The following is a 44016-nucleotide window of genomic DNA, read 5'->3' as shown; positions in this document are numbered from 1 at the left end:
TGCACAACCTCGCCCTCGTTGGATAGGCCGATGGAACGCACAGCGGCCAGCCCCACCCGAGGCGACTCGAAGATCATTTACGGGACAGCCCTTAGGCCGGTGCCTATGAGGCAGTCGGTGATGATGGTGGGCCGGTACTGGATCTGGCGTAGGCCCCGGCGGACTGCGGTGACCAGTTGCGTGTAGTCGGCGAAGGCGATGTTGGCCAGGCTGGTGCGTCGCAGGCTGGACCAGATCCCTTCCACGGGGTTGAGGTCTGGTGCATAGGCCAGCAACTGGAACACCGTGAGCCAGTTCCGGGCCGTGGTCCAGGTGCGCATCGCGCGACTGAGGTGCAGGCCGACGTTGTCCCAGACCAGCACGATCGGTCCGCCGAGCTTGGTGTGGGCGGTGGTGAGCAGGTCTCGTAAGTCCTTCCAGGAGAAGCCTTTGCGGCCGTTGACCCGCCGGTCACCGGTGTGCCGGAAGACCAACCGCGGCCGCTCGCCGGTCTTGCCGTTAAGCCCGGCGGGTGCCGGCGCCGCACCGGCCTTGCTCTCAGGCTGGCCACAAAATGTCGCCACCGTGGTAGTTGGGATGATCGGTTTCTCTGAGTGTGAGAACACAACTCAGGGGTGCGGTAGTGCCGTGACTCGCGCCAAGGCCACGCACAAGGACCGCGATCGCGAGGAATTGAGCTCGATCTCCCGTACCCGGGACGTCGTGGGGGACCGGTGGACGATGCTGATCCTCCGCGATGCGTCCCTGAGGGGCGTGACGCGTTTCGCGGACTTCCGCGACGGCCTCGGCATTGCCGCCGACGTGCTGACGCTGCGCCTCGGCGCGCTGGTCGAACAGAGTGTCATGGAGAAGCGGCCGTATCGCGAGCCTGGTGCGCGTACCCGCTTCAGCTACCACCTGACGCCGAGCGGTGAGCAGCTCCTCCTGGTTCTGGCCGCACTCCGGCATGGGGCGACGACAACCGTCCGCCCTCTGTTGGGCCGAGCCTTCTGCGGAAGAGGGCCGCGCGGTGCGTGTGACGTTCGCCGACGACGCCGGCGCCGTTGTGCCTGCGGAGGATGTGCGGTTCCCGGTGGTGCCCGTTCCGCAGGACTGAGTACGGGGCCCACGCCGCGCACCGGTGTGGTTGGGGCTCGGGCGAATTCCAGGTTCAGCCCCTCTGCTGGCCGGGCGTGTGAAGGTCATGGCTCGCAGCGCGGTGCACGGGGCCGTGGTCATGACGTGGTGCACCGTCGGGGGAGAACGGCGCGGCTGAGGAGCCGCTGGCCCTCGGCAACCGCTTTCCGGTGAGGCATCTCCGCCGCGGGATGACCGGGGCCAGCCGGGCGGGGACGCCGCAACCAGCACTGCTGGTAGGCGTCAGCGAGTAATGAGATCCCGAAACCTACTGCGACCAGCCGTGGACACGGCTGCTCAGCAGATTCAGGCGTCGGGCAGTTCGTGGGCGATCCGGGCGCGCACGACGCAATTGCGGCGGGTGATGACCGTGGCGGCGGCGACTGCGCTGGTCAGGAAGCCGAGAGCGAGTGTCCAGGGGCGGTCGAGGCAGTGCCCGGTGGCGTGGTCGAGGGAGTAGCGCCCGGGGCCGGCGACGCCGATGCAGGCGGCGGTGAAGCCCAGGAAGCACGGGTACTCGAAGCCTCCGGAGGCGGAGAAGAACCCGGCGGGCACGTGGACGGAGACGGCCCCGGCCATCGCCCCGGCCGCGGCTGCCCCGGCGGCCGGGGTGGCGAGGCCCAGGGCGAGCAGGGTGCCGCCGCCCGCCTCGCCGAGCCCGGAGGCGAGGGCGCTGGCCCTGCCCGGTTCGAAGCCCATCGACTCCATGAATCCCGTGGCGCCTTCGAGGCCTTGGCCGCCGAACCAGCCGAAGAGCTTCTGCGTGCCGTGGGCGACGAGCACTCCGCCGAGTCCCATGCGCAGCGCGAGCAGTGCGAGGTCCTTGCGGTGGTTCCACGGCATGGCCGGCTCCTGTTCGCCGCGGTGACACGCCCCGGCTGGCCGGGACGCGACTGCTTCCCAGTCTCAGCGCCCGTGGGGCCGCCTGCCGTGAGAGCTGGGCCGTTCGGACTGCCTGTATGGCTGTTCCGCCGTTCCGGGCGGGTCGCACACCGCGAAGCGAGCCGAATCCCAACCGGGCGGCGGGTCACAGTGCTGAATCGTGTCATTCGGTGTATTCACTGGGAGAACGGAACTCGGTGTGCACACCCAGCTGCCGTGTCGTGGGGCAGGGAGACACCTGGATGGACGTGGAGGCAGCCGCCGTACTGCCTGTGGCGCGACGCCGCCGGCGGTTCATGCCGTTTCTGCAGAACTCGCCGATGAGCCTGCCGACAGCACGGCCAGGCGTCCCGTTGCGCGTACTTGACGGAGCGCGGCAAGGACCGTTTACGGCTAGGGCCGGGCGCTGCATACGAAGGAGTGGACATGCGTATCGATCTGACCGGGCGTACGGCCCTGGTGACTGCGTCGACGCAGGGCATCGGGTTTGCCATCGCGGCGGGCCTGGCTGCGGCAGGTGCACGAGTGGGGGTCAGCGGCCGCGAGAAGGGAAAGCTAGATGAAGCCGTGCGGCGGCTGCAGGGAGAAGTACCGGATGGTGATTTCGTCGCTGTCCATGCGGATGTGGTGTCCGAGGAAGAGTCTGCACGGGCCGTCGAGGTCCTCCCGGAAGTCGATGTCCTCATCAACAACCTGGGCGTCTACGGGTTCCAGGACCCCCTCGACATTACCGATGAGGACTGGCGGCGGTACTTCGAGGTGAATGTGCTCGCCGCAGTGCGTCTTACCCGCGCATACCTGCCCCGGATGATCGAACAAGGATGGGGCCGCGTTCAGTACATCTCCAGCGAGTCTTCGGTAGCCATCCCAGCCGAGATGATCCACTACGGCATGACGAAGACCGCCCTTCTGGCCGTTGGCCGCGGTTTCGCGAAGAAGGCGGCGGGAACCGGCGTCACCGTCAACTCGGTCCTCGCCGGCCCCACCCACACCGCCGGCGTTGAGGACTTCGTCTACGGCCTTGTCGGCCGTGACAAGTCCTGGCAGGAAGCGGAGCGGATCTTCATGAGGGAACACCGCTCCCAGTCGCTGCTGCAACGATTGATCGCCCCCGAGGAGATCGCCAACATGGTGGTGTACCTGAGTTCTGACCAGGCATCCGCCACCACAGGCGGTGCCGTGCGGGTCGACGGAGGCGTGGTCGACGCCATCATCCCCTGACCGCCGGGCCGGGCAAAGGGCGCAGCGGCGACCAGCCGTACACCTGACAGCACCTCGTTGCGCGGGGATGGATCAAGTGGCGGGCGGGACGTTCTCGCGCAGACGGTCCAGCAGGCGATCGAGGCTGTCGAGGTCCTGCTCCCCGAATCCGGCGAAGACGTCCCGCAGGTTGCGTGCGTGCGTGACGGCGGCCTGGTTCACCACTTCACGACCGGACGGGGTGACTACCGCGTACACCACCCGGCGGTCGGCAGGCAGGAGGCGGCGCTCGACGTACCCGGCGGCCGTCATGCGATCGATGAGCCGGGTCACACCGCCAGTGGTCAACGCGATCTGCTCGGCGAGGGCGCCCATGGTCATCTGACCGTTCTCCGAGCGGGCGAGACGGAGCAGGACCTCGAACCACACGTGAGGCAGTCCGGCCTCCGCCTGCAGGGCGCCGCCCAGCCGGCGTTCGAGTCGGCTGTAAGCCTCCACCAGGCGACCGAACGTCGTGATCAGGCGATCGTTGATCGCGTCCGAGGAGGTCATCCGAAGAATATACAGCGGGGCCTCCCAGCAGCGGTGGCAACGTCCTTCGTATGGCTTTCCAACACCGGTACGCAACCCGTGTGAGGGGCAGGGGTGGCCCGGCCGGGCCACCCCTGTGGTGTTCAACGGCCCGATCTCCTAGCTGCGTTGAGGCCGGCCAGGGACACCGAGCTGTACCCGTGGAGCGGTCTCACACGGGGTTGCTGCCCTGGGGTGACAGGGCTGCCGCAGGTCACCGAGTCCACGGGGGCGAAGACGGGTGACGTGGGATGGCGCCGGTTTACTTCCCGACGCGGGGCGGGGTGGCGGTGCCGTAGACGCGCTTGGCGTGGGAGGCGTACAGGCGCGGGGCCATGATGGGCATGATCAGGCGGGCCACGAGCGGCGCGTGGGAGAGGACTTCCCTGACCACGTCGGGGTCGCCCTCGTACATTGCCATGCCGAGCCCGAGCGGCAGGTCCTTTTTCGGGGTCTTGGCCAGTCCGTGCTCCCCGAGCTGGGCCCATTCGGCGGCGGTGACGAGCTTCTCGGTCAGGGGAAGGATCTCCTTCTCCTCCAGCGCCATGTGTTCCAGCAGTCGGTTGAGCAGTACTTCGAAGGCCGCGGCGAGTTCCTCGCCTGCCTGGGCGGTGTTCTTCCAGGCAGGCAGAAGCTCGTTTACGTCGTGGAGGGCTGCCTCGATGCCATGGTGCTGCTCCTCCATCTCCGGCACGATCGCCGAGGTCTGCTCGCCGCCGCGCTCCAGGAGGAGCGGCCACAAGATGATGTCCTCGCCCTCGTGATGCAAATGCAGTACGAGGCAGATCAGCTCGGCGTGATGTGCGACGATCGCGGAGCGCTTGGTGTCGCCCGGGGGCACGTCCCGGATGAGTTGGGGGAGGAGGCGGAACTCCCGGCGCATCATCGTGTGCGCCATGTACATGTCGCGCACGTCGGCCATGGGTTCGCTGGTTGCCTGTATCACTGATTCCTCGTCAGGTGGGCGATCTTGTCGCGAGAATCTGGTTGCCCGACATGTGAGAAACCGGGCCGCGGAGTCATGTTATGCGGGGCCGTCAGGCCCCGTCCGCGCTCGAAGCGGGAAGCGACGTCATCCGGCCAAAGGCTGGTGCCGGGGATGTGCCTGTGCCGCGGCGCCGGAGTCGGGCGTGACCGTCTCCGGCGGTGTGACCGGGCGGCAGTTGGGGCTGGTGCCGTGGTGATCAGTTGAAGGTGTCGGGGTTCGGTCCGGTGCGGATGCCGTGGTCCAGCGCGGCGATGGTGTCCATGTCGGCGTTGGTGAGTTCGAAGCTGAAGACATCGAAGTTCTGGCGGATGCGCTCGGGTGTCGCCGATTTGGGGATGACGACATTGCCGAGCTGCAGGTGCCAGCGCAGGACGACCTGGGCCGGGGTCCTGCCGAGCCGGTCGGCGATGGCCGTGATGACCGGGTGCCCCAGAAGGCCGCCGCGGGCGAGCGGGCCCCATGCCTCGGTCACGATGCCGTGGCGGTCGTGGAGCGCCCGCAGCTCGGCCTGCTGCAGATAGGGATGCAGCTCGATCTGGTTGACCGCCGGGACGGTTCCGCTGTCGTCCAGTAGACGCTGCAGATCGGCAGTCCGGAAGTTGGAGACCCCGATGGCGCGCACCCGGCCGTCTGCGAGGATCTTCTCCAGTGCCCGCCAGGTGTCGAGGTAGGCGTTGCGTGCCGGGGCGGGCCAGTGGACGAGGTAAAGATCCACGTAGTCCAGTTGGAGCCGCGCGATCGAGGCGTCGAAAGCGGCGAGGGTGCTTTCGTAGCCCTGGTCGGTGTTCCACACCTTGGTCGTGACGAACACGTGGTCCCGGGCTATGCCGGACGAGCGCAGCGCCCGCCCGACGTCGGCCTCGTTGCCGTAGGCCGATGCCGTGTCGATGCTGCGGTAGCCGCTTTCCAGGGCCGTGGCGATCTCCCGTTCGCCCACCTGGAAGCCACCGAAGCCCAGCCGGGGCATGGCGACGCCATTGTTCAGCGTGATCTGCGGTACTGGACGGGTCATGGCACTGATCCTTTCGCGTCTCGGTCGGCCCGGTCGGAGCCGACCCGCGAGCACACTGTGAGTCGACGGACACAGATGGTGACTGGTGGGGGCGGGGTCTGTCCTGGGGAAGGGAAGGAGGGCTGACCGCCGGACTCTCGGCAGGTGGCGCCGGCGGTCAGCCGTGGGTGATGCGTCAGGCGAGGGTGCCGGCTCCGGCCGTGGCGAAGTCGTGATCCTGCTCAGGACTGCCACCCCCGACGCCGACAGCGCCGATGAGCCGGCCGTCGCGGAAGAGGGGGATGCCGCCGGCGATGAAGATGAGGGGGCGGTCGAGTGCGGTCTGGAGCGTGTGGAACGGGGCTCCGGGGGTGACCGCGCCGGCGAGGTCGGCCGTGGGGGTGCTGAGCTGGACGGAGGTATAGGCCTTGGCGCGGCTGGTCTCGCCCGAGATGAGCAGGGCCTGCTCGTTGCGGCGGAAGGCCAGGAGCTGGCCTCCGGCGTCCAGGACGGCGACGCTGACCGCGACACCGGCTGCTTCGGCGGCATGGTTGGCCGCGGCGACGATGGCGTCGGCTTCCTGAGTGGTCAGCGGGGTGACGGTGGTGGCCATGAGGGTTCTCCCTTGGTGATGAATTATCCGTTAAAGGCGATATTGGTCTTTGGTGCAGCGGTGGCTGCTGTGTCCGGCCGTGGTCAGTGTGGTTGCGCAGCTGTTGGGGTGGCGGCCGTGCTGGGCCGGATCAGTGACTGACGGTCGGCTGTTCGGCTGTCGGAGCGCTGATGACGGCGGTGTGTGAGCCGCCGCGACGTTCCAAGGCGGCGGAGAGGACGGCGACCAGCAGAGCGGCGCCGGCGAGGGCCGCGCCGACCCCGTTGGGGGCGGTGTAGCCGAGCCCGGCCGCGATGACGATGCCGCCGAGCCAGGCAGCCAGGGCGTTGCCGAGGTTGAAGGCGCCGATGTTGACGGCCGAGGCCAGCGTCGGGGCGCCGTGGGCATGGTCCAGGACACGCTTTTGCAGGGGTGGGACGGTGGCGAAGCCCAGGGCGCCGATCAGGGTGAGGGTGACCGCGGCGGTGATCTGGTTGTGCGCGGTGATCGTGAAGAGGCCGAGGACGAGAGCGAGGGCGCCCAGGGAGACGTAGAGCATCGGCATCAGGGCGCGGTCGGCGTACTTGCCGCCGATGAGGTTGCCGCCGACCATGCCGAGGCCGAAGAGCACCAGCAGCCAGGTCACCGATCCGTCGGAGAATCCGGCGACGTGCGTCATCATCGGGGCGATGTAGGTCACGGCCGCGAAGACTCCGCCGAAGCCGAGGACGGTCATCGCCATGGCGAGGAGGACCTGGGCGTTCTTGAAGGCGGCCAGTTCGTGACGCAGTTGGACGCCCTCCGGCTTGGGTACGTCGGGGACGAGGCGGGCGACGCCCGCCAGGCCCAGGACGCCGATGGCGGCGACGATGCCGAAGGTGACGCGCCACCCGGCGGACTGTCCGACCAGGGTGCCGAGCGGAACGCCGATGACGTTGGCGACGGTGAGGCCGGTGAACATCATGGCGATCGCGCCGGCCTTCTTGTCCGGGGCGACCAGGTCGGCGGCGACCACGGATCCGATACCGAAGAAGGCTCCGTGGGCGAGGGAGGCGATCACCCGCCCGATGAGCATGACGGCGAAGGACGGGGCGAGGGCGGAGAGCAGGTTGCCGGCGATGAACAGGCCCATCAGCAGCATGAGCATCCGCTTGCGGGGGACCTTGGTGCCGAGCACGGTCATCAGCGGCGCGCCGAACATGACGCCGAGCGCGTAGCCGGTGACGAGCAGGCCGCCGGTGGGGATGGAGACTCCGAAGTCGTGCGAGACCTGGGGCAGCAAGCCCATGATCACGAATTCGGTCGTTCCGATGCCGAAGGCCCCGATCGCGAGAGCCAAGAGCGCGAGAGGCATGAGGGGACGCCCTTCCCGAAGATTGCAGATGCGCTTATCTGAGTCGACAGTAATTGCACACGCCGAGTATTGCAAGTCGTGCTTGATGGCGTGCGACGCATATGGGCCGGGTCCTCCTACTGCCGTGCGTGGTCTATCGTGCAGGGACCGACTCGTGGACGGAGGAGCCCCATGACAGCGACGGACCCCGCGGCCATCGGCCTGGCGCAGGGATGGTGCGCCCTGTCCTTGCTGCACGGCAGGATCGAGATACACATCGAGCGCGCCTTGCAGGCACACGGGCTCAGCGTGCGCGAGTACTCCCTGCTCGGCGTGCTCAGCAAGCAGCACGACGGCGAGGGCGGCCACCTGCAGATGAAGCAGGTCGCAGATGCCGTCGTCCTCAGCCAGAGCGCCACCACACGCCTGGTCACCCGGCTTGAGGACCGACGCCTGCTCGAGCGGTACCTCTGCCCCACAGACCGCCGCGGCATCTACACCAACGTCACCCCGGCCGGCCTGGAACTACTGGAAAAGGCCCGGCCCGCCAACGACGCGGCCTTGCGCGAGGCACTTCGAGAGGCCGCGAAGAATCCGGAACTGGCGCCCCTGGTCCACGCCGTGGAATCGCTCCACGCCCCCACCCAGGGACAGAACGGATGAAGTAATCGGTCCGACCCGCACCCAACCCCGCAGAGCTCACCGGGGGACGTACCTGCCGAGCCTCACGAGTGGGGGGACTTGGGTATTTCGCGAAGGAACGTAGTCGCCACGAGCAGGGCAACCCGGTCGGCGGCGGATCCACGGGCTCAGGCCAGTGAGCCACGCTGCGCTTCGCATGTGGGGACCCGTTCGCGGTGCTCGACAGAGCCAGTATTGGATCGTGCAGGCAGAGCGGCCGCCGGCCTCGACGGACCGCCCCCTCACGCCTCCTGGTTGAGATCGCCGACGTCTGCGCCCGCGTGAGCGGAGGCCACACGTGCGGATGCACTCCCGCCCGGCGTCACCATGAGTCGCGACCGCTCCCTGGCAGCCCCGACCATGGGCGAAAATGCTTCTTCAGCCGCGTTGGATGAGCTTCGTCAGCTCCGTGACGAGCTCCAGCGATGCGTCGACATCGGGCAGGGACATCGACTCGACCATGAAGTGGTCGATGCCGGTGCGCTCGGCGACAGACTTGATCGTGCCGGCAACCTGGCCCAGCGGCGTTCCCTCGACGATGTTGACGCGCATGATGGTGTCGATGTCCGCCGGATCACGGCCCGCCTTGGCGGCGAACCCGTCGATGAGCGCGCGCTGTGCGACTACTGCGTCGATGTCCACGAAGACGGGGACGATACAGGCCGGCAGCCAGCCCTCGGCACGCTCGCCGATGCGCTTGAGCGCTGCCTCGGCCGATCCGCCGATGTAGAAGGGCGGGCGAGGCCGCTGTACCGGCTTCAGCGGAGCGTACTGCAGCGGCAGCTCGATGTGCGCACCGTGGTACTCCACCGGGTCCTCGGTCCACAGAAGTTCCAGCGCGTCCAGCAGCTCGTTCATGCGGGCGCCGCGCTTGGCGAAGTCCAGGTTCGCCCCTTCGTACTCCTCGGGGGACCAGCCGACGCCGAACCCCGGAATCAGACGTCCACCGCTGATCAGGTCGATCGTCGTCAGGCTCCTGGCCAGTTGGACGGGCGGGTAGACCGGGGCGATCAGCACGTGCGAACCGAGCAGGACCCGCTCCGTAGCCGCTCCTGCGACACCCAGGAGCACGAACGGATCCGCGGCCGTCCTGTACTCGACGGGAATCGTGTTGCCGACACCGCCGGCGCCGACCTTCGGATTGACGGCGGCGAAGTTGCGGTCCCCCACCCACAGGCTCGTAGCCCCGGCCTTCTCCGCCTCGCGCGCGAATTCGGCCGTCCGGGCCGCCTGGTGTGCGACGTTGTGTAAGTACGGAAGTGTAAATCCGATCCTCATGACTGCTCCTCATGTCAGGAATGCCAGAAGAAACGTCACGTCCGCCCATGGTCACCGGAGCTGGCACGTACCAAGCCAGGGGAGGTCAGACGCAACTTCGCCGATAGCTTAGCCACCCGACGATTGAACATGCCGCACTAGCAGTGGCGTTGGACAAGACGTCAGCATTCAGTCTCAAGGGCTACGCGCACACTCAGGGGCCCGGGCGGGTCGCTTCCAGCAGCACCTAGAACTCCATACATGCCGAGCAGCCAGCCCCCGGCGGCTATCGGCACGCTCACGGGCAAGCTGTAGGGCCCCTGGGCAAGTGCCGCGCCGGAACCGGCATCGCGTGTATTGCCTTCATTACCCTGCTGCCCAGCTCGCTCCCCGTGTGTGGTGAGCGTGAGGCCGCAGGCCTTGCGGTTGCACGCTTGCAAGGACAGCACTCCCAGGCCCTGCAGGCAGGAGCATCGAACCGCCTCTCGTGTCGGTCGCTCGGACACCTGACTCTGCGGCCCGAGGCGCGCGCGGGAGTCGCCTTGCGCAGCCCGACCGCCGTAGGTGCACTTCACCTTGCCGGACCGTCACAAGTTCAATGTCTCAATAACTCCCATAGCAGGCATTTTGCCTACGTTGCGCTGGCACGTGCGCCGCGGCAGGGGGTCGCGATGTTGACAGGCCTGTTGCCCGACGGAGGGTGCCCGAAGTTCGCGCCTCTACGGCTTCACGTCCTGAGGCATGGCGAGTTCGACGGGGTGCTGTTGACCGCCAGGGCGCATCCCTCTAGTGTCTGTGTAGTCAGTAATTGAGAATTCAATCAACTGATGCGGATAGCGGCACGCCCCGACGCCACCGGACCCGCGGCCGAGCCCATGGGCCGCAGCACTCCCGACATTCCGTGGGGGCCTGACGATCCACGCCGCCCCTCAGATCTAACACCCCGTCAAGGAGTCACCATGGAACGTCGCTCGATCCTGAAGGGCGGAGCCGCCGCCGCTTTCGGTGCCCTCGCCATCACCGCTGTCGCCGACGGAAGCACCATGGCTGAAGCCGCGACTCGGCACCCGGGCCTGTACCCGGATCCCGCCACGACCCCGGTGCCCAACCCGCCATTCCCCCGGGACCTGACCCGCGAGGAACGCCGGCACTTGGAGACCTTCGACACCCTGGACTTCGAGGTCTTCTCCCACGCAGACTGGTCCCGCTTGGGAGAAAGTCACGCTCAGAACATCCGCGTGCACTGGCCCGACGGCCACTACACCGACGGCATCGACCAGCACATCGCCGACCTGGCCGCACTGTTCGTATGGGCCCCCGACACGCGTATCCACTCCCACCCCCTGCGCGTGGCCAAGGGCGAACTGACCGCCGTCACCGGCGTCATGCAAGGCACCTTCACCCGCCCCATGCCCGACGGCAAGGGCGGCCTCATCCAGCCCACCGGCAAGAAATATGCCATCAACATGGCCACCGTCGGCCTCTGGAACCGCCGCGGCACCATGGACGAGGAATTCCTGTTCTGGGACAACCAGACCTTCTACCAGCAGATCGGCATCGCCTGACCACCCGCCAAGGCCACCAGGCCTGTCAGGTGGGCGGCTGGGTCGCGCCTAGTACTACTCCGGCAGCGTTTCGCCATCTGGCCTGGCGAGAGGCCTTGTTAGGAATGTAGAGCGGGGGTTGTTGGTCTGGGGCGGTCTTACCGGACTGCCCCTCCAACGAGTGGAGTCGGCACGTGGCCGGGCCGGGCACGGGGCAGCCTCCTGGCGTGATCGACGCGATCGAGGACTTCGACGGCGACACGCCCACACATCTTGTATACGGCACGAACCACAGAAAGGCCCCACGGTATGAACACCGGCGCAGCACCTCTGACGTACGCAGGTCTACACGCCGAGCGGCACGGCGAGGCAGACGGGCGGCCACCGCTGGTACTGCTGCACGGACTCAGTTACGACCATCGCCAATGGGGTCCGGTTCTGCACGAGCTGGAGATCTGCGACCCCGGGCGGAGCGTCCTGGTCCTCAATCTGCCCGGGCACGGGGAGTCGTCACTGCTGGACCGCCACGGACACGACGATGTTGCCGCGGTGGTGTACCAAGCGGTTTCCGAAGCCGGCTTGGCCACACCGGTCGTGGTTGGGTACTCGCTCGGCGGAGCCGTCGCCACGGCCTATGCCGCGACGTATCCGACACACAGTGTGGTCAACATCGACCAGCCGCTACGCATAGCCGGCTTCGCGGAGATGCTCCAACGCAACGAGCACGTGCTGCGGAGCCCCCAATACGCAACCATCTGGGGAAGCCTGCTCGGTCGCATGGGCATCGATACCCTGCCGCCCCAGGCCCGCGCCCTCGCCCGACCTGCCGCGGTTCCGCCGCAGGAGCTGCTGCTCAGCTACTGGGAGGAGTTGCTGACAACACCGCTGTCCGAATTGCAGGACCGGCACACTAGCCGCCTGGCACGCATTGCCTCCCAGGGCACGCCCTATCACTACCTCGCTGGCGGCGAGCCCGACCCGGAATACCGGACCTGGCTCCGCATCGCACTGCCCCAGGTTGAAATCAGCGTGCTGGACGGCAGCGGCCACTTCCCGCACCTAGCGCATCCCGGGGCGGTCGCCCGCATCCTGGCGTCCTACACCCGGCAGAACGGGGCGAAATGGCTTCAAGGCAATATGCCCCGAGTTGCATGGAGCCGGCTTGCTGGATCCTACGGTGACTGAGAGGGCTGCCCGCAGCTCGAACTCGATGGACGTGAGCATGCCGAGCAGGCGAGGACTTTGCCGGCACGCTCTATACCGCGCTCAACGGTTGCCGCGTCACCCAGGCACGCACGGCGCCGTCAGGAGTCGAACGGGACTCGTTGACGGAAAACTTCGGCGCGGGTGGAGCAGCCGTCACGATCGATGTCGATCCAGTGCCGGAACGCGGTGCGTTGGTAGCCCAGGCGGTTCTCGCCGATGACCAGCAGTGTTGTGATTGCCTCGCGCAGTGGGACACCGTCGGTGCCGGAGGCTGCGGGCCCGCGGGACGGCCAGGCCTCCTGCAAGGGCTGCTGCCGCGAGGACAGCCACCGTCCCCCTTCGCACCTCTGACGCCATGCCAATCCGCGCGTCACCCTCGAATTTCTGCTCCTGCGTGGCGTACGGGTCTATTGGTGGCGGGCCGGGCATGACGAGTAGCCACCCGAATGGCACATCGCGGGTGGCGGGGACTGCTGGTCGTAGTTGTAGGGGTGTTGTCTTGGCTGGTCTGCCAGTCTTCGCGGCGAGGGCCCTGGGCGAGTTCCGGGGATTTGGCCTCTGAGAGCCCGGGAGGCCGATGGATTCGTCACTGCGTTGAGGGGTGATCTTGCCGGTCGGAGTGAGCGCCTCGCTCGGGGGCGGCCCGGCGAGGGCGGTCGGGACGGCTGCCTTTCAATTGGTGGTCGGGTTGAAGATGGCCGCGGTGAGGGCGGTTCCGGTGCCGGTCCAGGACGCCGGGTGGCGAGGTGATCGCTGCGCGAGTGTCCTGCTGGACGCACAGCCGCGTGGGTGGTGGGTTGTGCGCCGGGTGGCGTTGTCAGGTGCGCGGGCGTCGTCGTCGCAGGAGGCGCCGGCGTGCGGGGGCGCGGAAGACTGCGTAGAGCCCGGTGGCGAAGGAGAAGGTGAACAGTCCGCCGGCTGTTGCGGCGATGATGTTTGCGGGGGCGCCGGCCGAGGCCAGGACCGAGCCGACCGCCGTCATGGCCAGGACCGCGATCACGCCGACGGCCAGCAGCGGGATGCTGCGGGCGGTGGGTGATTCGGCGGAGGTCACCAGCCGTACTTCGGCCTTGAGGTGCCGGGCGTCGATGACGACGGAGGCTGTCTCTTTGTCGAACAGGACGCCACGGCCCTCGTCGGGCTGTTCGTCGGTCAGATCAGTGGTGCGGGTGGCTGAGCTGTTGGTGTGGGTCATTGCGCTTGCCATCCATCGCGATGTCGATGCTGGAAGGGACTTGGCCGCCGTTCGTGCACGGTCTCGACGGAGCGACTGCAACCACCCTTAGTGATCTTGAGTCGACTCTAGGCAACAAACTAGCACCGCCGTAAGAGGATTGACCAGATGATGCATGCCGATAAGACGCCTAATGCATGCTGTTTGTATGTCCAATTGAGGCGTGGGATGGCTCCTGTTGCGCGTGATGCCGGTGTGGGGCGCGCTCGTGCCGCACAGGATGCAGCTCTCCCGCAGCGACCTCTGTCGCGGAGGTGTCAGCCTGTCAGTTCCGTGCTGTGCAACAGCATTACCGGACAGCCGGGGTTCGCGGTGCTGCCGGAAGCGGCACGGCCTGACCGGCTCACCGGTGAAGGGTCGCGGGGCGGGAGTGCCTGCCTTGGTGGCGGTCGGCTCCGCGAGGCGAGCACCTCCCGGGCGTCAGTCCCCGGCCGTGCACGCGACGACGTGTGCGGCGGACGCGGTCACGGAGAAGACGCGGCGACCATCCCTGTGCTCGCGCGTCGTTGAGGTGGAACGTCGCCGGCACGGATGGTGCGGGTCTCATATTGCACGCAAATTTGCAGTGCAACAACCGGCCGTCAGATGGTTTTTGGCTTGACGTTGCGGGGGATAAGGAGTGTACTGGTCCGGCATCACCACACTGGCATACGTGGGGAGCTACGGGGGTGCGGGCCCATGGGCGATCATTGACGCTTGCTCGTGGGTGCCGATTGCACGATCCGGGGGAGGGAAGGCAGCCGCGGTATTAGCCGGGGTGGGCCTTCTTCGGCGTGTCGATCGCCCGACGTGTGCACGCAGTGTGGTCCGTCACCGCCCGACGGGGGTCGGCGGTGCGACGATTGAGGAAGCGTAGAAGATGACTGCGAGCACAGCATCCAGCCGACGAGAGACCACCACCGCCGAACGCGTCACGGTCAACCTCAGTGCCCGGTCCTCAGCGGCCCTGGAGACCGCCGCCGGACTGTCGGGCGACACCAAGACGGACACGATCAACCGTGCCATCCAGGTCTACGCATACCTGGAGGAGATCGCCAGTCGCGGGGGAGAGATCTTCGTCCGGGAGCCCGACGAGCAGTCCCCGGTCCGGCTCCGGTTCTTCTGAGGCCTGCCGACCCGTTCGAGCCGTCCAGCGCGTTCAGCCGGCCTGTGTGAGGGAGGGACACGATGCCCCAGGACAACCAGCGGATCCTCTGCCCCTCGGCACAGGCCGCGCACCCGGTCCCGGTGGAGAATCTCGAACGCCGCGGAGCCGATCGGGTTGAGCTGCTCCGCCAGGAACTGAACCACCTGCCCATGCCAGTGATCACCGTCGGAGTCCTCGGATACAGCACGGTCGGCAAGACCACGCTGCTCGCGGCTCTGTTGAGTTCGCCGGCACCGCCCGCGCGCAGACGAATGCGCGTGGTGGACACGCCGGGGCTGTCAGCCGACGCCACTGCCGACCGGCTGATCGGTGATAGCTCACCAGGCGGCGCACAGTCGAGGTCTGGCACGCCGACATGCCCAGCACAGCAGTCACCGTCAGGGCCTGGCACCTGCAGGTGGTTGACGGCCGGCATCGAGCGAAGGCGGGTGCTGCACCAGCGGGGGCTCCCCGCTGTGAACTGGCGAGCCGGACCGTTGCCCAGGGATGTACCAGCGGGCCGCGGGTCGGCCGCCCAGCATCCGCGCTCACGCTTCAGCACGGCCTGCCCGGGTTCGGCATACCAGGGAGCGGGTGACGGCGCCCGGGTACCGGGACCGGCACAGCCTGGAGCGCTGAAGCGGCGCACCGGCCGCGGTGCTGTTTCGGCTGCGGGACTTCCTGTCCCCGCGACGGGGACAGGTTTCGGCGGGCGTTCGTGGTGCCGAGGCCTGAGTGAGAGCGGTCGCCGGCTGCCCTGTGTGCGGGTTGTCTCGTTCACCGTGAGACCGCGCAGCCCTCGAGCTCCGCGGCGAGTTCGGGATCCGGCTTGGGGATGGTGCCGAAGTCCTCGTCGCTGTATGCCTCGAGGCGCTGTACGGCCTTGGTGATCGAGTTCGACAGCGGCAGGGACGAGGCGGGCCGGCACGCACGATGAACGACATCCACCGTGACCACGGTGGGCACCATCGCTGTCCGGGACGACGGCGGCCCCCACAGCCAATGCCTCAGGGCCCGATTGGTTGTCGCCTGTGACCACGCCGCGTGTGCCAGGGGGTCCTGGCCCAGGTGCCGCAGCACAAGGGCCTGCCTGCGCCAGTGCTGGGCGTCGCGTAGTTCGCTGTGCTGCAGATGGTGCAGGAACAGGCAGTGGGCCGCGGTGGGGGAGTCGGCGCCGGCGGCGAACTGCCACCAGAACTGGGCGGCCTCGTGCCGGTCGGCCAGATACAGCAGGCACGCGAAGGCGAGTGCGCCTGTGGGTTCGATGGTGGCCCGGTCATCGACGAGCAGCGCCATGGCCGCGATGGCCTGCGGGTCTCGTACGACCTGTGAGGACAGCAGGCCCAGTTCGGTGGCGGCTTGCTCGTGCAGGGCGGCCGGTAGGCCGTCGCGCGCGTCGGCCGGGCGGGTGTACGCGCCGGATGCGGTGCGGATCCACCGGGCGCGGCTCTCCATCGACTCGGCCCGGTGCCACACCACCCGGCGCGCGATGCGCTCCAGTGCCGCCCGCTCGTCGAAGTCGGCGTACTCATCTGCCAGGACTTCCGCGTCGGCCAGCACCTGGTCGATGCGGTCAGCTCGATTGTTCCCCCGGTTCATCAATCCTCCTCGTTCATCTTTTCGGTGGCCCAGTCGATCTCCAGATCGCGGGCCAGCCGTCGGCGGGCACCGCGCACGTGACTGCGGACCGTTGCGTACGTGACGCCCATCAGCACGGCCACTTGCCGCATCGGGTAGCCGAGCACGAAGTGCAGCACGATCACGTCGTACTGCCGCTCCGGCAGCCGGGCGATCGCCGTGTACAGCCCGAGGCTGGACTCCAGCACGGCGAAGGTGCTGCGGGTCTTGCGCCGGATCTGCTCGAACGCGGCGGTCTCCACGAGGGCGGGGGCGCGGCCTTGTATTTCCAGGCGCCGGGCGACCTCCTCCTTCAGCGCCGCCCAGGCGTAGCCGTCCACGTTCGGCTGCTGCAGCACGTGCGGCCACATCGTGGCCAGCTGCACGAACACGTCCTCGACGACCTGTTCGGCCTCGGGTCGGCCGTCCAGCTGCAGGTGCGCGTACCGCAGGTAAGCCTTGTGGTGCAGGGAGTAGAACGCGGTGAAGGTCTCCGGCAGCACCGCGGTGAGATCGTCGCGCACGGCCTGGTCGGCCCACGGGTCCGGTTGCTGGCCGCTCATCAGTTGCGCTCCAGGGGCTGCGGGTCGGTGGCCTCGTGTGAGGCGGTCGCCTCCTCGCGCCGGTGGTGCGCGGCCAGTTGGGTGATGCCGACCCGCCTGCCGGCGCTGAGCGGGCGCGTTCCCAGGGCGCGGATGTCTCCCGCGAGGACCCGGAGCGCGACTGCTCCCGTCTCCACGTGAGCAGCCATATCGAGATCCACTGGCTGGAGTCCTTTCGTCGGCCGATGCAGCCCCCGCTCGGCACCGAGCGCTTTTGCCTTGACCACCAGCCAAGCGAACGAGACCCGCAAGTGTGCACGCCCAACCCCACCAATTTCACCGAGCGTGCGCACGCGATCACGCGCGCGCCCCCGACGCGCTCCCTTGCGCGCCTGGCGTACCTGCCAGGTACCCGGTGTCGTCACTTCGGCCTGCGGACATGCACCCTGAACTGGCCGCGTAGGAAGGTCGAGCCGACTGGCTCCGCGCTACTGGGCATTGGGCCGGTAGCGGCTTCGCCGGGGCCGCTATGCCGCATGGCAATGGTGAGGGCAATCTGCGGGAGCGCCTGCCCGTGTCCCGTCGGTGAGCATTCCGCCCAGTCATCGGCCGAACGGAGACCCGCATGCCCAGGAAGCACCGTCTCACCCTGGACGAACACCTCGAGATGGGCCGCGTTCTAGCCGGCATCCGCGATGAACTCGCGCACCGGGCCGTTCAACTCGACAAGGCATACCCGAGCAACGGACCCGAAGGCGTACCCCACAAGGTGGGAGCCGCCCTGCGAACACTGGACGAGACGCGCGGCGCCCTGGAGATCCTGCTGTCCCGCGAGCGGACGGTGTCACCGGTTGAGCTGAGGGGTGCCTGGGTGACCACGGCGGCGAAGACGCGGCAGGAGGCGCCCCGGGGGGACTGCGCTGCGAGGCGCGATCGCGGTTTTGTGAGGGCGTCAAACAATTTCCGGGATGCTGGCGCCGAGCGACAATGACGCACCGGTTTCTATTCCCCGGTGCTGGCTGTTATGGGCGATTAAAAGCGTGAACATGTCACTCTGCATTCGGATTTCCGTGCGCTTATAGCTGCTTTACTTTCGCTCAACTCCCCTTCGGTTGTGTGTAATTGGATGTGGAATCGTGCCCGCGGTGTCTGGCCTGTCTGGGGGGTTGTTGTATTCGCTTGACGTGGCGAACCATTAGTCGCACAGTTGAATCGGATATCGGTAGATGGCTTCCACGACACGGAAAAGTGAAGGACGGCGGAGTCGTGATCCAAGCAGAGCCGCACGTATGCCGAGGACGTCACCGCGTCGGTGCGGGGCCTTACCGGGTCTCGCCGTCTCCCCAGGACACAGGACACGCGCGGCCTTGCGGGTCCGAGAGCTGCAGCGAGTGGCAGTTGCACTCTTGGATTTCTGTCCGGTTCGTCTCCCAGTTCGGACGATCACCGGTTTGACCGCTGTCCGCTGAGCCGTAAGCGCCGCCCGGTCGGGAAACCGTTCGCTGGGCCCGCACTGTATCCGGCGGACGCATCTAGTTCCCCGCTCATCCTCGCTCGACAACGCGACGCCGCCCTTTCATGAAAGGCCGACCGTTCACGATTCGCTATGGACCTTTTCTCGCTCACCCCTGTCACGAAGTATGCGGCTGGTCATGGATCCCGCTTGCTCCCGGAGTCCGGTCTCGGCCACCGCGAGTGGCCGAGAGCGCGCAGCGCAAGCAGCGGACATGTGGGCACTCGCACCGGCGCAGTGCCTCCGCTCCTGCTGGTTGCGACGATCACCTTGGGTGCTTCGTTCGCTCCTTTGGCAGTTCACCTGTCTCCGCTGCTCGTTGCGGCGCCCACCTGTACGGGAACTTACGCGCGAACACGCTTCACGGCTGCTGTCGCGCTCGTCGCGGCTGCGGCAGTGGTCGTTGTCGACCGGCATGATGGCCTGCTCCATTCGCCCCTGCTGCCCATTCACATCGGATCAGTACTGGCGGTCTCGGCCTTCGTACTCATCTCCAGGGCCGTGCACGAACGCGACTTGAGAGAGCTGGCGCAGGTGCGTGCTGTCGCGGAGGCGGCCCAGCGGGTCCTGCTCCGGCCGATCCCGCAAGAGCTGGGTCCCCTCCAGGTCGCCTCGATGTACCGCGCGGCAACGGCACACGCACTGGTCGGCGGCGACTTGTACGCCGCTTCCCGGACCGGCGATGCCACCCGCATTCTCATCGGCGATGTCCGCGGCAAGGGGCTTCCCGCCATCGAGGACGCCTCCGCGGTCCTCAGCGCTTTCCGTGAAGCAGCCCACCAGCACCGCACACTCCCGGAGTTGGCGGCCTCGCTCGAACGCAGCGTCCGCCGTCACCTGAGTGAGCTGACCGCCATCGACAGCGAAGAGCGATTCATCACGGCCCTGCTGATCGAACTCGCCGATGAGGAAGAAAACGTCAGGACGGTCAGCTGTGGCCATCCGCCACCTCTGCTGAGCCACCACGGCCAGGTGACCCCGCTGCACATGGCCCGGCCGGCTCCGCCACTGGGGCTCGCTGGAGATACTCCCGATGCCTTCCACCTCGACGTTGCCGCGTTCGGTTGCGGTGACACGCTCCTGCTGTACACCGACGGCCTTGCCGAAGCCCGCAATGACGCCGGGGACTTCTTCCCCGTCCTCGACCGCGCCGCGACATGGGCGTGGGACTGTCCCAGCCGCCTTCTGCAGCACGTCGGCTGCGACGTGGAGAGCCATGCAGGCCGGGACCTCAAGGACGACCTGGCCCTCATTGCCGTCCATCGCCCACCGCACTCAACTCGCTCTGGAGATGCACCGTGACCATTTCAGAATCCGGCCACCAGCCTTGCTGGCCAAGGCCCCGACCCGTTGGTCGCACACGGCGCGCACGGTGTTGACGGCACTGCGCGCCACAACCTGAAAGGACGGTGACGAGGATGACCACCCCCACGCTCCTCCCGCTCTGGCGGCCTAGCGCACTGCTGGCCCTCTACCTGGGGGTGACCTGTGCGGTACAACTGGAGGCATCCGCTGTCGGACTGGTGCGCTGGTCGGACTACTCGGTGCTGGTACCTGTGATGGCGGCAGCCCTCCTGCCCGTCCGCCACACCCTCGTCATCGGGGCTTCGACACTGGCCACCAGCGTGGCCATCTATGGCTTCGCCATCTCAGGAGTGTCGGACGGGGGCCGGACGGTCGTGATCTGCGCAACGGCTCTTTCCCTCGGTGCGAGCCTTGCGATCTGCCGCATCCGATGGCGGCTGAAAGCCGGGACGACCGCTTCTGCCGCACCCGCCGGCAACACTGACGAGACGCCCCGTGCCCCCACTCCAGGAAGCCTGGACCCCACCGGCATGTGCGCTTCTCAGGCCCTGGCCAGTGGCCAGCTTCCGGGAGGTCTGCCAGGGCCCGCGGCCGTGGAACTCGCCTATTGCGACCGGAATGCCGACGGCAAGCCTCAGGCCCACTGGCTCGATGCGATCCCCCTTCCCGGGGCCCGGGTGGCGCTGGTCGCCGGCAGCGTGGCCGAAGGCGGGGCTCCCGCCCCCGCACTGGTTGCCGAACTACGCGCCGTGGTGAGGACGCTGGCCGACATCGACGTGCAACCGGAGGAGGTACTCACCCATCTACAGGACATCCTCTCCCGGTTGCGGCCCGGCAGCCGGGCCGGTACGTGCGCTCCCGGTGTGGCAGCGAGCTGTCTGTACGCGGTCTACGATCCCGTCAGCGCGGATTGCACCCTGGCCTGTGCCGGGCACCCCCTGCCTATGGTCGTTACCCCGGAGGGCGTGGTCAGGACCGTGGACCTGCCCGTCGGCCTGCCGCTTGGCAGGGTCCGGCCGCACGTCGAGACCGCCGAGATCCGTCTGGCACAAGGCAGCGTCCTCCTGCTGCATGCTCACCCCGTCTCGGCGACCGGCGACTTCGGGGCGCAGACCGAAGCCGGGCTGCCTGAGCAGTTCGTGGGGCATCGGTCCTCGCTGGCCGACACCTGTCGTTCGGCGGTGGAAGCCCTTTTGGCAGCGGGAGGGCAACGCCAGCTCGGCGTGATCGGCGCCCGCACCCGCACGTTCGACGCCAGCACCGTGGCGCACTGGGACCTCCCGGCCGACCCTGCTGCCGTCTCCGTCGCGCGGCACCATGTCACGGGCAAGCTGAGTGAGTGGGGCCTGGACGAGTCCGCCTCCACCATGGCGCTGATTGTCAGCGAACTTGTCACCAATGCCATCCGCCACGCCCAGCCACCGGTGTGCCTCCGGCTGATCCGCTGCGACGCGGGGCTGACGTGCGAGGTCACCGACGGCAGCACCACCGCCCCGCACCTTCGGCGGGCCCGCACTCTCGACGAGGGCGGACGAGGGCTGTTCATCGTTGCCCAGCTGACCCAGCGCTGGGGAACCCGCCACCACTCGCGGGGAAAGACCATCTGGGCCGAGCAGCCTCATACAGCCGGCGAATCCCCGCACGAGGGACAATCCCTACCGGCCGGAATGGCCTCGTGAAGGCCATCCTGCCGGCTGCGTCGGGGAGCGCAGGGAAGCCCCGAGGGGCGCCAGCCTGTTAGGTGACGGTGGAGTCAGCGAAGATCCTGCGCACGCCTGCGCAGACCACCGCGGACGGCGTCCCGGGCCTTGTGCGCTGAACGTCAGCTCCGTGAAGCCGTTCTCTGTGCACTGCCAACGTGGGCCGGGCCGGCGGTACGAACCTCGTTGGCCCTGTGGAGGCACCTGTCGCCGGTCATGCCGTATCCGCAGATTCCGTGGCCTGACCGAGTTTTGCCGTGGACACGGTTGCAAGCTGGACGTCAGGTCCGGTCAGTGGTGAGAGAGCCGAGAAAACGCGGTCGGCGGGCACCGCGGTGCCCGCCCCTTGGAGAGGGCAATACCCGCGGTGATGGTTCCGGGCGCGACCTCGGGGTGCCGACCCGCTGGCACCCCGAGGTCGCGCCCGGGTCCCACCGGGCTCGTCGTGAACGGCGGCGGAGGTGAGGTAGGCGTGGCTCACAGGCTCCGTCCGCCTCGGCTTCCACCCTCTATCTAACTGAACAGTTAGAATATTCGACGTTGGTCGACCTGCCTGGACTAACTGTTCGGTTAGTGATGGACTCTTGCTGAACTGGGGAAACAGGGGGAATCTGAAATGTTTCCGTACCGCATTGTGAGCGGTCTGGGTGCTATCCATCTGGTTAGTAGGTTATGCTGCCGAGATGATGCGAGACTCTCAAGCGACGCAGCGGCGGCTGCTGGACGCCGCGGCTGAGGAGTTCTCGGCGTATGGCATCGCCGGGGCACGCGTGGACCGGATCGCTGCGGCCGCCCGCAGCAACAAGGCGCAGATCTACCACTACTTCGGCAGTAAAGATCAGCTCTTCGACGCCGTCATGAACGAGATCGTGGCCAAGACCGCGAGCGAAATCCCGATCGACGTCGACGACCTCCCGGGATTCGCGGGGCGGCTCTTCGACCGCTACGAGGACAGTCCGCACATCGCTCGGTTGGCCACGTGGTACCGGCTCGAGCGGACGCTTGACGGTGCGCAGATCGAGGTGCTTGCGGACACGATCGAGGACGAGCTCGAAAGGATCCGCAAGGCGCAAGTGGCCGGGACCCTGCCGGCGCGGTATCGCCCGGCCGATCTGCTGAACCTGGTGCTCCACCTGTCGTTCCTGTGGGCTTTCGTCTTTCCGGAACTCCAGGGGCATGTACGGCGGTCATCCCGCCGGCACCGGCGCCAGGTCCTCACCGACGCAGTGGCAGCGCTCCTGGTCGACGACGACGCCGTATCCGGCGACTGACGGCGGCCGCACACAAGACCGGATGCGGCGGGGTGTGGCCGTCCCCGTCTCCGGCGCGGCGGATGAGCGCCATACGGCCTCGCCAGGAGCTTTCCGCTGAGGGATTGCCGTTCGCGGCTGCTTCAGGGTCTGCGGCCGCGGGCTCGCGAAGCCGCGTGCCGGATTTTCTGCAGGCGCGGTCCCGGTCCTCCCGGTAGGGCCTGGCTCCAGTCGGCACGAGCGTGCGACAGCTCGGAGCCGACAGCGGCGCCGCTTGTCCGGGGCCACCCGGGCTCCCAGGTCACCGTGGCGTTCTGGCCGGACGCCGCAAGGCGGCGGCCAGGCGGTGACTTCGCCGACGTGTCCCCTTCGAGGGTTGCCCGAAGGGGACGGGCGCCGGTCGGGGACCTGCTCCGATGCCGGCACGTCTGCCCCCTTCGCCCGGCACGCCCTGCGCCCGGACCGCATGGTCCGGGCTGCGTGCGGTCAAGAAGCCGGAGCCTGGGGTCCCGCGGCGGGCGGTAACGACGATTTGCCCACGCTGAGCAGCGCGGCGACGGACTCCGTGACGAGTCTGCGAGGCCGCACGTTGCCCTGCTGCGCCACGTAGTGGTACTCGGGCGGATGGGCCGTCCACGTTGCCGCGAGCGTGAGAACGAGGGTGAGCAGTTCCGCCGCGGTGAAGTGGGTGGGCAGCAACCCGTCGAGCTGGGCCTTTTCGATGGCTGCGACCTTGTCCAGGCTCGACCTGATGACTGACTCGATCGGCCGGTGCTGCTCGGCGCGCTCCAGGCGGTACCAGGCCGCCAACCGGGAGATCTCGGGGTGCTGCTCGTAGCCGTCGTACAGCCTTCCCGCATACCCCGGCAGGTCCCCGGGGTCCATGGGGATCGCCCTGGTCGTCTGGACGACCAGGGCGTCGAAGGCCGCGTCGAACAGCGCTTCCTTGCTGCCGAAGTAGTGGTAGATCTGCGCCTTGTTGGACTGGGCCTCGCGGGCGATGCGGTCCACTCGACCCCCCGCGATGCCGTGAGCCGCGAACTCCTGCGCGGCCGCCTTGATCAGTCTCTCCTGCGTCGCCTGCGCGTTTCCTCTCATGCCGCCCAGAGTACTCATCTAACTGGATAGTTGAGAAGTCGATCCGGGGCGAAGGAGCTGAAACCTTCATATCCGCAGTTCAGAGTGGCTAACTAACTGGGCAGTTGACAGCTCGGCGGAACGTCGATTCAATGCAACTACCCGGTTAGTCGACAGGGCGCCGGGCGATCTGAGGATGAGGTGTGTCATGACGCGGTTCATGGGAAAGGTGGCGCTGGTGACCGGCGCCGGAAGCGGGATCGGCGAGGCGACGGCCGAGCAACTGGCCCGGGAAGGCGCCGCTGTGGCGCTGGTGGGGCGCCGGGCCGGGCTGCTGGAGGAGGTCGCCGACCGCATTCGCTGGGCCGGCGGCACAGCTCTGCCGATACCGGCGGACGTGAGCGTCGCCGAGGAGGTCCAGGCTGCGGTGGCGGCCACGGTCGACGCCTTCGGCGCCTTGCACCTTGCGGTGAACAACGCCGGGGTCACCGGTGGAAACGCCGACCTGGTGGACGTGACGGTCGAGGATTGGCAGCACGCTGTCGCGGTCAACCTCTCGGCGGTCTTCTACGGCCTGAAGTACCAGATCCCGGCCATCGAGGCGGCCGGCGGCGGCGCGATCGTCAACGTCTCCAGCGTGTACGGCGACCGCGGCCTGTCGCGCTACGCCGCCTACTCCGCCTCGAAGCACGGGGTACGGGGGCTGACGCGGTCGGCGGCCGTGGACTACGCGGCTCGGGGCATCCGGATCAACGAACTGCAGCCCGGCGTGATCGCCACCCCGATGTCGGACACCGATCCCGAGTCCACCCGGCGTATCGCCGAGGGCATTCCCGCCCGCCGGCCCGGGCAGCCCGCGGAGACGGCCGAGGCGATCTGCTTCCTGCTCTCCGGCGCCGCTTCCTACATCACCGGCACGCACTTCTCGGTCGACGGCGGCATCCTCGCCTGATTCCGGCCCGCGCCGTGATCCCGCCCCTCCACGGCCACTGCAAACCGGCCGGGCACTGACCCCCGCTTACCGCTCTGCTCTCTCAAGGATGGTGTGACATGTCTTTCCGTAAGTGTTCTCCGGATTCCCCCGCTACCCCCGACAGCTCTCCCAGCTCTGCGCCGTCCTTCGCCGGCATGCGCGTCGACGGTCTGGACGAGGAACTGATCGCGGCGCAGCAGCAGGTCAACGCGATGCTGGCCCAGATGCCACAGCCCGACATCACCACCCCGGAGGGGCTGGAGATGCTGAGGGCGATGACGACGCCGCCGCAGGCGGCTCCCGTCCTGGTCCCGCAGGACATCACGATCCAGGCGCCGACCGGCAGCATGCGGCTGCATGTGTTCACCCCCGAGCAGCCTGCGCGTGCGGTGATCCTGCGCATCCACGGTGGTGGCTGGGCGGCGGGCACGCCCGAGGACGACGAGGCCTACAACGACCACCTCGCCCGCACGTGCCAGGTGGCCGTCGTCAGCCCCGAGTACCAGCTGGTGCCGGAGGCAACGATCATGGACCAGATCGAGGACTGCCTGGCCGCCGCTAGCTGGGTCGCCGCCGAGGCGGCCAGCCGATTCGGCACCGACAAGCTGCTGATCGGTGGCATCTCCGCCGGCGGGCATCTTGCCGCAGCCGTGGCCCTGCGCCTGCGTGACCAGGAAGACCCCGCCTTCGCGATGCTCAAGGGACTCCTGCTGGACTGCGGCGCCTACGACCTGTCCTTCACCCCCAGCGCCCGCCGCGCCGACGACAACACGCCCGTACTGCCGCGCTCTTCCCTCGACGGGCTGGCCGCCCTGGGGCTGCCGGGGCTCGACGACGCGGAACGCCGCCACCCGTCCCTGTCGCCCCTGTACGCCGACCTGCACGGAATGCCGCCGGCTCTGTTCACGGTCGGCGACCTCGACCCGCTGCGCGACGACTCCGTGTTCCTCGCCAGCCTGTGGCAACTGGCCGGCAACAACGCCGACCTCGACGTGTGGCCGCACGCCGCCCACGCCTTCACCAACATGGGCGCCCCGATCGCCGGGATCGCTCTGACCCGAACCACCGACTGGATCAACGCGGCTCTGTAACCGGCGTCCGGACCGAAGCCGCCACCTGCCGGCCCGCTCACGCCGCACCACGGCGCCGATCCTCCTCGACGGAACAGCACCCCTTGTCTCAACGGGAAGAGATCATGCAACAACCCCTGAAAACCTGGTACATCACCGGCGCGAGCCGCGGACTCGGACGCGCGATCACCGCGGCCGCACTGGAGGCGGGAGACCACGTCTTCGCCGCCGCCCGCCGCGCCGGCGCACTCGCCGACCTCGCCGCCCGCTACCCCCACCAGCTCCGCACCGCATCGGTGGACGTCACCGACATCGCAGCCGTCCAGCAGTCCATCGACAACCTGATGCACGCCTTCGGCCGCGTGGACGTCGTCGTCAACAACGCCGGCTACGCGAATCTGTCAGCCATCGAAGACACCGCCCCGGAGGACTTCCGCGCGCAGGTCGACACCAACCTCTTCGGCGCGGTCAACGTCACCCAGGCCGTCCTGCCCGTGCTGCGCGCCCAGGGCAGAGGCCGGATCATCAACGTCTCCTCGGTCGGTGGCCGCGTCGCCAACGCCGGACTGGGCGCCTACCAGGCCGCGAAGTGGGCTCTGAACGGCTTCACCGAAGTCCTCGCCACCGAGGTGGGACCGCTGGGCATCAAGGTCACCGCGATCGAGCCCGGCGGCATGCGCACCGACTGGGCGGGCGCCTCCATGGCAATCCCACCGATCAGCGAGCCGTACCGGACCAGCGTCGGCGTCCTGGCCGACCTGTTCGAGACCGGCTCCGTCCAAGCGGCCGGCGACCCGGCCCGAGTCGCGCAGGCCATCGTGCGCCTGAGCGAACTGGCCGACCCGCCGGTGCGGCTCCTGCTCGGCAGCGACGCGCTCGCCGGCGCCCGCGCCGCTGCGAAGGCCCTGGCCGACAGCGACAGCATCTGGCAGGAGTTCTCCCGCACGACGGATCACCTCGACGCCACCACCGACCAGCTCGACCCGCTCGGCGCCGGCCGACACGACCCCGCCGCCGTCGTCCACCGGTTCATCGACGAAGTCGTCAACGGCGGCAACATCGACGCCATCGACGAGCTGTGGCACCCCGACCTGAGGTGGCACGCCGGCAGCCTCGGCGACATCGAGGGCATCGAGGCCTACAAGGTATCCATGCGGGCCGCAGTCGGCGGCGCCTTCACCGGCATGCACCTCACCGCCCACGACACGCTGGTCGACGGCGACACCGTCGTGGCGCGCTTCACCAACAGCGGCACCCACACCGGCCCCTTCATGGGCACCCCCGCCACCGGCCGCTACGCCCAATGGCTCGGCATCGGTATCTACACCGTCCGCGACGGCAAGATCGCCGAGGCCTGGTTCGGCGAGGACATCCTCGGCATGCTCCAGCAGCTCGGAGCCATCACTCTGCCGGCCTGACACGCCGGAAGCAGCACCCGGCACCGGCGCTGCCCGCGGCCAGCCCGCCCCCACGCAGGGTCCCGCCCTCCCGTACCGCGGCCCTTGCCGGCCACCCCCAGGCCCTCAAGCCATCAAAAAGACCTCATTTCACCCTGTTTGACTCTCAAGAAAAGGAAGATACCCATGTCCACCACCACTTCCCGCCGCTCCGCGCGCCGCATCCTGGCCACCACCGTTGCCCTGGGCGCCACCGCCGCCCTCCTCACCGCCTGCTCCACGTCCTCGGACACCACCACGTCCTCGGACACCACCACCAAGCCCGCTGCCGCGCCCTCGCCGGCCCGGCCCCGCGTGGGCATCATCCTGGGCGGCGGCGGTGAGAGCGGCGTCGCCTGGGAGACCGCCGTGCTGTCCGCCCTGGCCGACAAGGCGGACCTGACGCGCAAGAACGTCGATGTCGTCGTCGGGACCTCGGCCGGCGCCATCGCCGGCGCGTACTACAGCGCCGTCGACGACCTCCACCCGGTCGTGGAAGCCCAGCGGGCCGGCAAGGGCATATCCGCGCCCGTGCCGTCGTCGGGTGCGGACAACCCGATCCCCAAGGAGATGATCGCCGCCCTCAGCTCCACCGAGGGCACCATCGAGGAACGGGGCAAGAGAATCGGGGCCCTGGCGATCAAGGCCAAGACCCCCATCGCCAGCAAGGACCTGGTCGGCTACGTCGCCTCGGCGCTGCCCGGCAAGGACTGGCCCGCCTTCGACTTCCGGCCCACCTCGGTCAACGCCGAGACCGGCAAGACCGTGCTGTGGCAGAAGAGCGACGGCGTCCCCCTGGCCGCCGCGGTCGCTTCCTCCGCTGCCGTCCCCGGCTTCCTGCCCGCCGTGGAGATCAACGGCCAGCACTACACCGACGCGCCCCGCACCACCTTCTCCGCCGACCTGGTCAAGGAGAAGAACCTCGACGCCATCGTCTACATCGGCATGCCCACCCCGACCCTGTCGAACACGGTCGAGGAGGAGGCCCTCACCAAGCTCGAAGCCCAGGGCCTGAAGGTCGTGCGCATCACCGGAGGCCAGGGCACCGACAAGCTCATCAAGGAAGCCCTCAACCCGAAGATCAAGCCGCTGGCGGTCCAGCTCGGACTGCGTGACGGCGACGACGCGGCCACGAACGTCGCGGCACTGCTGAACCACTGATCCACCCCCGGCGGGGGCCGGCCACGGCCCCCGCCCCCTCACGGACCGGGCGGCCCACCCCCTACGGGCCGGCCCGGTCCACCCGGCGGCCCTCGAGCCCCACCTCCCCAGGACAAGCACCCACCACCCAGAAAGGCAGCATCATGAGCTCCGCCCGCCACACCACAACAGCGCACTGGACACCGGACGCCATCACCAGCCAGGACGGCCGCACCGCCCTGATCACCGGTGGAAACAGCGGCATCGGCCTGGAGACCGCACGCGTCCTGTCCCGCCACGGCGCCCGCGTGATCCTCGCCGGACGCAGCCAGGACAAGCTCGACGAGGCCGCGGACGCACTGCGCACACAGCAGCCCCGCGCCGACGTCGGCACCGCCGTCCTCGACCTCGGCAGCCTCTCCTCGATCCAGGAGACCAGCCAGCGCCTGGCCGAGACCGAGACCATCGACCTGCTGTTCAACAACGCCGGCGTGATGAACGTCCCCGAGCGCCGCACCACCAGCGACGGCCTCGAGCTGACCTTCGGCACCAACCACCTCGGCCACTTCGCCCTCACCGCCGGACTCATGCCCGCCCTGCGGCGCTCGCCCGCAGCCCGCATCATCACCGTCAGCGCCATCGCCGCGACCTGGCGCATCGGGCGCCTGCAGGACCTGATGAGCGAGCAGCGCTACGGCGCGATGGCCTCCTACGCCAAGTCCAAGCGCGCCAACGTCGTCTTCACCCAGGAACTGGCCCGCCGTCTGGCCGGGAGCAACATCGAAGCCGTCGTGGTCCACCCCGGCTCCGCCATCACCAACCTCCAGCGCCACAGCCAGGGAGCCCTGTCCAAGCTGGTCATCGCGCTGACCGCACGCACCGTCATGGGCTCGGCCGAGGGCGCGGCGTGGCCATCGCTGTACGCCGCCACCAGCCCCGACGTGCACAGCGGCCAGTTCCTCGGACCGGCCGGCCGCGACCAGACCAGCGGCACGCCCAAGGCGGTCTCCCTCCCAGCCGGCGCCGACGACGCGGCCGAGGGCACCCTGCTGTGGACCGAGAGCGAGCGCCTCACCGGCATCAGCTTCCCGCTGTGATCCCTGTGGCCGACCGAACCCTCGGGCCGGCGCCGGAGCGATCCGACCTCCGTCCCGACCCGAGGGTGCACGGACCCCCTGGCCGGCCACACCACACCAGGCAACCCACCACGAAAACCCTCTGACACGAGGTCATTGATGCACGAGCTCGCCTTCACTGTTACCGGAAGCGGTCCCGCCGTGGTTCTCGTCCCCGGCACGGCCAGCACAGTCAGGGACACCTGGGGCGCCACTGTCGACGCCCTGGCTTCCTCGCACACCGTGATCATGCCCGACCTGCCTGGCACCGGGACAAGCCCCCTGCCCGACGGCCCGATCGACGCCGCAACCCTTGCAGCGCAACTGGTGCGCGTTGCCGACAACGCCGGCCACGACCGCTTCGCCCTCGCCGGCGCCTCTCTGGGCGCCCCGCTGGCTCTGATCACCGCTGCTGTTTTCCCGGACCACGTCACGCACGTGGTCAGCCTGTGCGGCTTCGCGACCGCACGTGCCAGTTTGCGGCTGCGTCTGGAACTGTGGGAGACCATCCTGGACGCCGACCCGGACGCCGTCGGACGGCTGCTGCTCATCCTCGGCATGCCGGATGCCACCGCCGAGCAACTGCCGCCGGAAGCACTCCAGGGGATGATCATGGCGCTCGGCAGCCGACGCCCGCCCGGTCTGCGGGCGCAGATCGAACTCGCCCGCACCATCGACGCCACCGGCGCCCTGGACGCGATCCACGTGCCCGCACTCGTCATCGGCGCTGAGGGTGACCAGTTCGTCGACCCCGCCCACTCCCGGTACCTCGTCGACCGTCTCAGCCACGCCCATGTGCTGATGCTCAAGGGCAGCCACGGACTCGGCCACGAACAGCCCACCCTCATCGCCCAGTCCATCAGCGATCTCATTGCCCGCTGACCTTCTGGCGCGCCTGCGCCGACCGGCCGGGGCGGCGCACCACGCCCGCCCCGGCCTCGCCCGCCGACCCACCGAGCAACTGACTCCGACCGCACTCACCGAAGGACCAGACGTGAACATCACCGTCTTCGGCGCCACGGGCCGCACTGGACGGGCCCTTCTCGAGGCCGCCCACCACCGCGGCCACCGCACCACCGCCCACGCCCGCGACGCAACTCGGCTCAGCGGAACTCTCACCGACCTCGTGGTCACCGGTTCCGTCCTCGACCCGGCCACCGCCGACGACGCCGTCCGCGAAGCCGACGCCGTCGTGATCGCCTTCGGACTCCGCGGCAATCCGGCCACCCCGCTCTACACCGACGGCACCCGCACCATCATCGAAGCCATGCACAAGCGGAACGTCCCCCGGCTCGTCGTGATATCCGAAGCCGCCTACCCGCCACACCTCAGGGGAGCCACGGCCCGCGTGATCGCCGCTGCCTATCGGGCCTTCAACGCCCGGGCCATCCGACAACGCCGGGAGCAGGACGCCATCGTCGAGGCCAGCCGACTGGACTGGACATTCCTGCGCCCCACCCGCCTCGTCCCCGGGGACACCCCCGTCGTCCGTCCCGCGCGTGCGTCCTTCACGCCCTACCTCACACCGGTCCGCAGCGCCTCCTACGCCGGGATGGCGGCGCTCGTCCTGGACACGCTGAACAGTCCGCCGACCTACCGCCGCAGTCTCTACCTGTGACCGAGGACCGTGCGGTCAGGCGGAGGACGCCCAGGTCATGAGCCTCCTGCGGCCGGGGCGGGTTCCGGTGACGGTCCCTCTGGAGGGGGCATGGGCTTGTAGTGGTCCTGAACGGCGACAGGAGAACTGCTGTCCGCCGGGGTGATGATCAGGTAGCGCCGAGGCGGTGCCGAGGCTGCGGACCTCGGCGGCGTCAGCACGTCACGGAGGAGCCCGATGGCCTGACTGACCTGCGCGCCCGCGGAGTTGGTGGTGAACATGGCCAGTGCCTGCTTGCGGCCGAAGGGCGCGGTGCGGTGCTCGGTGAGCCACAGCATGTAGTTCTTGCCGGGCTGCAGGCCGGTGGCCGCGACCTGGAGGAGGTCCAGGGCGCCGAGCGCGTTGACCGAGACGGTCGCATGAGCCCTGCCCCCGCCCTTCGGAGCGGACAGCGTGAGATGGCCCGCCTTGCCCGCCACTCCCAGCGGCTGCAGGTTGGCGGTTCCCGTGCCGTGCGGGACGGCACGTGGCACGTAGAGCAGTTGCTGGGGCTGCTGGCCCACCGGGATGGTCGCGATCACTCTGTTCTCGAGCGTGTCGACGGCCACGACCGCGTCCTGGTTCTCCAGCCCGACATAGACGCGCGTGCCGTCGCCGGAGACCCAGATCCCATGCGGCAGGTCCCCGGTGGGAATGGTGGCGACCAGGGCCGGCTCGGGTCCGCGCCGATAGACCTTGATGACGTTCTCACCGCCCACGGTGACGTAGGCGAAATGGCCGGCGCGATTGTCGACGAGGGTGACGTGGTTGCTGATGGGCCCGCTGTCGATCGTGGCAAGGATGCGGAACGGCGGCCGCGCGCTCATGACCTGGGTCTTGCCGCTGTCCTTGAGCGTGAACCACACCTCGGTGCCGTCCCGGCTCACTGCCAGGTTCGGCGAGAAAGGGCTGGCCTGCGGTACGCGGGCCACGACCCGGTAGGTGCGGGTGTCGATGACGTCGACTTCCGGGGTGAAACTGGAGGGCACAAAGGCGTACTTGCCGTCTGGCCGGAACAGCACCATGCCCGGCCCGTTGGCCGTCGTGACACGGCGCTTCTCCCGCATCCGCACGGGATCGATCACCGACACGTAGTCCTCGCCGCGCACCGTGGCCCACAGCTCCTTGCCGTCGGGCGTGAAGAACGCCTCGTGCGGAGACCGCCCGACGTATACCACGCCCTTGACCTTGTTCGTCGCGGTGTCGATGAGCGTGACAGAGTTGGAGCCGATGGACACCGTGGCCAGGGTTCGGTGATCGGGGGAGAAGCCCCCGCCGTGCACGAGCAGTTGATTCTTGTACAGGGGGCTGAGTGCGCCCGGTACCGGATCGCCCAGGCGGATCACCCCGAGAAGACGATTGGCGACGGGGTCGATCACCGAGACGGTGTTGGACGTCTGGTCGGATGTGTAGACGCGGTCCTGGCTGGATATCGGCAGCAGCGGACCCGCAGCATCCGATCGCGGCTGAGGGTTCTCCTTGCCCTGCTGTGCCGCGGGGGGCGACGCGTGCTGCCGGGCTGCGGGCTTCTCCGACAGCCGGCCCTTCATCACGCCGATCTCCTGCTGCTGCGTGACGATGATTTCCTGAGCCAGCCTCCGCAGGACGGGGTCCTTGCCGTGTTCCAGGACCGCCTTGGCCATGGCGATGGCGCCCTGGTGGTGGGGGACCATCATCGCCGCGAAGTCGTGGTCGGGGTCACCGGTCCTGGACGAGCCCGCCATGGCCTTCATCATGGCCTGCATACCTGCGTCCATCTCCTGGGCGAACGGCGCGGATACGCCTCCCCGAGCGTGCACATGTGTCCCGTCCGCTGTCCCGTGCTCCGCGGCCTGGCAGGCAATCAGTCCCAGGGCGAGGCCCCCTACTGCTCCGGTGAGGCGAAGCCGGCGGCGCACCCTACCTGCCATGTTCTTCTCCCTACGGTCCCGCCTCATCGCATCGGCCCACGTACAGCACGTCCCGCCGGATCTCCCAGTCTTTTCGGCTGCTGAAGGGCTGTCACTCGCAGACGGGCAGAGGGGTGACGCGCTCAGCCACAGCCTGCTGCTGCGCAGGGGCGAGGCGGGGTGGGTTGCCGGGACCGGGTGAGCCGTGGCGGGATGGCCCCGGACTCGCGGGTGTTGTTCGCCGGCCCGTGCGGTCACCAGAGCAGGGAGATCACTTCTGCGGCCGCGGCGTGCCCGTCCTGCAGGCCGATCTCGGCCGCGCGCGGCCGGGCGGCGGCGTCCATGAGTTCTTTGCCGACTTCGTCGAAGGACGGGCTGCCGGTGATGGCGACGACGGGAGTGCCGTTCGCTTTGAGCCGGTCGAGCTCGTGCTTTTCGTCCATGCCGGCGAGGACGGGGATGTCCGGGCCGATGAACAGGATTCTGTCCAGCTGCTCGGTTTCGGCGAGCGTGGCACAGAACGGGGTCCGGGGGGCGTCGCAGTAGTAGTCGCCGTTGTGCTGGACAGGCGGGAAGAAGCCGGGGATGGCGCACGAGGAGGCGACGGCCCGCATCAGGTCGATGCCGTGGTTGCGGCTCCACAGCACGGTCTCGCCGGTGGTGCAGTGGGCGGAGGTGATGCGCAGGTCGGTCGTGGCGGGCCACTCACGCGGTGTGAACATGGTGGCCAGCAGCTGCAGGTAGGTTTCCTCGTCGACCACGGGAGTCGCGGCCAGCGCGAGCTGGCCGACTGCTGCCGACCGTTCCCGGACGGTGCCCTCTCGCGAAGTGACAATCTTGGTGATGTCGTCCGGGACGACCGCGGTGCCGGTTCCGCTGTCCTGCTGTGCCGGAGGGGGCGGAGGGACGGGGGAAAGCGTGCTGCCGATGATTTCCTGGTCGGTCAGGGCCGCCAGATCGGCGCCGGACGCGGCCGTGGCGCCGACGAACGCTCCGGCCGAGGTCCCCGCGATGACCGCCGCGGCGTTCACGTCGAGGCCGGCGTGCTGGGTGAGAGCTGCCAGTACTGCCGTCTCCCAGGCAATGCCGACCTGGCCGCCACCGCCCAGGATGATGCCGAGCTTCATGTGTTCCAGCCTTTCTACTTCACTGCGGGAGGGGTCAGGTCCGCCCTGCCGCGGAGGTGGCGGGGCGGACCTGGATCGACCGGGCGTCGGACTGCTTACAGGACGTCCTTGGGGGTGGCCTTGAAGGACCGGGAGATGACACGGTCCATGGCACTGTCGGGCAGGAGCCTGCGGCCGACGACGGCCTGGCGGGCTGAGGCGCCGACGGCGTAGCGAGCCTTGGGACGGGGAGAGGAGACGGCCTTGGCGACAGCGTCGGCAACGACCGATGGATCGGAGCCGGTGCCGGCGTCGTCCGCCTCGGCCAGGACGTCACGAACAGATGCGGCCAGACGCGCGTAGGCACCCGAACCGGACACCTGCATCAGATGGTCACGAGCGATGGTGTTCCACTCGGTGCGGATGGCGCCGGGTTCGATGAGGACCACGCGGACCCCGAACGGTGCCACCTCGATCCTGAGCGCGTCACTCATCCCCTCCAGGGCGAACTTGGTCGCGTGGTACCAACTGCCGAGCGGGCCGTAGATCTTCCCCCCGATCGAGGAGACGTTGACGATGGTGCCCGCGCCCTGCGCGCGCATGTGCGGCAGGACGAGCTGAGCGAGCCGGGCAGGCCCGAAGACGTTGACCTCGAAACTGGTAGCGGCCCTCCTCAAGAGGGACGTCCTCCAGCGCGCCGTACGCCCCGAATCCGGCGTTGTTCACCAGGACGTCGATGCGGCCGCTTTCCTTGTGGATGCTTGCGGCGGCCGCCTGCATGGCCGCGTCGTCGGTGACATCCATGGCCACAGGGCGGATGCCGTCTGCTTCCAAGCCGACCAGCCGATCCGAACGCCGGGCGGAGCCGTAGACGAGGTAGCCCATCTTTGCCAGGCGCCGTGCGACAGCGGCTCCGATGCCTGAGGACGCGCCCGTCACCCATGCGACTTGATCGGTCATCCTTCACACTCCTCGGTATGCCCGAGCGGTCCTCAAGGTGCTCGTCCACGGCACTTGAGACGAGGGCCGGAGCAAGCATGATGACCACCGCGGGCGCTTCAACCTAACTAACTAGACAGTCAATTTTAGGGTGCGTCCCGGCCTGCTGCAAGAAGGCGTGGGCAGGGCGTCACCGAACCGGCCTGCTTGGTTAAGCTGACCAGATGGTTAAAAAGTCCGATGTGACCAAGCGGCGGATCCTGGACGCGGCAAGCCAGGAATTCGCGCGGTACGGCATCGCCGGCGCCCGGGTCGACCGGATCGCCGCCGATGCGTCCGTGAACAAGAACCTGCTGTACGTCTACTTCGGCAACAAGATCGGGCTGTTCGAAGTTGTCTACGAGCAGGCCATCGGCGAGCTGCTAGAGGCCGTACCGTTCGACGCGGACGACCTGCCCGGCTATGCCGGGGCGCTCTTTGACTTCTACCAACAGCGACCGCACCTACTGCGCCTCGCCCGCTGGTTCGCGCTGGAAGGCGCGGTGGAGCTCTCCGCCGCCCCTGGCCTGGAGTCGACCATCGAGAAGGCCACAGCCCTGGCCGCGGCACAGGCCGCCGGAAAGGTCGATGCGGGGATGTCGTCGGCCGCGATGCTCGCACTCATCCTGAACATCGCTGCCACCTGGAGCGACGGAAGCCCCGAGGGGACGGCTGGGCCGGGTGGAGATGACGTGCAGGCAACCCGGCGCCGCGCGATCATGCTGGTCGTCTCACGCCTGACCACCCCTCAATCTGCCTGAACTTGGGACGAGGTGAACGGAACCTGGCCCCGGGGCCCCGGCCCTATCTCTCGTTGACTCCGTCGGCGATGTTGGGGTTGTTGTCCGGGTTGAAGAATTCGAAGTCCGCCTTCGGCATCAGGTAGGTGGCGTTGGGGAACGTGGGAACCCAGGCGCCGTCGAGCACGCGGGTGTTCCAGCCGACGTGGTCGACGTGGAGGCGGGTGTTGACCACCAGGTCGACATCCTCGGGTCGTACGCCGGCACGGGCGAGGTTGCCGAGGTAGTCGAGGTGCAGGTGGTCCCACCCGCCCACGGACGGGTGGGACCTGTCGTTGCCGACGCCCGTGTCTATCAGGATGGTCCGCCCGCCACTGCGCAGCATCCAGGTCTGCATAGCGACGTGGACCATGGCGTCATCGGGGCTGTAGTGGTCGGGGACCAGCATGGCGCGGTGCTCCTTCCACGCCTGCTCGGGAAGGTCTGGGTTCCTCGACGCGGGTGACGGTGACAGCGCCGAGGGTGATCTCGTGCGCGTCCTGCATGGTCTTTCTCCTTTACTTGTTCAGACGGGCGACGAGCAGGTTGGGGTCGTTGGCGGTGACGTACGCGGCGCTCAGCACGTAGACGGTGTCGCCGCGCAGGGCGATGGATGTGGGGTTCTGCAGGCCGTCGGCCGGGCTCAGCACGATCGTGTGGCTGCCGCCGGGCCGGACCAGCGCGACCTGGCTGGAGCCGTTGAGGGTGGCGAGGAGTTGGTCGCCGCGGCCTGTGAAGGCGAAGTCGTCGATCCCCGTGAGCCCGCTCGCTTCGGTACGGACCCGGCCGGCTCGGCCGTCCCGCAGAACGGGGATGCGCAGGACGGTGCCCTGGTCGAGGTTGGTGGCCCAGATCTCGCCGTCGTGGATCTTCAGGCCATTGGCGCCGAGGAAGCCGCTGGAGGCGAGTTCGGGCGCGGTGGACCAGGCGGTGGGGGTCCCGCCGTGGGTGGGGACGCGCCAGATGGTGCCGAGGACGGAGTCGGTGATGTAGAGGGTGCCGGTGTGTGCGTCCAGCGCCAGGCCGTTGGGCAGACCGTCCGCGGGAAGCGCGGCGATCCGTTGCGGGCGGCCGCCCGGGCGTAGGCGCCACAGCCCGGTCAGGTCGGGGGTCCCCGCGGCATACAGGAAGTAGAGGGTGCCGTCGTGGGCGCGGACGATGCCGGTGGTCAGGGCGAAGCCCAGGACCGGGGTGTGGATGCCGCCGTCGGCCGGCGCGGGCAGGGTGGCCAGGATCCGGGTGTCGCCGTGGGCGGAGATCCTGGCGACCTGGCGGCCGGCCGCGAAGGTGACGTACGCGTCGCCGTGCGGGGCCAGGGCGATGTTCTCCGGTGTCCGGCCCTTGGCCAGGTCGAAGTGCGCGGCGATCCGGGCGTCGAGCAGCGTCGGGGAGGCGGACGATGCCTGGGCGGGTCCGAGCGCGACCCCTGCCACAGCGGCCAGGGCGGCCACCGTGGCGGCGAGAGGGGAGAGTTTCCTGGTCATGGTTCCTTCAGTTGTTTTCGGGCATGCGGCAGTCACACGCCGACGCATGCGGGGAAGTGTGTTGTGGGCCGGGCGGACTAGAAGGCGCGTGGCCACTGGTGGCGTCCACCGGCGGCGACCGGGCAGGGGTGAGCCGGGTGCGAGCCGAATGGTGCCTGGGGCCAGTGGCACGCGGATCAGTCGGCGGTACGGGAACCCGGCCGCGCGGGGCCGGGCGGGTTCGTCAGAACGGACGTCGACGGAGCGGTCCGGGCAGTGGGGGTGGTTTCCTGCCCCGGCCCGGCCTGCACGGTGGCCTGCCCCAGCAAGGTCAGCGCCGCACGCGAAGGGGAGCCCGCCTCTGCGGTGGCCACGACGACGCCAGGGCCGTCCGCTCCGAGGCTCAGGGTGTGCTGGATGACGTTCACTGCTCCGACCAGCGGGTGGCGCATCGTATAGGCGGCGACGGTGCAGGCCCTGACCCGGTGGTCCGCCCACATTGTGGCGAACTCCGTGCTCGTCGAGCTCAGTTCGCCCACCAGCGCGTGCAGTGCCGCGTCCTGCGGATGGCGGCCCGCCACCAGGCGCAGGTTCCCCACGACGGCCCTGGCCTTGCTCGGCCAGTCCGCGTACAGCTCGCGGGTATGACCGTCGAGGAACACCAAACGGGCCATATTGGGGCGGTCCCTCGCGACCTCCGGGGCCCCTGGGTCCAGATGCCCCGCGAACAGGGCGTGTCCCAGCCGGTTCCACGCCAGCACGTCACTGCGCAGGCCGAGAACGACCGCGGGTACGTCCGGCAGGACGTCCAGCAGCTGCCGTTCCGCCTCACTCACGCGCTCCGGCGCGGGCCGCCGTGACCGTGGCCGGTGCCGGTCCGCCCGTGCCAGATCGTGCAGATGCCGCCGTTCGGAGTCATCCAGCCGCAGCGCCCCGGCGATCGCGTCCAGCACCTGCGGCGAGGCGCTCTGCGACTGGCCCTGCTCCAGCCGCGTGTAATAGGAGGCGCTCACACCCGCCAGCAACGCCAGCTCCTCGCGCCGGAGTCCGGATACGCGCCGGCGCTCGTTGTAGGTGGGTACTGCGGCATCCTCGGGACGCAGCTGGGAACGCCGCATCCGCAGAAACTCCCCGAGCTGCGATTTTCCGTTCATGGCTCCGAGTATCAACGTCCCGCGGACACCCAGCCTGCCCCAACTGTGGATAGGCACGAGCGGGTCTGGTTGCCGGGCTGCACTGTCGCTGAGGTAGGCGCAGCCGATCAGTCCGACCACCGAGGAGCACGCCGTGAGTACCACCGCCCGGCCCGACCCCCTGGCAACCTTCGAGTCCCTGGACCCAGCCACCTACGCGTTCACCAGGCGCGCCTGGGTCGACGCCCCACCCGCCCACGTCTACCAACTGGTCGGCGACGTGTCCTCGATCAGCCGTTGGAGCCCCAACGCGACCGACGCCGCCTACGACCACGAGGCCGGTCCCCGGGCCGGGGCCTGGTTCAGCGGCCGCAACCGCAAGGACGGACGGGAGTGGACCACCCGATCCCAAGTCGTACGAGCTGACCCCGCGGTCGCATTCGGGTTCGTCGTCGGCGGCGCCGAGAACGGCATCGTGCGGTGGGACTGGACCTTCCATCCCCAAGGCCGCGGCACGATCGTCCGGCAGTCCTGGCAACTCCTGCGCCTCGACCCGGCCTTGGGCACCACTCGCACCGACCTGGACGATCTGCGCCGCTACATGGCGGACAGCGTAGAGGTCACCCTGGCATCCATGGCCCAGTACTTCGCCGGGGACTGCGGCACAGAGTGATCTCTGCCTGCAACTGACCCGATCTGCCCCGGGGTCGTCCGCGGCCCCGGGACAGCGGTAGTTCCCTCCCCACTTCCTGCGAGCGCCCCTGGGCGGTGAATTCCGCTGCCGCCAGACTTCATGGACCTTGAGGAACAGACCCGGCGCTCACCAACTCCGACGAGGTCCGCAGACTGCCATAGCGCCGCGGACGAACCGTTCTTAGCGCAACCACAAGTACAGCGCGGACAGGGTGACGGCCACGGGCGGCAAGCAGGGCATTTCGGCGGCCGGCGTCACGTAGCTGACCTATACGCGCGCGGGGGCGCGGGCGTTTTTCTGCCCCTCTGCCGTGTCGCATGCACCGGTGCGATCGCCCTTCACTCGATGGAGTGAGGCTCCAATCTGCCGCCGCCAGGGCGACGAATGCCTGGTGTGAGGATCTTCAGTGCACAGCGCGCGCGGCAGCTGACACGCGGCGCCTTGGGTTCGGTGTCCGGACTGCTCGCGGCCGGTGCCGCCCTGGCCGTCGCCGAGTTGGCGGCGGGTGCGCTGCGGCCGGAGGCGGGCCCGGTGGTCGCGGTGGGCGGTGCGGCGATCGACCGGACACCGGCTGCCGTGAAGGACTGGGCGATCCGTTCGTTCGGCACGAACGACAAACTGGTGCTGCAACTCGGGATCCTCGCCGTGCTGGGCCTGCTGGCGGTCGCCCTGGGGCTCGTGGCCCTGTGGTTCCGGCGCGCCGGGGCGGCGGGAGTGCTCGGCTTCGGTGTGCTGGGCGCGGCGGCCGCGTTGAGCAGGCCGGACTCCGTCGGCGTTCTCGACGCGTTGCCCTCCCTGGTCGGCGCGTTGGCCGGTGCGGCTCTGTTGTGGGTGCTGATCGGGCGCCTGACACGGGTCGGCGCACCCGCCGCCGGATCCGCGTCGGATTTCTCCTGGGACCGCCGTGGTTTCCTCGTGGCCGCCGCTTCGGCGGCCGCCGGGTCCGCTGCGGCCGGAGCACTGGGACGTGGTCTCGCCTCCTCCGCCGGCAAGGAGGCAGCCGCGTCCCGCGCAGCCGTCAGGCTGCCGCTGCCGGGCTCGCCTGCACGCCCGGTGCCGCGCGGCGCGGCCTTGCGGGTCGCCGGAATCAGTCCATTCGTCACGTCGAACGCCGACTTCTACCGCGTGGACACCGCGCTGGTGGTCCCCAAGGTCGACGCGACACGGTGGCGGCTGCGCGTCCACGGCCAGGGCGTCACCCGGCCGTTGGACCTCGGCTTCCAGGACCTGCTGCGCCGCGAACTGATCGAGCGGGACATCACCTTGACCTGCGTTTCCAACGAAGTCGGCGGCCCCTACGCGGGCAATGCCCGCTGGCTGGGCGTACGCCTCGCGGACGTACTGCGCGAGGCGGGTGTGCGGCCGCCGTCGCGGGGCGGCCCGGCGGACCAGTTGGTCTCCCGGTCCGTGGACGGCATGACGATCGGGACACCCGTCGAGGAGGTCATGGACGGGCGGGACGCGCTGCTCGCGGTCGGCATGAACGGCGAACCGCTGCCGCTGGAGCACGGTTTCCCCGTCCGCATGGTCGTCCCCGGCCTGTACGGCTACGTTTCGGCCTGCAAGTGGATCGAGGACATCGAGCTCACGACCTTCGACTCCTACGACCCCTACTGGGTGAAGCGGAAGTGGGCGCGTGAGGCCCCGGTCAAGACGCAGTCCCGTATCGACACGCCCAAGCCGTTCGCCCGCCCGAAGGCCGGGACCGTCATGGTCGCGGGTGTCGCCTGGGCCCAGCATCGGGGCATCGAGCGCGTCGAGGTCCGCGTCGGCGACGGCCCGTGGCGGGACGCCGACCTCGCCGCTCAGGCCACCACTGACACCTGGCGGCAGTGGTCCCTGTCCTGGGACGCCACCCCCGGCCCGCACACCCTGACCACGCGGGCCACCGACGGCACCGGCGCCGTCCAGACCGCCCGGCGTGCCCGCACCATTCCCGACGGCGCCAGCGGCCGGCACTCGGTGGTGATCACCGTGGACTGACCCGGCCCGTCGTCGGAACCCCCGAACCCTGCACCAACGGCTCCAAGAGCCGCTCCCCGCCCGTGAAGAGAAACGATCAAGGAGATTTCCTGATGAACACCCTGCGCTTCCGCCGTGTCGCCCTTGCGGTGTCCGCTGCCGCCGTCCTGCCCCTCGCGCTGACCGCGTGTGGCGACAACAGCGACGGCAAGGCTTCTGACGCCTCGTCCACGATGGCGGCGTCCGGCCCGGCCGACGTCGGCTCCGTGAGCCAGGATCCCGGGGACGCCATGGCGATGAACAAGCCCTTCGGCGCGGCGTGCTCCGCGGTGCCGAAGGACGGCGCCGGCAGCTTCGACGGCATGGCCCAGGACCCGGTGGCGACGGCCGCGTCGAACAACCCGGCCCTCTCCACGCTGGTGGCCGCGGTCAAGAAGGCCGGGCTCGTCGACACCCTCAACAGTGCTCAGAACATCACGGTGTTCGCGCCCACGAACGACGCGTTCGCGAAGATCCCGAAGGCCGACCTGGACAAGGTGCTGAACGACAAGGCCACCCTGACCAAGATCCTCACCTACCACGTGGTGGGGCAGCGCCTGACGCCCGCGCAGCTGGCGGACGGCTCCTTCGACACCCTGGAGAAGGGCAAGCTCACCACGGCCGGTTCCGGCGAGGACTACACGGTCAACGATTCCTCCCACGTGGTCTGCGGCAACGTCAGTACCTCCAACGCCACGGTCTACATCGTCGACACCGTTCTCATGCCCAAGTAAGCGCTGCCCCCTGTCCGGGCCCGCTTCGCGGCGGGCCCGGACAGGGCACGCGGGCAGGACGCCCGCACCGCAGGATCACCTGACCCATCCGAAAGGCACGCCGCACCGAAGAACTGGTGTCCCTTACACGCTTTGGAGGTCATCATGCACGTCGCGGCACCCGGTGAGCGCGCGGCAGCCCCGGACCGGGGAGTCCTGGAAAAGCTGCTGGGCCGCGTCGCGCATGGTGATCACGAAGCCTTCGAGACCCTCTACACCGCGACCGCCGGCGCCGTCCTCGGCCTGGTCCGTTCACTGCTGCGCGATGCCGCGCAGTCCGAGGAGGTCGCCCAGGAGGTCCTCATCGAGGTCTGGCGCTCCGCGTCGCGCTTCGACCCCGCCAAAGGCAGCGCCATGGCGTGGGTCATGATGCTCGCCCACCGCCGGGCCGTGGACCGGATCCGCTCGGTGCAGAAAACCGCGGAACGGGACCACAAGGCCGCCGTCCGTGACCACCAGACGCCGTTCGACGTGGTCACCGAACAAGTCGAGCGACGCCTCGAACGCCAGCAGGTCCGGCGCTGCCTGGACCAGCTCACCGATCTGCAGCGCCAGTCGGTGACCATGGCCTACTACCGCGGATACACCCACCAGGAGACCGCCCACCTGCTCGGGGCCCCGCTGGGAACCGTCAAGACCCGCCTGCGGGACGGACTCATCCGCCTCCGCGACTGCCTGGGGGTGACCGCATGACCACCGCCGACTTGCACGCGCTGACCGGTGCCTACGCCCTCGACGCCCTGCCCGAGGAACAGGAACACGCGTTTCACGCCCACCTGCACCACTGCCGGTCCTGCACCACCGAGGTCCGTGAGTTCCGTGAGACCGCGGCACGTCTGGCCCTGGCGGCGGCCGAGGCCCCCCCGCGCTCCCTGCACGCCGGCGTCATGGCGGCACTGCCCTCCGTCAGGCAACTGCCGCCCCGGGTGACCGCAGGCCTGACCGTTCTCCCTGTGACCCGTCGGCATATGCGGCAATGGCGGCAGCGGCTGCCGCACCTGGCCGCCGCAGCCTGCCTGGCCGCTTGCGGAATCCTCGGCGGCTGGGCACTCCACACCCAGCACGCCGCCGACGAACAACGGGTCCGCGCTATCCGGTCCGAACAGCACGCGGCAACCCTGGCCGCGGTACTGGCGGATCCGGACTCCATCAGATACACCGCCACCCTCAGCGGCGGCGGCACCGCAACCGTGGTGACCTCCTCGAGGCAGGGCGAGGCCGCGGTTTTCTACTCCGGCCTGCCGGACCTTCCCGACGGCCGGGTCTACCAGCTCTGGTACGGCAGGAACGGCACCATGCGACCGGCCGGACTCCTCGCCCCCCAACAGTCCACCGGTTCCACGCTCTTGACCGGCAATCCTCATGGAGCCGACGCCGTCGGCATCACCACCGAACCCCGCGGCGGCTCCACCAGCCCCACCACCACACCACTGGCCCTGCTGCCCTTGTGACACCGTCCACGGCCAGACTGACACGTTGTCGTCGCGGATTCGGACGGTAGAGTCGCCGGACGTGCGACGAGCCGCTACGTCCTGGGCCGTGGGCGGCCTGGTGCCAGGCGTCCCTGCTGGCGCAGGTGTGCAGCGATCGTCCGCAATGGGCTCGGTTGAGCTTCTTCCCTGTTGGCCGTGTCTTTCACCGCTTACCCGAGGGGGAGGAAAGGGTGAGCAGTAGCCGCCCAGGCGGAGGCTTTGGCGCACTCCGCGCATGTTGGTTCACCGGTGCAGGCCATGGAGCGCCTGGAGCGGCCCATGAGTCGGCTGATACCGGCGTCGGTTATCCGCAGATCGGCCGGCCGGCCGTCGAACGTGACGGGGCAGGGCGCTCGCTGCCGCTCGACGGGGCGGGGCCCCGGGGGCGTGGGTCGCGGTGCGGGGCGGTGGGCGGGTGGGGTCAGGCGTGGTCGGGCTCTTCGGCAAGTGGGGTGGTGGGGAGGGTGAAGGTGATGCGGGTGCCGGGGGTGTGGGTGGTGTCGAGGGTGATGGTGCCGCCGTGGAATTCGATGACCTTTTTGCACAGGGCGAGGCCGATGCCGCTGCCGGGGTAGTTGTCCTTGGTGTGGAGGCGGTTGAAGATCACGAAGATGTGGTCTGCGAATTCCGGGTT

The 44016-nt window shown here is 68.8% G+C and carries 42 protein-coding genes and 2 pseudogenes; 23 read left to right on the top strand and 21 right to left on the bottom strand.

Going from position 1 to position 44016, the window contains the following annotated elements:
- Positions 1-77: 77 nt before the first annotated feature.
- Positions 78-563 carry a transposase gene (locus tag ABZ883_RS39890; RefSeq protein WP_360916079.1) on the bottom strand — a complete coding sequence of 162 codons (486 nt, stop codon included), beginning with the start codon at positions 561-563 and terminating at the stop codon, positions 78-80.
- A gap of 13 nt (positions 564-576) precedes the next feature.
- Between ABZ883_RS39890 and ABZ883_RS39885 the strand changes: the two genes are divergently transcribed.
- Positions 577-1290 carry a helix-turn-helix domain-containing protein gene (locus ABZ883_RS39885; RefSeq protein WP_360916076.1) on the top strand — a complete coding sequence of 238 codons (714 nt, stop codon included), beginning with the start codon at positions 577-579 and terminating at the stop codon, positions 1288-1290.
- A gap of 132 nt (positions 1291-1422) precedes the next feature.
- On the opposite strand, the gene ABZ883_RS39880 is transcribed toward ABZ883_RS39885, so the two are convergent.
- Positions 1423-1959, bottom strand: coding sequence for a DoxX family protein (locus ABZ883_RS39880; protein WP_360916068.1), 537 nt, complete (start codon positions 1957-1959; stop codon positions 1423-1425).
- Positions 1960-2424: 465 nt separating this feature from the next.
- Here ABZ883_RS39880 and ABZ883_RS39875 point away from each other — a divergent pair, with 465 nt between their 5' ends.
- On the top strand, positions 2425-3219 hold the full coding sequence (locus ABZ883_RS39875; RefSeq protein ID WP_360916065.1) for an SDR family oxidoreductase: 795 nt from the start codon (positions 2425-2427) through the stop codon (positions 3217-3219).
- Between the two features lie 72 nt (positions 3220-3291).
- Here ABZ883_RS39875 and ABZ883_RS39870 read toward each other — a convergent pair whose 3' ends face one another.
- From ABZ883_RS39870 to ABZ883_RS39850, 5 genes are all read right to left on the bottom strand, one after another.
- Positions 3292-3750 carry a MarR family transcriptional regulator gene (locus ABZ883_RS39870; RefSeq protein WP_360916062.1) on the bottom strand — a complete coding sequence of 153 codons (459 nt, stop codon included), beginning with the start codon at positions 3748-3750 and terminating at the stop codon, positions 3292-3294.
- Positions 3751-4030: 280 nt separating this feature from the next.
- Positions 4031-4690, bottom strand: coding sequence for a hemerythrin domain-containing protein (locus tag ABZ883_RS39865; protein ID WP_360916059.1), 660 nt, complete (start codon positions 4688-4690; stop codon positions 4031-4033).
- 262 nt (positions 4691-4952) lie between these two features.
- Positions 4953-5768, bottom strand: coding sequence for an aldo/keto reductase (locus ABZ883_RS39860; protein ID WP_360916055.1), 816 nt, complete (start codon positions 5766-5768; stop codon positions 4953-4955).
- Between the two features lie 175 nt (positions 5769-5943).
- A complete protein-coding gene (locus ABZ883_RS39855; protein ID WP_360916052.1) occupies positions 5944-6360 on the bottom strand; it encodes a heme-binding protein in 417 nt (138 codons plus the stop codon).
- 130 nt (positions 6361-6490) lie between these two features.
- Complete coding sequence (locus tag ABZ883_RS39850; RefSeq protein WP_360916049.1) at positions 6491-7693, bottom strand: MFS transporter; 1203 nt, start codon at positions 7691-7693, stop codon at positions 6491-6493.
- 171 nt (positions 7694-7864) lie between these two features.
- Between ABZ883_RS39850 and ABZ883_RS39845 the strand changes: the two genes are divergently transcribed.
- Positions 7865-8335 (top strand): MarR family transcriptional regulator, encoded by a 471-nt coding sequence (locus ABZ883_RS39845; RefSeq protein ID WP_360916047.1) that lies wholly within the window; start codon positions 7865-7867, stop codon positions 8333-8335.
- Between the two features lie 396 nt (positions 8336-8731).
- Here ABZ883_RS39845 and ABZ883_RS39840 read toward each other — a convergent pair whose 3' ends face one another.
- The gene (locus ABZ883_RS39840) at positions 8732-9631 is read right to left on the bottom strand and encodes a TIGR03619 family F420-dependent LLM class oxidoreductase (RefSeq protein ID WP_360916044.1); all 900 of its coding nucleotides are present in this window, start codon (positions 9629-9631) and stop codon (positions 8732-8734) included.
- Positions 9632-10569: 938 nt separating this feature from the next.
- Here ABZ883_RS39840 and ABZ883_RS39835 point away from each other — a divergent pair.
- Positions 10570-11175 carry an ester cyclase gene (locus ABZ883_RS39835; protein ID WP_360916041.1) on the top strand — a complete coding sequence of 202 codons (606 nt, stop codon included), beginning with the start codon at positions 10570-10572 and terminating at the stop codon, positions 11173-11175.
- Between the two features lie 288 nt (positions 11176-11463).
- Positions 11464-12339: an alpha/beta hydrolase gene (locus ABZ883_RS39830; protein ID WP_360916038.1), complete on the top strand. Its 876-nt coding sequence runs from the start codon at positions 11464-11466 to the stop codon at positions 12337-12339.
- 838 nt (positions 12340-13177) lie between these two features.
- On the opposite strand, the gene ABZ883_RS39825 is transcribed toward ABZ883_RS39830, so the two are convergent.
- Positions 13178-13555, bottom strand: coding sequence for a hypothetical protein (locus ABZ883_RS39825; RefSeq protein WP_360916035.1), 378 nt, complete (start codon positions 13553-13555; stop codon positions 13178-13180).
- A gap of 898 nt (positions 13556-14453) precedes the next feature.
- On the opposite strand from ABZ883_RS39825, the gene ABZ883_RS39820 reads away from it, so the two are divergent.
- On the top strand, positions 14454-14699 hold the full coding sequence (locus ABZ883_RS39820) for a hypothetical protein (protein WP_360916032.1): 246 nt from the start codon (positions 14454-14456) through the stop codon (positions 14697-14699).
- Positions 14700-15497: 798 nt separating this feature from the next.
- On the opposite strand, the gene ABZ883_RS39815 is transcribed toward ABZ883_RS39820, so the two are convergent.
- Genes ABZ883_RS39815 through ABZ883_RS39805 form a run of 3 tightly spaced genes read right to left on the bottom strand, consistent with a single transcriptional unit; the run spans position 15498 to position 17088 of the window.
- Positions 15498-16319 (bottom strand): hypothetical protein, encoded by an 822-nt coding sequence (locus tag ABZ883_RS39815; protein ID WP_360916029.1) that lies wholly within the window; start codon positions 16317-16319, stop codon positions 15498-15500.
- Complete coding sequence (locus tag ABZ883_RS39810; protein ID WP_360916026.1) at positions 16319-16900, bottom strand: sigma-70 family RNA polymerase sigma factor; 582 nt, start codon at positions 16898-16900, stop codon at positions 16319-16321. The genes ABZ883_RS39815 and ABZ883_RS39810 overlap by 1 nt, the downstream gene beginning before the upstream one ends.
- Entirely contained in the window at positions 16900-17088 is a 189-nt protein-coding gene (locus tag ABZ883_RS39805; RefSeq protein ID WP_360916023.1) for a hypothetical protein, read from the bottom strand. The genes ABZ883_RS39810 and ABZ883_RS39805 overlap by 1 nt, the downstream gene beginning before the upstream one ends.
- Before the next feature lie 416 nt (positions 17089-17504).
- On the opposite strand from ABZ883_RS39805, the gene ABZ883_RS39800 reads away from it, so the two are divergent.
- From ABZ883_RS39800 to ABZ883_RS39785, 4 genes are all read left to right on the top strand, one after another.
- Complete coding sequence (locus ABZ883_RS39800; RefSeq protein ID WP_360916020.1) at positions 17505-17870, top strand: hypothetical protein; 366 nt, start codon at positions 17505-17507, stop codon at positions 17868-17870.
- A gap of 738 nt (positions 17871-18608) precedes the next feature.
- Positions 18609-19694, top strand: coding sequence for a PP2C family protein-serine/threonine phosphatase (locus ABZ883_RS39795; RefSeq protein ID WP_360916017.1), 1086 nt, complete (start codon positions 18609-18611; stop codon positions 19692-19694).
- A gap of 116 nt (positions 19695-19810) precedes the next feature.
- Complete coding sequence (locus ABZ883_RS39790) at positions 19811-21376, top strand: ATP-binding SpoIIE family protein phosphatase (RefSeq protein ID WP_360916015.1); 1566 nt, start codon at positions 19811-19813, stop codon at positions 21374-21376.
- A gap of 704 nt (positions 21377-22080) precedes the next feature.
- A complete protein-coding gene (locus ABZ883_RS39785; protein ID WP_360916012.1) occupies positions 22081-22668 on the top strand; it encodes a TetR family transcriptional regulator in 588 nt (195 codons plus the stop codon).
- A 465-nt stretch (positions 22669-23133) separates the two neighbouring features.
- On the opposite strand, the gene ABZ883_RS39780 is transcribed toward ABZ883_RS39785, so the two are convergent.
- Positions 23134-23745 carry a TetR family transcriptional regulator gene (locus tag ABZ883_RS39780; protein ID WP_360916009.1) on the bottom strand — a complete coding sequence of 204 codons (612 nt, stop codon included), beginning with the start codon at positions 23743-23745 and terminating at the stop codon, positions 23134-23136.
- Between the two features lie 187 nt (positions 23746-23932).
- Here ABZ883_RS39780 and ABZ883_RS39775 point away from each other — a divergent pair, with 187 nt between their 5' ends.
- From ABZ883_RS39775 to ABZ883_RS39745, 7 genes are all read left to right on the top strand, one after another.
- On the top strand, positions 23933-24676 hold the full coding sequence (locus tag ABZ883_RS39775) for an SDR family NAD(P)-dependent oxidoreductase (RefSeq protein ID WP_360916006.1): 744 nt from the start codon (positions 23933-23935) through the stop codon (positions 24674-24676).
- A 98-nt stretch (positions 24677-24774) separates the two neighbouring features.
- On the top strand, positions 24775-25788 hold the full coding sequence (locus tag ABZ883_RS39770) for an alpha/beta hydrolase fold domain-containing protein (protein ID WP_360916003.1): 1014 nt from the start codon (positions 24775-24777) through the stop codon (positions 25786-25788).
- A 104-nt stretch (positions 25789-25892) separates the two neighbouring features.
- Positions 25893-27185 (top strand): SDR family NAD(P)-dependent oxidoreductase, encoded by a 1293-nt coding sequence (locus tag ABZ883_RS39765; RefSeq protein WP_360916000.1) that lies wholly within the window; start codon positions 25893-25895, stop codon positions 27183-27185.
- A 165-nt stretch (positions 27186-27350) separates the two neighbouring features.
- Positions 27351-28364: a patatin-like phospholipase family protein gene (locus ABZ883_RS39760; protein WP_360915997.1), complete on the top strand. Its 1014-nt coding sequence runs from the start codon at positions 27351-27353 to the stop codon at positions 28362-28364.
- A gap of 143 nt (positions 28365-28507) precedes the next feature.
- Positions 28508-29440, top strand: a complete 933-nt coding sequence (locus tag ABZ883_RS39755; RefSeq protein ID WP_360915994.1) for an oxidoreductase — start codon at positions 28508-28510, stop codon at positions 29438-29440.
- Between the two features lie 138 nt (positions 29441-29578).
- The gene (locus tag ABZ883_RS39750) at positions 29579-30340 is read left to right on the top strand and encodes an alpha/beta hydrolase (RefSeq protein ID WP_360915991.1); all 762 of its coding nucleotides are present in this window, start codon (positions 29579-29581) and stop codon (positions 30338-30340) included.
- 112 nt (positions 30341-30452) lie between these two features.
- The gene (locus ABZ883_RS39745) at positions 30453-31076 is read left to right on the top strand and encodes an NAD(P)H-binding protein (RefSeq protein WP_360915988.1); all 624 of its coding nucleotides are present in this window, start codon (positions 30453-30455) and stop codon (positions 31074-31076) included.
- Positions 31077-31111: 35 nt separating this feature from the next.
- Here ABZ883_RS39745 and ABZ883_RS39740 read toward each other — a convergent pair whose 3' ends face one another.
- The 4 genes and pseudogenes from ABZ883_RS39740 to ABZ883_RS39725 all read right to left on the bottom strand — a co-directional run.
- A complete protein-coding gene (locus ABZ883_RS39740; protein ID WP_360915985.1) occupies positions 31112-33004 on the bottom strand; it encodes a DUF305 domain-containing protein in 1893 nt (630 codons plus the stop codon).
- A gap of 233 nt (positions 33005-33237) precedes the next feature.
- Positions 33238-34110, bottom strand: a complete 873-nt coding sequence (locus ABZ883_RS39735) for a patatin-like phospholipase family protein (RefSeq protein WP_360915982.1) — start codon at positions 34108-34110, stop codon at positions 33238-33240.
- Positions 34111-34205: 95 nt separating this feature from the next.
- On the bottom strand, positions 34206-34766 hold the full coding sequence (locus ABZ883_RS39730) for an SDR family NAD(P)-dependent oxidoreductase (RefSeq protein WP_360915979.1): 561 nt from the start codon (positions 34764-34766) through the stop codon (positions 34206-34208).
- Between the two features lie 52 nt (positions 34767-34818).
- Positions 34819-35049: pseudogene (locus tag ABZ883_RS39725) on the bottom strand (SDR family NAD(P)-dependent oxidoreductase); the annotation flags it as partial.
- A 203-nt stretch (positions 35050-35252) separates the two neighbouring features.
- Here ABZ883_RS39725 and ABZ883_RS39720 point away from each other — a divergent pair.
- On the top strand, positions 35253-35828 hold the full coding sequence (locus tag ABZ883_RS39720; RefSeq protein ID WP_360915976.1) for a TetR family transcriptional regulator: 576 nt from the start codon (positions 35253-35255) through the stop codon (positions 35826-35828).
- A 79-nt stretch (positions 35829-35907) separates the two neighbouring features.
- Here the strand turns inward: ABZ883_RS39720 and ABZ883_RS39715 are convergent.
- From ABZ883_RS39715 to ABZ883_RS39705, 3 genes and pseudogenes are all read right to left on the bottom strand, one after another.
- Positions 35908-36352 (bottom strand): annotated as a pseudogene (locus ABZ883_RS39715) (MBL fold metallo-hydrolase); the annotation flags it as partial.
- Between the two features lie 12 nt (positions 36353-36364).
- Positions 36365-37330 carry a hypothetical protein gene (locus ABZ883_RS39710; protein WP_360915973.1) on the bottom strand — a complete coding sequence of 322 codons (966 nt, stop codon included), beginning with the start codon at positions 37328-37330 and terminating at the stop codon, positions 36365-36367.
- Between the two features lie 176 nt (positions 37331-37506).
- Positions 37507-38463 (bottom strand): helix-turn-helix transcriptional regulator, encoded by a 957-nt coding sequence (locus ABZ883_RS39705; protein ID WP_360915970.1) that lies wholly within the window; start codon positions 38461-38463, stop codon positions 37507-37509.
- A 133-nt stretch (positions 38464-38596) separates the two neighbouring features.
- Between ABZ883_RS39705 and ABZ883_RS39700 the strand changes: the two genes are divergently transcribed.
- The 5 genes from ABZ883_RS39700 (at position 38597) to ABZ883_RS39680 (ending at position 43361) form a co-directional block, all read left to right on the top strand.
- Positions 38597-39115, top strand: a complete 519-nt coding sequence (locus ABZ883_RS39700) for an SRPBCC family protein (protein WP_360915967.1) — start codon at positions 38597-38599, stop codon at positions 39113-39115.
- Positions 39116-39529: 414 nt separating this feature from the next.
- Positions 39530-41119 carry a molybdopterin-dependent oxidoreductase gene (locus ABZ883_RS39695; protein WP_360915964.1) on the top strand — a complete coding sequence of 530 codons (1590 nt, stop codon included), beginning with the start codon at positions 39530-39532 and terminating at the stop codon, positions 41117-41119.
- Between the two features lie 92 nt (positions 41120-41211).
- The gene (locus tag ABZ883_RS39690) at positions 41212-41871 is read left to right on the top strand and encodes a fasciclin domain-containing protein (protein WP_360915962.1); all 660 of its coding nucleotides are present in this window, start codon (positions 41212-41214) and stop codon (positions 41869-41871) included.
- A 144-nt stretch (positions 41872-42015) separates the two neighbouring features.
- Positions 42016-42603 (top strand): ECF RNA polymerase sigma factor SigK, encoded by a 588-nt coding sequence (gene sigK, locus ABZ883_RS39685; RefSeq protein WP_360915959.1) that lies wholly within the window; start codon positions 42016-42018, stop codon positions 42601-42603.
- Positions 42600-43361 (top strand): anti-sigma factor, encoded by a 762-nt coding sequence (locus tag ABZ883_RS39680; protein WP_360915956.1) that lies wholly within the window; start codon positions 42600-42602, stop codon positions 43359-43361. The genes sigK and ABZ883_RS39680 overlap by 4 nt, the downstream gene beginning before the upstream one ends.
- Before the next feature lie 442 nt (positions 43362-43803).
- On the opposite strand, the gene ABZ883_RS39675 is transcribed toward ABZ883_RS39680, so the two are convergent.
- On the bottom strand, positions 43804-44016 hold a 213-nt coding region (locus ABZ883_RS39675), incomplete at its 5' end, for an ATP-binding protein (RefSeq protein ID WP_360915953.1).

Source organism: Streptomyces sp. NPDC046977 (assembly GCF_040644455.1).
In the GTDB taxonomy this organism is placed as follows: domain Bacteria; phylum Actinomycetota; class Actinomycetes; order Streptomycetales; family Streptomycetaceae; genus Actinacidiphila.
This window is presented reverse-complemented; position numbering and strand designations above follow the sequence as displayed.

Excerpts from the sequence above, each read along its gene's own strand:
- ABZ883_RS39865 (WP_360916059.1), bottom strand. The coding sequence starts at position 4,690 with ATGGCCGACGTGCGCGACATGTACATGGCGCACACGATGATGCGCCGG.
- ABZ883_RS39855 (WP_360916052.1), bottom strand. The coding sequence starts at position 6,360 with ATGGCCACCACCGTCACCCCGCTGACCACTCAGGAAGCCGACGCCATC.
- ABZ883_RS39850 (WP_360916049.1), bottom strand. The coding sequence starts at position 7,693 with ATGCCTCTCGCGCTCTTGGCTCTCGCGATCGGGGCCTTCGGCATCGGA.
- ABZ883_RS39690 (WP_360915962.1), top strand. The coding sequence starts at position 41,212 with ATGAACACCCTGCGCTTCCGCCGTGTCGCCCTTGCGGTGTCCGCTGCC.
- ABZ883_RS39840 (WP_360916044.1), bottom strand. The coding sequence starts at position 9,631 with ATGAGGATCGGATTTACACTTCCGTACTTACACAACGTCGCACACCAG.
- ABZ883_RS39760 (WP_360915997.1), top strand. The coding sequence starts at position 27,351 with ATGTCCACCACCACTTCCCGCCGCTCCGCGCGCCGCATCCTGGCCACC.
- ABZ883_RS39775 (WP_360916006.1), top strand. The coding sequence starts at position 23,933 with ATGACGCGGTTCATGGGAAAGGTGGCGCTGGTGACCGGCGCCGGAAGC.
- ABZ883_RS39820 (WP_360916032.1), top strand. The coding sequence starts at position 14,454 with ATGACTGCGAGCACAGCATCCAGCCGACGAGAGACCACCACCGCCGAA.
- ABZ883_RS39750 (WP_360915991.1), top strand. The coding sequence starts at position 29,579 with ATGCACGAGCTCGCCTTCACTGTTACCGGAAGCGGTCCCGCCGTGGTT.
- ABZ883_RS39825 (WP_360916035.1), bottom strand. The coding sequence starts at position 13,555 with ATGACCCACACCAACAGCTCAGCCACCCGCACCACTGATCTGACCGAC.
- ABZ883_RS39740 (WP_360915985.1), bottom strand. The coding sequence starts at position 33,004 with ATGGCAGGTAGGGTGCGCCGCCGGCTTCGCCTCACCGGAGCAGTAGGG.
- ABZ883_RS39810 (WP_360916026.1), bottom strand. The coding sequence starts at position 16,900 with ATGAGCGGCCAGCAACCGGACCCGTGGGCCGACCAGGCCGTGCGCGAC.
- ABZ883_RS39845 (WP_360916047.1), top strand. The coding sequence starts at position 7,865 with ATGACAGCGACGGACCCCGCGGCCATCGGCCTGGCGCAGGGATGGTGC.
- ABZ883_RS39880 (WP_360916068.1), bottom strand. The coding sequence starts at position 1,959 with ATGCCGTGGAACCACCGCAAGGACCTCGCACTGCTCGCGCTGCGCATG.
- ABZ883_RS39765 (WP_360916000.1), top strand. The coding sequence starts at position 25,893 with ATGCAACAACCCCTGAAAACCTGGTACATCACCGGCGCGAGCCGCGGA.
- ABZ883_RS39780 (WP_360916009.1), bottom strand. The coding sequence starts at position 23,745 with ATGAGAGGAAACGCGCAGGCGACGCAGGAGAGACTGATCAAGGCGGCC.
- ABZ883_RS39720 (WP_360915976.1), top strand. The coding sequence starts at position 35,253 with ATGGTTAAAAAGTCCGATGTGACCAAGCGGCGGATCCTGGACGCGGCA.
- ABZ883_RS39800 (WP_360916020.1), top strand. The coding sequence starts at position 17,505 with ATGCCCAGGAAGCACCGTCTCACCCTGGACGAACACCTCGAGATGGGC.
- ABZ883_RS39860 (WP_360916055.1), bottom strand. The coding sequence starts at position 5,768 with ATGACCCGTCCAGTACCGCAGATCACGCTGAACAATGGCGTCGCCATG.
- ABZ883_RS39815 (WP_360916029.1), bottom strand. The coding sequence starts at position 16,319 with ATGAACCGGGGGAACAATCGAGCTGACCGCATCGACCAGGTGCTGGCC.
- ABZ883_RS39805 (WP_360916023.1), bottom strand. The coding sequence starts at position 17,088 with ATGGCTGCTCACGTGGAGACGGGAGCAGTCGCGCTCCGGGTCCTCGCG.
- ABZ883_RS39835 (WP_360916041.1), top strand. The coding sequence starts at position 10,570 with ATGGAACGTCGCTCGATCCTGAAGGGCGGAGCCGCCGCCGCTTTCGGT.
- ABZ883_RS39830 (WP_360916038.1), top strand. The coding sequence starts at position 11,464 with ATGAACACCGGCGCAGCACCTCTGACGTACGCAGGTCTACACGCCGAG.
- ABZ883_RS39790 (WP_360916015.1), top strand. The coding sequence starts at position 19,811 with ATGACCACCCCCACGCTCCTCCCGCTCTGGCGGCCTAGCGCACTGCTG.
- sigK (WP_360915959.1), top strand. The coding sequence starts at position 42,016 with ATGCACGTCGCGGCACCCGGTGAGCGCGCGGCAGCCCCGGACCGGGGA.
- ABZ883_RS39735 (WP_360915982.1), bottom strand. The coding sequence starts at position 34,110 with ATGAAGCTCGGCATCATCCTGGGCGGTGGCGGCCAGGTCGGCATTGCC.
- ABZ883_RS39875 (WP_360916065.1), top strand. The coding sequence starts at position 2,425 with ATGCGTATCGATCTGACCGGGCGTACGGCCCTGGTGACTGCGTCGACG.
- ABZ883_RS39785 (WP_360916012.1), top strand. The coding sequence starts at position 22,081 with ATGATGCGAGACTCTCAAGCGACGCAGCGGCGGCTGCTGGACGCCGCG.
- ABZ883_RS39755 (WP_360915994.1), top strand. The coding sequence starts at position 28,508 with ATGAGCTCCGCCCGCCACACCACAACAGCGCACTGGACACCGGACGCC.
- ABZ883_RS39680 (WP_360915956.1), top strand. The coding sequence starts at position 42,600 with ATGACCACCGCCGACTTGCACGCGCTGACCGGTGCCTACGCCCTCGAC.
- ABZ883_RS39705 (WP_360915970.1), bottom strand. The coding sequence starts at position 38,463 with ATGAACGGAAAATCGCAGCTCGGGGAGTTTCTGCGGATGCGGCGTTCC.
- ABZ883_RS39710 (WP_360915973.1), bottom strand. The coding sequence starts at position 37,330 with ATGACCAGGAAACTCTCCCCTCTCGCCGCCACGGTGGCCGCCCTGGCC.
- ABZ883_RS39885 (WP_360916076.1), top strand. The coding sequence starts at position 577 with ATGATCGGTTTCTCTGAGTGTGAGAACACAACTCAGGGGTGCGGTAGT.
- ABZ883_RS39770 (WP_360916003.1), top strand. The coding sequence starts at position 24,775 with ATGTCTTTCCGTAAGTGTTCTCCGGATTCCCCCGCTACCCCCGACAGC.
- ABZ883_RS39870 (WP_360916062.1), bottom strand. The coding sequence starts at position 3,750 with ATGACCTCCTCGGACGCGATCAACGATCGCCTGATCACGACGTTCGGT.